Source organism: Mucilaginibacter sp. UYP27 (assembly GCF_040547175.1).
Classification (GTDB): domain Bacteria; phylum Bacteroidota; class Bacteroidia; order Sphingobacteriales; family Sphingobacteriaceae; genus Mucilaginibacter.
The window spans coordinates 1-57,671 of sequence record NZ_JBEPPE010000001.1 but is presented as its reverse complement, the minus strand read 5'-3'; the positions used below and the strand labels follow the sequence as shown (position 1 = coordinate 57,671).

Annotated in this window: 38 protein-coding genes (1 of these 38 running past the window's edge); 22 read left to right on the top strand and 16 right to left on the bottom strand. The window is 43.8% G+C overall.

Annotated features, from left to right (window positions below; translation table 11 throughout):
- The 6 genes from ABIB39_RS00190 to ABIB39_RS00165 form a co-directional block, all read left to right on the top strand.
- Positions 1 to 3,093 carry the 3' portion of a SusC/RagA family TonB-linked outer membrane protein gene (locus tag ABIB39_RS00190; protein WP_354426570.1) on the top strand. Its footprint begins 24 nt before the window's first position, so only the last 3,093 of its 3,117 coding nucleotides appear in the window; its start codon lies off the left edge, out of view; it ends in the stop codon at positions 3,091 to 3,093.
- 107 nt (positions 3,094 to 3,200) lie between these two features.
- A complete protein-coding gene (locus ABIB39_RS00185; RefSeq protein ID WP_354426569.1) occupies positions 3,201 to 4,367 on the top strand; it encodes a prolipoprotein diacylglyceryl transferase in 1,167 nt (388 codons plus the stop codon).
- A 24-nt stretch (positions 4,368 to 4,391) separates the two neighbouring features.
- Positions 4,392 to 5,570, top strand: coding sequence for a DUF5005 domain-containing protein (locus ABIB39_RS00180; protein ID WP_354426568.1), 1,179 nt, complete (start codon positions 4,392 to 4,394; stop codon positions 5,568 to 5,570).
- 270 nt (positions 5,571 to 5,840) lie between these two features.
- A complete protein-coding gene (locus ABIB39_RS00175) occupies positions 5,841 to 8,111 on the top strand; it encodes a GH92 family glycosyl hydrolase (protein ID WP_354426567.1) in 2,271 nt (756 codons plus the stop codon).
- A gap of 71 nt (positions 8,112 to 8,182) precedes the next feature.
- Positions 8,183 to 9,406 (top strand): sugar MFS transporter, encoded by a 1,224-nt coding sequence (locus ABIB39_RS00170; RefSeq protein ID WP_354426566.1) that lies wholly within the window; start codon positions 8,183 to 8,185, stop codon positions 9,404 to 9,406.
- 115 nt (positions 9,407 to 9,521) lie between these two features.
- Positions 9,522 to 10,556: a LacI family DNA-binding transcriptional regulator gene (locus ABIB39_RS00165; protein ID WP_354426565.1), complete on the top strand. Its 1,035-nt coding sequence runs from the start codon at positions 9,522 to 9,524 to the stop codon at positions 10,554 to 10,556.
- 8 nt (positions 10,557 to 10,564) lie between these two features.
- Here the strand turns inward: ABIB39_RS00165 and ABIB39_RS00160 are convergent, their stop codons facing one another.
- The 3 genes from ABIB39_RS00160 to ABIB39_RS00150 form a co-directional block, all read right to left on the bottom strand.
- Positions 10,565 to 13,216, bottom strand: coding sequence for a glycoside hydrolase family 2 protein (locus tag ABIB39_RS00160; protein WP_354426564.1), 2,652 nt, complete (start codon positions 13,214 to 13,216; stop codon positions 10,565 to 10,567).
- Between the two features lie 32 nt (positions 13,217 to 13,248).
- Positions 13,249 to 15,603 (bottom strand): alpha-L-rhamnosidase-related protein, encoded by a 2,355-nt coding sequence (locus tag ABIB39_RS00155; RefSeq protein ID WP_354426563.1) that lies wholly within the window; start codon positions 15,601 to 15,603, stop codon positions 13,249 to 13,251.
- A 200-nt stretch (positions 15,604 to 15,803) separates the two neighbouring features.
- The gene (locus ABIB39_RS00150) at positions 15,804 to 16,994 is read right to left on the bottom strand and encodes an alkaline phosphatase family protein (protein ID WP_354426562.1); all 1,191 of its coding nucleotides are present in this window, start codon (positions 16,992 to 16,994) and stop codon (positions 15,804 to 15,806) included.
- Between the two features lie 313 nt (positions 16,995 to 17,307).
- Between ABIB39_RS00150 and ABIB39_RS00145 the strand changes: the two genes are divergently transcribed.
- Together ABIB39_RS00145 and ABIB39_RS00140 are read left to right on the top strand one after the other, a co-directional pair.
- Entirely contained in the window at positions 17,308 to 18,156 is an 849-nt protein-coding gene (locus ABIB39_RS00145; RefSeq protein ID WP_354426561.1) for a universal stress protein, read from the top strand.
- Between the two features lie 85 nt (positions 18,157 to 18,241).
- Complete coding sequence (locus tag ABIB39_RS00140; protein WP_354426560.1) at positions 18,242 to 18,586, top strand: hypothetical protein; 345 nt, start codon at positions 18,242 to 18,244, stop codon at positions 18,584 to 18,586.
- Positions 18,587 to 18,659: 73 nt separating this feature from the next.
- Here ABIB39_RS00140 and ABIB39_RS00135 read toward each other — a convergent pair whose 3' ends face one another.
- The 3 genes from ABIB39_RS00135 to ABIB39_RS00125 all read right to left on the bottom strand — a co-directional run bounded on the left by ABIB39_RS00135 (position 18,660) and on the right by ABIB39_RS00125 (position 21,989).
- Complete coding sequence (locus ABIB39_RS00135; protein WP_354426559.1) at positions 18,660 to 19,676, bottom strand: 2-hydroxyacid dehydrogenase; 1,017 nt, start codon at positions 19,674 to 19,676, stop codon at positions 18,660 to 18,662.
- Positions 19,677 to 19,755: 79 nt separating this feature from the next.
- On the bottom strand, positions 19,756 to 20,805 hold the full coding sequence (locus tag ABIB39_RS00130; protein WP_354426558.1) for a response regulator: 1,050 nt from the start codon (positions 20,803 to 20,805) through the stop codon (positions 19,756 to 19,758).
- Positions 20,802 to 21,989, bottom strand: a complete 1,188-nt coding sequence (locus ABIB39_RS00125; RefSeq protein WP_354428778.1) for a PAS domain-containing sensor histidine kinase — start codon at positions 21,987 to 21,989, stop codon at positions 20,802 to 20,804. Before ABIB39_RS00125 ends, ABIB39_RS00130 begins: the two co-directional genes overlap by 4 nt.
- Positions 21,990 to 22,176: 187 nt before the next feature.
- Between ABIB39_RS00125 and ABIB39_RS00120 the strand changes: the two genes are divergently transcribed.
- The 8 genes from ABIB39_RS00120 (at position 22,177) to ABIB39_RS00085 (ending at position 30,642) form a co-directional block, all read left to right on the top strand.
- Positions 22,177 to 22,593, top strand: a complete 417-nt coding sequence (locus ABIB39_RS00120; RefSeq protein ID WP_354426557.1) for a response regulator — start codon at positions 22,177 to 22,179, stop codon at positions 22,591 to 22,593.
- A 90-nt stretch (positions 22,594 to 22,683) separates the two neighbouring features.
- Entirely contained in the window at positions 22,684 to 24,108 is a 1,425-nt protein-coding gene (fumC, locus tag ABIB39_RS00115) for a class II fumarate hydratase (protein WP_354426556.1), read from the top strand.
- Positions 24,109 to 24,221: 113 nt separating this feature from the next.
- The gene (locus ABIB39_RS00110; protein WP_354426555.1) at positions 24,222 to 25,367 is read left to right on the top strand and encodes a porin; all 1,146 of its coding nucleotides are present in this window, start codon (positions 24,222 to 24,224) and stop codon (positions 25,365 to 25,367) included.
- A 9-nt stretch (positions 25,368 to 25,376) separates the two neighbouring features.
- A complete protein-coding gene (locus ABIB39_RS00105) occupies positions 25,377 to 26,807 on the top strand; it encodes an anion permease (RefSeq protein WP_354426554.1) in 1,431 nt (476 codons plus the stop codon).
- 46 nt (positions 26,808 to 26,853) lie between these two features.
- A complete protein-coding gene (locus tag ABIB39_RS00100) occupies positions 26,854 to 27,513 on the top strand; it encodes a succinate dehydrogenase cytochrome b subunit (protein WP_354426553.1) in 660 nt (219 codons plus the stop codon).
- A gap of 5 nt (positions 27,514 to 27,518) precedes the next feature.
- Positions 27,519 to 29,429 (top strand): fumarate reductase/succinate dehydrogenase flavoprotein subunit, encoded by a 1,911-nt coding sequence (locus ABIB39_RS00095; RefSeq protein WP_354426552.1) that lies wholly within the window; start codon positions 27,519 to 27,521, stop codon positions 29,427 to 29,429.
- 8 nt (positions 29,430 to 29,437) lie between these two features.
- Positions 29,438 to 30,184: a succinate dehydrogenase/fumarate reductase iron-sulfur subunit gene (locus tag ABIB39_RS00090; RefSeq protein WP_354426551.1), complete on the top strand. Its 747-nt coding sequence runs from the start codon at positions 29,438 to 29,440 to the stop codon at positions 30,182 to 30,184.
- A 2-nt stretch (positions 30,185 to 30,186) separates the two neighbouring features.
- The gene (locus ABIB39_RS00085) at positions 30,187 to 30,642 is read left to right on the top strand and encodes a universal stress protein (RefSeq protein ID WP_354426550.1); all 456 of its coding nucleotides are present in this window, start codon (positions 30,187 to 30,189) and stop codon (positions 30,640 to 30,642) included.
- 430 nt (positions 30,643 to 31,072) lie between these two features.
- On the opposite strand, the gene ABIB39_RS00080 is transcribed toward ABIB39_RS00085, so the two are convergent.
- Together ABIB39_RS00080 and ABIB39_RS00075 are read right to left on the bottom strand one after the other, a co-directional pair.
- The gene (locus tag ABIB39_RS00080; protein WP_354426549.1) at positions 31,073 to 32,188 is read right to left on the bottom strand and encodes an Acg family FMN-binding oxidoreductase; all 1,116 of its coding nucleotides are present in this window, start codon (positions 32,186 to 32,188) and stop codon (positions 31,073 to 31,075) included.
- Positions 32,185 to 34,713: a cation-translocating P-type ATPase gene (locus ABIB39_RS00075; RefSeq protein WP_354426548.1), complete on the bottom strand. Its 2,529-nt coding sequence runs from the start codon at positions 34,711 to 34,713 to the stop codon at positions 32,185 to 32,187. Before ABIB39_RS00075 ends, ABIB39_RS00080 begins: the two co-directional genes overlap by 4 nt.
- Before the next feature lie 1,238 nt (positions 34,714 to 35,951).
- Between ABIB39_RS00075 and ABIB39_RS00070 the strand changes: the two genes are divergently transcribed.
- Both ABIB39_RS00070 and ABIB39_RS00065 read left to right on the top strand, forming a co-directional pair.
- A complete protein-coding gene (locus tag ABIB39_RS00070; protein WP_354426547.1) occupies positions 35,952 to 36,245 on the top strand; it encodes a hypothetical protein in 294 nt (97 codons plus the stop codon).
- A gap of 53 nt (positions 36,246 to 36,298) precedes the next feature.
- On the top strand, positions 36,299 to 36,826 hold the full coding sequence (locus tag ABIB39_RS00065) for a hypothetical protein (RefSeq protein ID WP_354426546.1): 528 nt from the start codon (positions 36,299 to 36,301) through the stop codon (positions 36,824 to 36,826).
- 29 nt (positions 36,827 to 36,855) lie between these two features.
- Here the strand turns inward: ABIB39_RS00065 and ABIB39_RS00060 are convergent, their stop codons facing one another.
- Together ABIB39_RS00060 and ABIB39_RS00055 are read right to left on the bottom strand one after the other, a co-directional pair.
- Positions 36,856 to 41,736 carry an nSTAND3 domain-containing NTPase gene (locus tag ABIB39_RS00060; protein WP_354426545.1) on the bottom strand — a complete coding sequence of 1,627 codons (4,881 nt, stop codon included), beginning with the start codon at positions 41,734 to 41,736 and terminating at the stop codon, positions 36,856 to 36,858.
- On the bottom strand, positions 41,729 to 42,805 hold the full coding sequence (locus ABIB39_RS00055; RefSeq protein ID WP_354426544.1) for a ComEC/Rec2 family competence protein: 1,077 nt from the start codon (positions 42,803 to 42,805) through the stop codon (positions 41,729 to 41,731). Before ABIB39_RS00055 ends, ABIB39_RS00060 begins: the two co-directional genes overlap by 8 nt.
- Positions 42,806 to 42,993: 188 nt before the next feature.
- Between ABIB39_RS00055 and ABIB39_RS00050 the strand changes: the two genes are divergently transcribed.
- Positions 42,994 to 44,070, top strand: a complete 1,077-nt coding sequence (locus ABIB39_RS00050; protein WP_354426543.1) for a hypothetical protein — start codon at positions 42,994 to 42,996, stop codon at positions 44,068 to 44,070.
- An 11-nt stretch (positions 44,071 to 44,081) separates the two neighbouring features.
- Here ABIB39_RS00050 and ABIB39_RS00045 read toward each other — a convergent pair whose 3' ends face one another.
- A complete protein-coding gene (locus ABIB39_RS00045) occupies positions 44,082 to 45,809 on the bottom strand; it encodes a hypothetical protein (protein WP_354426542.1) in 1,728 nt (575 codons plus the stop codon).
- Positions 45,806 to 46,894, bottom strand: a complete 1,089-nt coding sequence (locus ABIB39_RS00040; RefSeq protein ID WP_354426541.1) for a dsDNA nuclease domain-containing protein — start codon at positions 46,892 to 46,894, stop codon at positions 45,806 to 45,808. The genes ABIB39_RS00045 and ABIB39_RS00040 overlap by 4 nt, the downstream gene beginning before the upstream one ends.
- Positions 46,895 to 47,347: 453 nt before the next feature.
- Here ABIB39_RS00040 and ABIB39_RS00035 point away from each other — a divergent pair, with 453 nt between their 5' ends.
- Both ABIB39_RS00035 and ABIB39_RS00030 read left to right on the top strand, forming a co-directional pair.
- Positions 47,348 to 48,508 carry a hypothetical protein gene (locus tag ABIB39_RS00035; protein ID WP_354426540.1) on the top strand — a complete coding sequence of 387 codons (1,161 nt, stop codon included), beginning with the start codon at positions 47,348 to 47,350 and terminating at the stop codon, positions 48,506 to 48,508.
- On the top strand, positions 48,508 to 50,448 hold the full coding sequence (locus tag ABIB39_RS00030; RefSeq protein WP_354426539.1) for a hypothetical protein: 1,941 nt from the start codon (positions 48,508 to 48,510) through the stop codon (positions 50,446 to 50,448). The genes ABIB39_RS00035 and ABIB39_RS00030 overlap by 1 nt, the downstream gene beginning before the upstream one ends.
- Positions 50,449 to 50,830: 382 nt before the next feature.
- Here the strand turns inward: ABIB39_RS00030 and ABIB39_RS00025 are convergent, their stop codons facing one another.
- From ABIB39_RS00025 to ABIB39_RS00010, 4 genes are read right to left on the bottom strand one after another with little or no spacing between them, the layout of a single operon-like run.
- On the bottom strand, positions 50,831 to 51,790 hold the full coding sequence (locus ABIB39_RS00025) for a hypothetical protein (RefSeq protein WP_354426538.1): 960 nt from the start codon (positions 51,788 to 51,790) through the stop codon (positions 50,831 to 50,833).
- A complete protein-coding gene (locus tag ABIB39_RS00020) occupies positions 51,787 to 55,128 on the bottom strand; it encodes a hypothetical protein (RefSeq protein ID WP_354426537.1) in 3,342 nt (1,113 codons plus the stop codon). The genes ABIB39_RS00025 and ABIB39_RS00020 overlap by 4 nt, the downstream gene beginning before the upstream one ends.
- Positions 55,125 to 55,799: a condensin complex protein MksE gene (locus ABIB39_RS00015; RefSeq protein WP_354426536.1), complete on the bottom strand. Its 675-nt coding sequence runs from the start codon at positions 55,797 to 55,799 to the stop codon at positions 55,125 to 55,127. The genes ABIB39_RS00020 and ABIB39_RS00015 overlap by 4 nt, the downstream gene beginning before the upstream one ends.
- The gene (locus tag ABIB39_RS00010; protein WP_354426535.1) at positions 55,769 to 57,097 is read right to left on the bottom strand and encodes a hypothetical protein; all 1,329 of its coding nucleotides are present in this window, start codon (positions 57,095 to 57,097) and stop codon (positions 55,769 to 55,771) included. Before ABIB39_RS00010 ends, ABIB39_RS00015 begins: the two co-directional genes overlap by 31 nt.
- 143 nt (positions 57,098 to 57,240) lie before the next feature.
- On the opposite strand from ABIB39_RS00010, the gene ABIB39_RS00005 reads away from it, so the two are divergent.
- Positions 57,241 to 57,612 carry a recombinase family protein gene (locus ABIB39_RS00005; protein ID WP_354426534.1) on the top strand — a complete coding sequence of 124 codons (372 nt, stop codon included), beginning with the start codon at positions 57,241 to 57,243 and terminating at the stop codon, positions 57,610 to 57,612.
- The last annotated feature ends 59 nt before the right edge of the window (positions 57,613 to 57,671 follow it).

The following is a 57,671-nucleotide window of genomic DNA, read 5'->3' as shown; positions in this document are numbered from 1 at the left end:
CCAATAATATTCATGTTGCTACCGGGGGCTTTGTTTGCACAAAACACAGTAGTAACTGGTAGAGTGCGCGATCTTACCGGGGTTTTGCCGGGGGTATCTGTTGTAGAAAAAGGCATCCCTACCAACGGGGGCATTGCTGATGTTAACGGCAGGTTCTCTATCACGTTAAGGGGGCAGTCAAAAACCATTGTTTTCCGCTTTATAGGTTACGTAACGCAGGAAGTTAAAGTAGGCGATAAAACAACGCTTGATGTTATTATGCAAACCAGCACCAATGGGTTGGATGAGGTATCGGTAATCGCTTATGGTACACGTAAACGTATTACAAGCACAGGTGCCGTAAGTTCAATTTCGGCCAGCGATATCCGTACCGTACCAACAGCAAACGTGCAAAATGCGCTTACGGGTAAATTACCGGGTTTCTTCTCGCAACAGGGATCAGGCCAACCGGGCAGAGATGCGTCAGACTTTTACATTCGTGGTGTAAGTTCATTAAACCCTGCAGGTAACCAGCCGCTTATTATCGTAGATGATATTGAATACAATTACGACCAGTTACAGCAGATAAATGTAAACGAAATTGAAAATATCTCTATCCTGAAGGATGCATCGTCAACAGCCGTATATGGTATTAAAGGCGCCAACGGTGTATTAGTAGTAACTACACGCCGTGGTAAAGGTGGTGCACCAAAGGTAAACGTTAGAGTTGAGGGTGGCATGCAACAGCCAACCAAAACACCAAAATTTTTGGATTCGTACAATTCGGCATTGTTAATAAACGAAGCGCAATTGAATGATGGCATCCCGCAGAGCTTCACCCCGGCAGATCTGGACGCCTTCAAAAATGGTAATGACCCATACGGGCACCCAAATGTAAACTGGTACGAAAAGATCTTTAAAAAACAGAGTTATCAGTCCAATGCTAACCTGGATATATCGGGCGGGTCAGACGCTTTAAAATACTTTATATCGGGCGGTGCCCTAAACCAAGACGGTTTGGTACGCGATTTTGCCGACCCGCAAGCCTTGGTGAACACCAACTATTATTTCCGCAGGTATAACTTCCGTTCCAACCTCGATCTAAAGGTTACCAAAACGCTCGACCTTCGCTTAGATGTAACCACCCGTTTTTCTGACTTAAACCAGCCTTACAATCAAAACGCTGTAGGAGAGGTGTATAACTTTACAAAAGAAACCCCATTTACATCGCCATACTTAAACCCTAACGGTAGCTACAGTTACGCGTATTCGCAATTTAACCCCGATCACCTGCCTACGCTAAATGCAAGGCTTGCCACCGGCGGTTATCAGCATGCCCGCAGAACAGATTTTAACTTTTTGTTTGGCGCTACCCAAAAACTGGATGCCATAACAGATGGCTTATCTGTTACCGGCCGCATAGCTTACTCAAGTATCGAGCAGTACACTAAACAAATATTTAACGAGGGGATCCCATCATACCATTACGACCCGACTACCGATCAGTATTCATTGCGCCCGGGAGGGACCTATGTGTATCAAACGTATGGTTTAACAGGTAATACCGATCAAAATACCAATAACTACAACTTGCAGTTATATTTAAATTACGACCGTACGTTCAGAAATACGCATCACTTTTCGGGCTTGGTTTTATTTAACCAAACCGCAAACACATTGTATGCGGCCAATTTATTGTCGGGAGACTTGGTTGGTGTACCTCAAAAATTCAGGGGCGTATCAGGCAAGTTAGGGTATGATTACAAACAAAAATACCTGGTAGATTTTAACGTTGCCTATAACGGTACCGACCGTTTTGCAGCAAACCACCGCTTTGGTATTTTCCCGGCTGTGAGCGTGGGTTATAACTTAGTGAAAGAGGACTTCTTTAGTAAAGCATTGCCATTCTTTAGCCTGTTTAAATTAAGGGCCAGCTACGGTTTAGTTGGTTCTGATGCGGCGCCGGGTAACCGTTATGTGTACAACCAGGTTTATAACAATGGTGGCGGCTACAATTTTGGCCAGTCGCCACAACCTTATGTTACCATTTATGAAGGTGCACTGGGTAACCCTACAGTTGTTTGGGAACGCGCCCGCAAATTGGATATTGGTTTGGATATGAACTTATTTAACGATAAAATATCTGTTACGTTTGATTACTTCCATGATGTGCGCGACAAACAGCTGATAACCCCTGGCAGTGTGCCTTTGGGGTTAGGTGTAGACCTGCCTGCGGTTAACCTTGGCAAAACCCAAAACCAGGGGTTCGACGGGCAGATAAGCTACCATGGTAACATCGGCAAGTTCCAGTACAATACCGGCCTTGTTTTCTCATACGCCAAAAACAAAATTTTATTTAAAGACGAAGCAGCACCGGCCTATCCCTGGCTTGCACAAACCGGTTACTCTATTGGCCAGCAATATGGTTACCACTTCTTAGGATACTATACGGCGCAGGATATTTCTGCTATCAGTGCATACCAGGCTACTAACGGATCAAACGCGGGCAACAAAATTGCTATACCCGATAATGGTATACAATTGCAACCGGGTGATCTTCGTTACGAAGACCTAAACGGTGATGGTGTGATAAACGTATTTGATAAACGTGCCATAGGTAATCCTAACCTGCCGAATACTATCCTGGGCCTTTCGCTACAGGGTGTATACAAGGGTTTTAGTATAAGTGTATTGCTACAGGGATCATTCAACTACAGCTTTGCGGTATTGGGTACCGGTATAGAGCCGTTCCAGAGCCAGTTTCAGCCAATACATCAAGAAAGATGGACGCCCGCTACAGCCGCAACCGCTAACTTTCCACGGTTAGGCCTTAACCCAACATCGGTAAACAGCCCTACATCATACTTTAGCGATTATTGGTTGGTTAACGCATACTACATCCGTTTAAAAACTATTGATATTGGTTACCAATTACCAACCAAGCTATTGCCTTTCAAAATAAACAATGCAAGGGTCTACATGAGTGCATACAACTTGTTCACATGGGATAATTACAATAAATATCAACAAGATCCGGAGATCTCTACAAACACTGCGGGTGATGCCTACATTAACCAGCGCGTTGTAAACTTAGGTGTTCAACTGGGTTTCTAAGCAGGATATTTAATAAGGCAGGGGTTAGCGCAATTTGCAGTTGGCCCCTGCCTTTTTTATAAAGCCCATTCAAAAAGCATTCGGCAGGTATTTTATACATTAGTACTATGTTTCCAACCATTGGCCACCTGTTTGAATACCTCTTCCACGCCCGTTTTTCGTTCCCTATTCAAACTTTTGGTTTTTTTGTGGCTTTGTCTTTTTTAGGAGCATATATCGTGTTCACATCCGAATTTAAAAGGTACGAAGCTAACGGAAAAATACACGCATTTAAACGTAAAGTAGTTACCGGTCGGCCGGCATCAGTATTAGACCTGGTAGTAAATTTTGTATTGGGATTTCTTTTCGGTTATAAAGTGTTCGGTGCGGTTTATAACTATGCCCTATTCGCTAAAGACCCGGGCGGATACCTGCTGTCGTTAAACGGTAACCTGGCTTCGGGTTTGCTCATAGGTACCGGGTTTGCAATTTGGGTTTACTCGGATAGGAAAAAACATCAATTAGCCAGGCCAACGGTGGTCGAAGAAACCCGCCACCCATACCAGCTAATGGGGCTTATTGTATTCAGCGTAGGTTTTTTTGGCTTCATTGGAGCAAAACTATTTGACATCGCAGATCGTTTTAACCTGTTTTTGCATGACCCTGCGGGGATATTTTTCTCCTCAAACGGCTTTGCTTACTACGGCGGATTGATATTTGGAGCGCTCACTTACTTGTACATCGGCTACCGTTATGGTATGAAACAGGTGCACCTGGCAGATATTGGCTCGCCCGGCATGATGCTCGCCTATGGCATTGGCCGCATTGGTTGCCATCTATCTGGTGATGGCGATTGGGGTATTATAAACCATCAACCCAAACCTAATTGGCTAAACCTGCTGCCAGATTGGATGTGGAGTTTTAATTATCCGCATAACGCTTTAAATGCCGGTATAACAATACCCGGTTGCGATGGCAATTATTGTAACGTGCTGCCAACGGGTGTTTACCCCACATCATTTTACGAATTGGTATTTTGTATAGGCATGTTTGGGCTGATGTGGGCGTTACGCAAAAAAATAAAGATTCCGGGTCTGATGTTTTCCATCTACCTGGTTCTTAATGGTGGCGAGCGGTTTTTGATAGAACACATTCGTGTAAATTTTAATTACAGGTTTTTAGGTATTACATTTACCCAAGCGGAGTTAATTGGGGCACTTATATTGCTTGGCGGTATAACAGGTATAATTATTATTGCCTATAAACGTTTTGGGCCTGCCTATAAACCCGCGTAAACCTATGTTAATAACCAGTTTGTGATGAAAAGACTTGCGCTTGTTTGCATATACCTTTGTACTGCGTTGTCGCAAAGTATTGCGCAAAAAAAGGCTGTAAACCTTACCCATATTAAATTCACGGTATCAGAAGCACCGGAATGGTCAGCCCTGTTAAAGCGCAACACAGGTTGGTTTGGCGGCGACGGTATTTACACCATCCCGATAAGCGGGGTTGAAGGCAAGCAGGCAGGGCCGAACTCCAAAACCCTTTTCATTTTTAGTGATAGCATGATAGGGGAGATTCGCGATAACACCATGTTGCCGGGGTATAAAATGATCCACAATTCGGTAGCGGTGCTTAATGGCAACCAACCTATAGAAAATAATATAAAGTTTTACTGGGATACAGATAAAAAAGGAGAAGCCGAACCATTGTTTATCCCCACAACGCCAAAATCTGACAGTTCTGATTACTACTGGCTGGGTGATGGGTTTGTAAACCAGGCAAATAAAGCTACATACTTATTCGGCTACAGGGTACGTAATGTAAGCTTAGGTGCTTTTGGTTTCAGGGAGATGGGTAATACGCTCATCAAAATTGCTCCCGGTACTAAGCCGCCATATAAAGTGACCAAACAGATGGATACGCCCTTTTATTTAACCGACGGTAAAGATGATATAGGCTCTTACGGTGCCGGTGTTTACGTGAACACTAAAAAGGCAGGTGCTACCAGGCCCGATGGCTATATTTACGTTTACGGTGTGCGGGGGTTGGTGAAAAGTTTATTTGTTGCACGCGTGCTTCCAACCGATTTTGAAAACTTCAAAAGATGGAAATTTTGGGATGGCACAAAATGGGCGGCAGATATAAACAAGGCCGGGGTGCTTACAACGGGCGTGTCAAACGAACTAAGCCTATCGGCACTACCTGATGGGCGGTATGCCCTGGTATTTCAGGAGGGTGGTATGGGTACTAACGTGGGTATGAAGATAGGCGCAAGCCCTGTTGGCCCCTTTGGCCCGGTAATAAGGCTTTGGGATTGCAAGCCTGACCTGGTAGAGAAAACCTTTGTAGTTTACAATGCTAAGGCACACCCAACCCTATCAAAACCAGGTGAGTTGCTGATTAGCTACAATATTAATTCGGTTGAGTTTATAAAGGACCTGCAAAAACATCCAAACCTGTACCGTCCACGTTTTATCCGCGTTAAATTCAATTAATTACCGAAACCAATTTGATAGTATAAAAATATTATTTATTTTAGCTAAATTGATTTAGCGTCTGCTGCCAATTATACTTATAGATTATTATTTTTTCGCTTAACAGATTTAAGGCATTATGAAAAAAACACAGCAGATGTACTTATGGTACTCTTAAAACAGGAGATTGGTTCTGGTTTTATATTTGGTTTATTCAATTAAAAGGAGGTGGAAGCATCTCCTTTTTCAAATAATGCCGTTGCAGCAAATTATTTACCTTCGAGATATATAATGAAAAAGTCCTTAGTTTTTTTCGCGTTACTTATTGCAGGCGCTGCACAAGCCCAGCAAGCCGACCTTGTGCATTATGCCAATACTTTACAAGGCACTAACAGCAAATACGAACTATCATTCGGTAATACTTACCCTGCTACCAGTGTGCCATTTGCCATGAACACCTGGACACCCCAAACAGGTAAAAACGGCGAAGGGTGGAAATATCAATATTTCGAAAAAAAGATCCGGGGGTTTCAGCAATCGCACCAGTGCAGTTCATGGGTTAATGATTACGCCGTGTTTTCGTTAATGCCGGTTACAGGTAAGTTGGTTGTAACGGATGAAGACCGCGCCACAAGCTTTTCGCACAAGAACGAAATAGCCCAGCCAAACTACTATCGCGTAAAGTTGGATAACAATATTGTAACCGAGATGACCACCACTGAGCGTGGCGCGCATTTAAGGTTCACATTCCCGGCATCTGCACCTGCTTATTTGGTATTGGATGGTTACACCAAAATGAGCCGGGTAACCATTAATGTAGAGGAACGTAAAATTACAGGTTGGGTAAACAATTGCCGCTGGGCGCCTCAAAACTTCAAAAATTACTTCGAGATCGTATTTGATAAGCCATTTAAAGCCTACGGCACATGGGAAAATAAAAAAGGCACCATTAACCCAAATAATAAAGCCGATGAGGGAGAGGGTAAGGGCGCTTACATAGAGTTTGCCCTGGGCTCAGTGGTCCAGGCAAAGGTTGCATCGTCATATATCACGCCTGAACAAGCATCGTTAAACCTGGCTACCGAGTTGGGCAAATTCAAAAATTTTGATGATACCAAAGCGGCATCCACCAAAATATGGAACACCTTGTTTAACCGTGTATTGGTAGAGGGCGGTACTGAAGAGCAAAGAGCTACATTTTACTCGTGCCTGTATCGTGCTAACCTGTTCTCGCACCGTTTTTATGAGATCAATAAGGCAGGCAAACCATATTACTTTAGCCCTTACGATGGCAAGATCCACGATGGCTATATGTACACCGATAACGGTTTTTGGGATACATTCCGTGCGCAATTCCCGCTAAACACTATCCTGCACCCGCAAATGGAGGGCCGTTATATGCAGGCGCTGCTTTCCGCGCAAGAGCAATGCGGCTGGTTCCCGGCATGGTCGTTCCCGGCCGAAACGGGTGGCATGTTGGGTAACCATGCTATCTCTTTACTGGCAGATGCATGGATGAAGGGTATCCGTACCTTTGACCCGCAAAAAGCACTTAACGCTTACGCCCACGAGGCAAACAATAAAGGCCCCTGGGGTGGTGCAAACGGCCGCGGTAACGCCAAAGAATACAACGCAAATGGTTATGTACCTTATTCTGAAAAAACACAGGGTGCAACCGCACAATCTTTAGAGTATGCTTATGATGATTTTTGCGGGTACAATCTGGCAAAGGCTGTGGGCAACAAACCATACATGGCGCAGTTTGGCAAGAACATGTACAACTACAAAAGCTTGTATGACCCAGGCACCCGCTTTATGCGCGCTAAGGATGCGAACGGCAAATGGGTAGAGCCTTTTGATCCGCTATCTTGGGGTGGCCCTTACACAGAGGGTAACGCATGGCATTGGCAATGGTCCGTTTTTCATGATGTGCAGGGGTTGATAAAACTAATGGGTGGCAACAGGAATTTCACCGCCAAAATAGATTCGGTGTTTTCACAGCCATCTACCATTGTGCCGGGCGGTTATGGTTCCGTTATCCACGAGATGACGGAAATGGCACTGATAAAAATGGGGCAATACGCGCATGGCAATCAGCCTATACAGCACATGATATACCTTTACGATTATGCCGGCGAACCATGGAAAACCCAATACCATGCCCGCAACATTATGGAGAAGATCTACAACTCTACCCAGAACGGCTACCCCGGCGATGAGGACCAGGGTCAAATGTCATCATGGTATGTGTTAAGCGCTTTGGGGATATACAGCGTAACGCCCGGTGTGCCGCAATATGCTATCGGCAGCCCGGTATTTAAAAAGGTGACTATTACTCTGGAGAACGGAAAAAAATTCATCATCCAGGCAGATAATAACAGCAAGCAGAACGTGTATATCCAGTCGGCAACTTTAAATGGTAAGCCTTATACGCATAATTGGTTAAGCCATTACGCTATTACAAATGGTGGCACATTACACTTTAAAATGGGCAGCAAACCAAATTATAAACGGGGCCTTTCGCAGGCAGATAAGCCATTCTCGGTATCAACAACAAAATAATGAAACAGTAGGGTATTGTTAGCAAGGGCATATTGTGGTATAATTGTGAACCAATTAATTAAACCCTCGTAATGGACATCAAACCCTCATTCACCGAGAAGAGATTTCATGTAGTTATTGCTTTTGTTACCCTGCTTTTTTTAATGTGGGGCATATCCATGACGCTTGGTGATGTGCTAAACCGCCACTTTCAAAACGTTTTGCATGTAAGCAAGGCGCGGTCGGCTTATGTACAGTTTTCAATATTTGGGGCGTATTTTGTAATGGGTATCCCGGCGGGGTTGTTCATGAAAAGGTTTGGATATAAGAATGGTGTGCTATTGGGTTTACTACTATACTCTGCAGGGGCGTTCCTGTTTATCCCGGCTGCTAATGCCGAATCGTTCACGTTTTTCCGGATAGCATTATTTATACTGGCCTGTGGCATGGCTACGTTGGAAGCAGTGGCCCACCCCTTCGTGGCATCGCTTGGTGACCAGCGCACCAGCGACCAGCGCATTAATTTTGCGCAGGCTTTCAATGGTGCTGGGGGAGTTATCGGGCCCATCGTCGGGAGCTATTTTATATTTGGGCGGGAGCAGGACCTCGTCTCGGTAAAGCATCTTTACATTGTAATAGGGGCGGTAATTGCTGTAATTGCATTTGCCTTCTCGTTTGTAAAAGTGCCCCAATTGGTAGATCCTCATAGCACTTCTGCCGATTCATACGCGCCTACCGAAGTGCCCCATGCAGATAAAAAACTGTTTCAGCATAAGCATTTTGTTTTTGCGGTTGTAGCGCAATTATTTAACGTAGCTGCGCAAGGTGGTACGTGGGCTTTCTTTATCAATTACGGGCACGATGTAATGCACTTTACCGATGGCAAGGCAAGCTACTTTTTCTCGTTAAGTATGGTGATGATGATGATAGGCCGCTTTGCCGGCACTCTCCTGATGCGATACATTGCGCCAAGCAAATTGCTGGCCGCTTTTGCATTAGCCAATATTGTAATGTGCCTTATTGTAGCCCAGGGGTATGGTTGGCCATCATTCATCGCGTTGCTGTTCGTCAATTTCTTTTTCAGTATCATGTTCCCAACTATATTTAGCCTTGGCTTAAAAAACATGGGTAAGCAAACGCAACAGGCGTCATCTTTTATTGTGATGGGTGTTGTGGGAGGAGGTTTGTTCCCGTTATTGATGGGCCAGGTAGCTAATCATAATGTTGCGGAGGCGTATTATTTACCAATTATTTGTTACGTGGTAATATTTCTATTCGGATTTACCTACAAACGACTTAATAAAAGCGCCATTTAGGCTATGCCTGACCCGTAAAATACATTTACCCGCAATTTTTGCCACAATATCATTAAATCGATTTAATCGCTATTTATGTTAACTATTTTTATATTTGATTTTACCATAAAATTAAGTGAAGAAACTCTCAATAGTTGACATAGCCAACCACCTTAACGTATCAAAAACTACGATATCGTTTATACTGAATGGCCGCGCCCAGGAAAAAAGAATAGGAAAAGAACTGGTAGAACGTGTACAGAAATTTGTTGCAGAAGTGGGGTACAAGCCAAACTCGCTGGCAAAAAGCCTGCGTACAGGTAAATCAAATATTATTGGGCTGATGGTGGAGGATATATCCAACCCGTTTTTTGCGGCTATCGCGAGGCTTATTGAAGATCGGGCCTATAAAAATGGCTACAAAATTATCTATTGCAGTACCGATAATGACACCAATAAAACCCGCGACTTGATCAGCATGTTCCGGGACAGGCACGTTGACGGCTACATCATCGCCCCGCCCGAAGGTATTGAAGAAGACATCAGTTCGCTGATAAATGAAGGTATGCCGGTGGTGTTGTTTGACAGGCACCTGCCAAAAGTAAGCACCGATTTTGTGGAGATTGATAACCTTTTCAGCACTTATAATGCTACCAGGCATTTGGTGCAGCAAGGGTACAAGAATATCGCTTATATCACTTTTGCATCAAATCAAACCCAAATGCAGGCGCGCTTGCAGGGTTACAAAGACGCGCTTGCAGAAAATGATCTGAAGCCGTATGTGCAGGAAATTGTATTTAGCCAAAACGAAGAGCTTATTATGGCACCTTTGCAAGCCTTCCTTAAAAAACATAAAAACCTCGATGCCGTATTTTTTGGTACAAACCACGTAGGCACCTGCGGTTTAAAAGTGATAAACAGCATGGGCTTAAAAGTGCCGGACGACTTGGCGCTGATCTCTTTTGATGATTACGACGTGTTTAAACTGTTTTCGCCGCCGGTTAGTGCTATAGCCCAACCCATTGAGGCCATTGCCGATAGCGTGATCACCGTGTTGTTAAATAAGCTAAACACCTCGTCGCAACACATCAGCTCCCAATCCATCATCTTGAAAACGGATTTCAATATCAGGGGGTCTTCACAAGCGGTTAAGAAAGCTGTACTGCAGTAATTGCCTGCTTAATTATTGTAAGCCTTTAACTGTAATTTATATCCTTTTGTTAGCAATTTTGGGTCAATTTCTACTTCCAGTATTTTAGTTTCGCCCTGCATTAGCGAGAAATATCCGTCGTTATAGAGCGCCGGTAATAACTGCTTGCCGCTATTATCTACCAGTTGTGCCCTGATGCCAAAAGCAGCTGTGATTTTTGAATTATTTACAATTTTATACGTAAGCAGTTTACTCACCTTATTTTTAGCGACTGCTATTTGAGGCTTGCTTTGCATCAGACTATTACCAACTGCAGGCATTTTATTTAAAGCTGTATAGTCAAGGTACTTGTTGCCCATCCAATAGAAATTTTCGGACATTACCCGCCCGGCCTTATCCGTAAGCTTAAGTTTCAGGAAATGGACATCAGATAATGAAGACTGCTTCTCGTTTCCTTCGAAAGCTACAAATGCTTCTGTAGCGGATGTTGCTTTTACACTTAAGGTTTTTGATTGATGGTATCCCGGTACGGTTTTGCCATCCACATTGTAAACAACTGCTTCGGCTGTAAGTCCGTCAATATCATAGCGTTTATTGTTGATCAGCTTTACAGAATTTGTAGCTGCATTCCATTGGATATGTATTGGTTCGCATGCTGTTTTGGCGCCAAAATAGGCGCCGGTAAGGTCGTAATAGTAATCGTACGTTTGCCAGATCATAGATGGGTATGCCGATTGGCTCATCCAGATGAGCATGCCCGTAGCATCCTTCCACATATGGTCGTTCCATGATTCGTACATCGCTTTCATAGTTTCTACATTTTGCATCTGGGCTTTTTTACAAAAATCTTCTAACGAAGTAGCTTTGCCGTAACTGTTGGTTATACTGTTGATATACTTAACCGGGTCAGAGCCGCCGCCCAGTGCACCATCGGTACTAAAGTAGTGCCTTGCCCACATATTGGTTTTGCTGTTAACCGCATCAGGAGTGGGGGCAACCCAGTAATCTTTAGGCATGAATTTTTTAAAGCTTTCGATATTTACAAATGTGGCCGTACCCAGTTCACTGCGCATCCCGTACGAGTCTTTTGAGAAAAGATAGCCGTTATGAGGGTCGGTAAAGTACGTTTTTGGGTCGGCATTGCTCCACAGCCCACTTCCCGAAAGCACCCTGCTGCCGCCGTGGATAGAGAAGTTAGGGTTGGTTTCACCAGCATTTGAGCGGGCAAGATACACCCTGTCGTCCGCGTCGTTATCTTTAATGGCTTCTTTAATAGTGTTATTTAACAGTCCATTGGGGTTACCGCCCGGCACACCTTCGTTTGCACCACACCAGAACACGATAGATGGGTGATGCCTGAATTTTTTAACCTTTTCAATGGCATTGCTCTTAAAAATGCCCAGGCTATCTATCTGCCCAAAGTTGTTCAGCCAAAAATCATCCCAAACCATTATGCCGTATTTATCGCAATAGTTGTAAAATGCGTCGTCGGTAACCTCACCCGTCCAATTGCGAATGATGTTAAAGTTCATATCCTGGTGGAAGCGGATGCGGGTATCGTAATCTTTGCCGCGTGCTTTCAGCATATAATCGCTCATGCCCCAGTTGCCACCCTTTAAAAGTATCGGTACGTCATTCACGTAAACCCTTAGCGGGCCGTTAACCGACGTGGTATCAGAGGTGATCTTCCTTATGCCGAATGTCTTGATAACTTTATCTGATAAACCGCTACCGGCAACTTCAAAGCTAACTTTACAGGTGTAGATGTTTTGTGTGCCGTCTGCCTTGCCGCCGTACCCGTTTGGCCACCAAAGTTTAGGGTTTTTAATGTGTAATTGCGGAAACAGCGCTTTGCCGTAATTAATCGTTTGTGTGCTGTTGGCTTTTAAGGTTATTTGAGGCCCCTTAACCATGATGTTCCCCGGGCTTATTGTAAACCTGAGGCTGCCTCTTACAGGTTTCGTTGTTGTGTTTTTCAGGTTGGCTTTTAATGAGATATCGGCAGCATCCAAATCTTTCATCTGCGTGCGGATCCAGGGGTCTATTATAGCTACGGGGCCGGTAGTAGTAAGGCTTACGGTATCGGTAAGGCCGCTGTTTAAACCCGGGACTTCGGGCATCCAGTCCCAACTGCCACTACTGATGTAGGTTGGACTTTCCCAGTTGGCAAGCGGGTGGTTATGTTCAGGATCGTTACGTGGGGGTACAACCAAAACTAAAATTACGTTGGCTGTTTTTTTATTCATGTATTGGGTGATATTATAAATACCCCGTTCTACTATCCCTTTGATAGTGCCAATATGCCGGCCGTTTATGTAAACCTCGCCACGTTTGTGGATGCCGTTAAAATTAAGCCATACTGTTTTGCCCGGTTTAAATGCCGACGACGAAAACTCCGATCTGTACCAAAATGGCTTATTGTATTTCTTTTTATCGACCTTGTAAATATTCTCCCCATAATCGGGGTTCTGCTCTTTGCCCGCCTTAACGTAGGAGTAAAATACCGTTTCGGGTACAACCGCGTCTATCCATTTGTCAGTATTAAAACCCGCTACCGAGATCTGTTTTAAGGTGGATGAATTATTATCCTGCGGAAACAGCTTCCATTTTAAATTTACAGATTGTGCCTGTGTTGCAGTTTGCGCAAATAGTAAAAAAGCTGCGCTCAGTAATAATTTCAAGGTAGATCGCATGGGTTATCAAGCAGGTGGTATTAGATTACAAATGAGTTTGCTCCCGGTTTAAGCGGGTAAGTTTTGGCTTTCCAAACAAACATGCCGGGTGTTTTTAATGGCAGGTTGATGTTGATCTTCCATTTGCCGCCCTGTAGTATATACTTAACCGCAACGTTACCAACCGGATGCGGTACTTCCCCGCTTACATTGGTAAGGTTGCCTAAATGTGGCTCAATCTTAATTTTCGTAAAACCGGGTGCGTAACTATCCACACCTAAAACCGTTCTGAAAAATTCAACATTAGGGCTGCTGCCCCATGCGTGACAATCGGAGCGCGAGGTGGCAATGTCAGAGTATTCGGCCCAGGTAGTAAGGCCCATGGCTATATTTTCGCGCCAGATGCCCAGCAGGCTCATGTAATCGTTTCCAATGCCTGCTTTTACCAATGCCTGGTTCAAATAATATTTAAAATAAACCGAGCACTGGGTTAGCTTTTTGTTGTTGGCCAGCCCGTTAGCTACAGCCGGCATATCGGCAGTGCTTACAAGGCCTGTTAGTATCGCTAATGCATTTACGTGCTGCGAATATCCTTTTTTCTCTTTGGTGTCGGCATAAAGTTTGGCCACCGGGTCCCAGTATTTACGGTGGATAGTTGCTTTTAACTGGGCTGCTTTTTGGCTATAAAGTTTTGCAAAATCCTGCATGCCGGTTTTGCCTTCCATTTCTGCAGCCCATTGGTAAGCGTAAAGTAATTGCAAATCGTATATAGCGGCGCTGCCATCAGGGCCTTTAACTTCGCCCCATAAATTGCCGGCCCAGTCTACAAAAGCCCAGTAAGGGGTGTCTTTTAGCGAACCGTCGGCTTGTTGATATTTGCTGAAGAAATCCAAGACGGTTCTTTCCCCAACCAGCTTATCTTTAACAAAAGCCATATCGTTACGGTACATAAAATAATCGTGCAGCATGCCAATGTACCACAACGAGAAGGGCGAAATGATCTGTGTACCTTTTGTAGGATAACAGCTTTTTGTGATGCCTTCTGCCAAACGCGAATGGTCTATCAGGGTTATAGCGTTGCGTTGCAGGCGGTCGTCATTGGTGTTAAAATAGGAAACCATTGCCTGGATACGGGTATCGCCAATGTATTGCAGTTGCTCGTAATAAGGGCAATCGGTATAAGTTTCCCACGCGTTTAATCTGGCGGTGCGCCACCCAATATCCAGGATCTGTTTAATCTCGGTATTATCGGTGTTAAATAAGGCAGTACGTTTAAACGGATAGCCGGTAAATGTGCCGTAAAGATCATTAATAACCAGTGGCTCATCTTTGGTATGTACTATCAGCCTGATGTAGCGGAACGTGCGAAAGTTTAACGTTGTAAAAGACTGGCCTTTGTCCCCGTTTGAAATAAGGCTATCTATCCGCCCAATAAAATCTTTTCCTTCAACATCGTTTCGGTTGCCTTTGCGGCTATCGGTACGGTTTTTTTCGTAAAGCGATTCGGCGTAACCTAAAGAGATGCCGGCATCTTTACCACCGCTAAAGTTTAGGGTGATGTACGCGTTTGTTTCGAAGGTTTGATCCAATAGTAATGTAACAGTAGTATTCGCGGGGATGGTTACCGGTACATTTTTCTCCGGGAACCCTTGCGGAACATCCATACCGGTAGCTTTTCGCAATTTTGAGATGCGCTGATAGGTCATTTCCATTTGCGGAAGTGATGACGGCACTAATGCCCAGTCGATACCCCAAGCCATGCCTTTAAGCTTACCATCCATTATTTTACCCGCCATTAACCATTTACTATCGTCGAAATCTACGGCTCTCCAATCGCCTTTGATAGCTTTATTCATATCTACCATCTCGCCTTTGGTAGCGGCAAAAAAGTACCCCGGGATTGGTTGGTGGGCAACATCCCGCGCGGCTTTCCAGGTGTTATCGGTATTCAATATTTCTTCGGCGGCAGAATTTCCCTGTACAATAAAAGCCGTACGTACAGAAATTTGTGCCTCGGGGCGATAATCGGCCTCATTGAAAACAAGTGCCGATACCACGTTTTTACCTGTAGTGAGGTAAGGTGCCAAATCAACAGTTTCATAATTCCAGAAGTAAGTGTCGCCACGCGCCGGGCCTAATGATACCAGTGCGCCGTTAACGTATAGCTTGTAACGGTTATCTGCCGATACATGGATCAGGAACTTTGATGGTTTAGCAACCAGGTTGATGCTTTTACGGAAATAAAAAACGCCGTAATCTTTACCGCCATCAAATGCAGCGGCTATCCAACTGGAGTTCCAGGGGCGATTTATTGTGCTATTTGGTGTTTGGGCATAATTGTTTTTTGCCGGTAGTACGCAGGCAATGGCTAACAGTATCGCGTAAATGTGTTTCATTAAAAAAGAATAACTGGTTGTGAGCGCAATTTAGTTTTATAAATCGATTTAGCAAAAAAATAGTTTTTTCATTTTAAGCCCGCGCGTGTCAAACAAATTAAATCTGTGGCCTTTTTTAATATAGTTTGGGTAGTATATTATTTCTTAACCGGGGGCGTTATCCACCTGTTTGTTGTATTGTATTTGCCTTCTACAACAACTTAGTAAAAAGCAGACGGCATATCTTTTACCGACACAAGCGCATGCTCTGTATCGGCATTGTACTCGCCCAGTAGCTTATAATCATCCGGTTTACCCTCTCTAAAATTATTGGTCGCCGTTATCCAGATCTTCACCCTTTCGCCTTTTCCTAAAGCTTTCCAGCTTAGATCAATATTGCCTTGTACCAAATTAGCTTTAAGTTCGGCTATTGATACCGGGCCGGTAAGCGATGTGCCATCGAGCTCCTGTTTATATTTTGCGGGGATTGTAATGTTCATGAACCGGGCAATGGTTGGCGTAATATCAACAATGCCAGGGTAGTAATATTTCGCATAGGCGTTTAGGTCTTTCGCATTGGTAACCATCCAGGTGCTGCGTTGCCGGGTTGATTGCCCGCCGTGGTTCTGGCCCGTTTTCTCGTCACGGCCATGGTCGGTTGTGATAAAGATCTGCCAGTCTTCATTAAAATTCTTTTCGCGGTATTGTATAGCCGCCCAAATTTTGCCAACCTGTTTATCCATCATCTCAATAGCCGTGTAATACTGCGGGCTATCTCCATAACGGTGCCCCATATCATCGGTATATTCCAGGTACACCCATGATAGGTCGGGCGCGTTTAACCTGATGCTTGCTGATGCTTCTTCAATTACTTTTTCATCGATGCGGTGCATGTACGCGCTCTCTTTATCGTGCTTAAAATTAATGGTATCTAATTCAAAACCATCGGCATGGTAATCCACATGGATCTTATTGGTTTGGTTTAAACCATCGCCAACCAACTTTGTACGATTATCAAGCCAGCTGGAAAACACGGCTATCTTTTTATTAGGGTATTGGTTTTTAAGTAACCTGAAGATAGTTGGGTAGTTATAGTTAGGGTCTTTAATATCATTGTCGGGCACATTGTGTTTATTAAACCACGTACCGGTAAGCAAACTGTTGTAGCCTACAGCGGATATTGTTGGCGTTTGGTTGTAGGCATCCTTATCGCCACCAACATGCGCACGCATGTATGCGCCCTGTTTAGCGATCGCATTGAGGTTTGGGGTTGATAGTTTTTCAACAACATCCGCAGGGATACCATCGGCAATAATAAACAACGCTTTTTTAACCCTTTGTTGTGCATTGGCTATGGTTGATAAACATAAAATAATTATAGTAAGCTTATAAATTTTTAAGGAACGATTCATGTTAGTTTTTATGGCGAAACTAATCTACATATATTTTGAACAGGTTAAGTACACGTTATATTAATGGGGCGGCGCGTTGTATTACTCTCTGTGTACAGGGGGGCCATACCGGACAATTCTCGAACCTTTTCTTGACTGATTTGCTTAATTGCGGTTTGAACAAATAGCCTTTTCTTAAATTTAGCGATTGACCGGAAAGCGTAAGTTATCGAGATTTTGTAATTGTTATTTAACCACAATCACAAATTATCCTGACCATGATCATTTTTCACCATCAAAGCTTTCACCAGCTTTGCTGTATAAAAAGATAATCATGCAAACCATACTCATCTCAACCGACTTTTCAGCAAACGCTGCACATGCCGCGGCATGGGGATATAATTTGGCCAAACAAGCAAACGCCAATATATTACTGGTAAATGCCATCACTATTCCTGCCGAACTTCCGCAGCCGGGAATGATCTTTTGGCAGTCGGATGACGGCGATCAGGCTATCAATAACTGTACAGATGACCTGCAAAAGTTAAAAGCACACCTGGAGCAAAACGATTATTCAGAAACGTTTAGGCCGGCTGTAAATTATATCGCTGAGTGGGGAAAGGTTACAGATGTGATTAGTAATGTTGCTGATAGGGAAATCGGTTTGATTGTTATCGGTAAACATGGTAGCGATGGACTTAGCACCTTTTTTATGGGCAATCATTGCAGCAACCTGATCGATACAGCTACTAAGCCACTCCTGATGATTCCTCCTGGAAGCCCCATTAAACAAATAAAAAAGATCGCCTTTGCATTTGATTTCTATCACATAGGAAAAGAAACTAAATCAATTTACGAAGTAATTGTATTTGCGAAAGCGCTTGGTGCCGATGTTTTATTGACCCACATTTTTGATGTGCCGCAGTCGTCCTCTATAAAGCTGATGATCGATCAGCTATTAACCGAATTATCTAATAAGGCCGATTATCCACATATTTATTACCGTGCAATTACTGACAGCAATACCGAGAAGGGTTTAGACTGGCTTTGCGAACACGGACAGATAGATATATTAGCCATGAACCATGGCCCCTACAGCTTTATAGACGACGTTTTAAATTTAAGCCATACCCAAAAAATGGCTGCCCATATTGCGATACCGCTATTGGTTTTTCAGGCATAATTAGTGTCTATAATCATTTAAGCCGGGGTAAATGGTCATTTTCTTAGCGCCTAATTATCGGGATATTTGAATAAACGTAATCATCATGCAAAACATAATCGCAGCACAATCAATTTGGGATAACGATCAGGTAACAGCACCTAAAGAAAGCCTTTGGAGTAAGTGGAATTCATTTGCAGACACGCAAACCGAAAGTAAAACGCTTTGGTTCATTGTGTCACTAATAGCGCAAGGCGTTTTGTTTTTGCCGGTACCTGCCGCGCTTATCTATTATTTCAACGCGCCACTCGCCGTACTGGCGGTAACGCTTGGTTTATACTTTGCAAATATAATTTCAGGCATGGGCGGGGCAGGCATCAGGGTAACACTATTGTTTTTCCTAGCCAGCGTGATCATTCATTTGCTAATGATCTCAATTTTTATATTTTAATAAGCAGTTTGTGCAAATGCAAAAAGCTGTTGGTAAATTATACTAACAGCTTTTTTGGTATAAACTTTTCGCCTTATACTTTTGGAATAATATCCCGGCACCCTTTTTTGCAAACGCAGGCGGCACCCAGGCACTGCTTCATCTCCAAATTATCCAGGTTCTTTATTGTTTGATCAGCAATTTCTTGCAAGGCTTCTTTAGTTAAATATGCCTGGTGGGGCGTTATCAATACATTGTCGTAAGCCATCAGCATTTGCAATAAAGTATCCTTAAACTGGTCGTTAGTGTGATCTTCAAAAAACAAGCCCTTTTCGTGCTCATAAACATCCAAACCGAGGTAGCCTATCTTCCCTGTTTTAAGTGCGGTTAATACATCAAGCGTATTGATGAGCCCGCCTCTCGAAGTATTAATGAGCATCACCCCGTCTTTCATCCGGTTAAGGGTTTCTTCACAAATAAAATGTTTGTTAGCTGCTGTTAGTGGTAAATGAAGAGATATGATATCGGACACAGACAGTAAAGATTCTAAAGATACAGTTTGCACATCGTAGGCTTCTGCTTGAAAATAAGGGTCGTAGCCAACAATTTTACAACCCAAGCCATTGTAGATTTTGGCAGCGGCAAGCCCTGTGTTCCCCAAACCGATGATCCCTACTGTTTTCCCTGCGAAATTAAACCCGATAAGTTCTTCGTTCCTGAAATCAAAATGGTGACTGTTTTTATCTGCTTTTATCAATCTTCGATTAAGGGCAAAGGCCAAAGCTACTGAGTGTTCGGCAATGGCCTGTGGTGAATAAGATGGCACATTTGATACCTTAATATTATACTTATCTGCAGCCTCTTTATCAATGTGATCGGTGCCGGTAGATCTTGTTATGATATATTTTATACCCAGCCCGGCCAGTTTTTCAATTACCGCTGTGTTTACCTCATCGTTTGTAAAAACAATAATGGCGTCCTTGCCCTCGGCATAATTGGTTGTGTCCGAATTTAATGGGTTTGATATAAGTGTTATATCATGTTTTTTTTGATTGGCTATTGCCAGATATTCTTTTTCAAAAGGCCTTATGCTGTATGCTACCGCTTTCATAATTTATAATATTTCAGCAAAATTACTCTAAGGGCACGAGGCGTGCCATGAGGCTGGTCAGCGGTAAAAGTGATGCTGGTCAGTTTTTCATTTTGGCGAGGCGGGCTTCGTCCAGTATGGTTATCAGGCTGGCGGTTTTTTCAATCAGGCGCTCATCTTTAAAATCAGACAGGGTACGGCTGACGGTTTCGGTTGCCATGCCTGCCATAGCCGCAAGATCCTCTCGGGATATTTTAAAACCGCTGGTTTCTTTTGACCGGGTACGGTGTAAACGCAATAAAACATCAGCAAGTTTTTTACGAACAGAATTGTAGGCCAATCGCAAAAGCTGGTCTTCTTTTTCCCTGATATCTTTTGCGAGTATTTTAATGAATTTTCGGCCTACTTCCGGGTGCTTGCTTAATAATTGTTCCAACATGTCCTTGGGTATCAAACACAGGGTGCTATCTTCTGTAGCAGTAGCTGTATCGGTGTAAGGTTCGTTAGCCAGTAAAGCGTTTATACCAAGATAGTCTTCAGCGCTATACATCCCTGTAATTAGTTCCCGGCCATCCTCTGCCAGTTTAATAGTTTTGATACGCCCGCTTATGATCAGATGTATGCCGGTGCCTTTGTCTCCATCGTAATAAATAACCTGGTTTTTTTTGAATGCCCGGCTTTTACGTTCTTGTATGATGTTTTTTAACTCAGCCAGCCCATCTACGTTATTTACCAAAGAACCAAGTTGATCTAAGGACGCACTATAAAATTTTTGTTGAAGTTCCTTTTTTTTCAGTCGGCTTTCAATAGCTTGCAAAAGTTCCATATCATCAAAAGGCTTAGTAAGGTAATCATCTGCACCCAGTTCCATGCCCTTACGCAGGTCAAGATGTTCTGCCTTGGCTGTCAGGAATATAAAGGGGATAGTGCTGGTCTCTAAACGTTTGTTAAGGATGTATAATACTCCATAGCCATCCATCTCGGGCATCATAATATCGCACAAAATGATATCAGGCTGATGTTTGAGGGCGATTTCAACACCCGTTTTCCCGTTATTGGCATTATATACAGTATAACCTGCCAGTTCTAATATTTCCAGTATATTTTCGCGGATGTCGTCATTGTCTTCAATTACTAAAACTTTTTTCATGATGTTGCAAATGTTAGGATGAAAATAGTGCCTTGGTTAACGTTGCTTTCGAAGGTTACGCTGCCGCTCATCAGGTCGATATAGCGGGCAACGATATTCAACCCTAACCCGGTACCCGGTATGGTGCCGGTATTATGAGCCCTAAAGAAGGCTTCAAAAAGGTGTTTTTGGTCTTTTTCGGGAATACCAATGCCATTATCTTTAATAGTAATAATGCATTGGTTCTTATTTATCTCTGTTGTAAAGGCAATAAAAGTATTTTCGCCAGAGTATTTAATAGCGTTGCTCACCAGGTTTACTATACAACTTTTAAGCAGGTTTTGATCTAACTTTACCATACTGCTTGTGCCGGTATGCTGGTAAATGATATTTTGGTGTTGCTTGGCTATGGCCTGCATTTCTTCGGTGATATCTTCGGCTAATTTAACCAGGTCGAAGGATGCAATGTTGGGTTGTTCTTTTCCTGCTTCCAGTTTTTCCAGAGAAAGAAAATCGTTTAGTATAGCTGTAAGGTTGCTAACCCCTTGCTTAATTTTTCCCACGTGTTTGCCAATATTCGGTGTATTCAGGGTTTCGGCGTATCGCTCGATCAAGCCGGCAGATAATTGTATAGATGTTAGCGGTGTGCGAAATTCATGAGAGGCGATAGATACAAAGCGGCTTTTTAAAAGATTAAGTTCTTTTTCCTTGTCGAGTGATTGGCTTACCTCTTCTTTGGCAAGCTTTAATGCGGCTACCGTTTCGTTTAATGACCGTGTGCGTTCCTCTACTTGTTCTTCAAGGTGTGCGGCATAATCCTTTAGTTGCGCTTCGGCCTGTTTTTCGCGCGTCAAGTCATGTATAAAACCGGTATAGATTTTCCTGCCGGAATATTGGACTTCGCTTAAAGCCAATCTAAACGGGAAAACGGTACCGTTTTTTTTAAGGCCTTTTACTTCGCGGCCAACACCAATAATATGTGCTTTGCCTGTGCGCTGGTAGCGGTCCAGATATTCGTCGTGCTGCGCCTTATCCGGCGGGGGCATCAGCATAGAGACATTCTTCCCAATAACTTCTGCCGGCGCGTAATCAAAGAGTTTACAGGCCGAGGGGTTAATGGTCTCTATTTTGCCCCGGTCGTCAATGGTAATGATGCCATCAATGGCATTGTCTATAATGGCAATTAAAAGAGCGGCTTTTTCCATATTAACGATCAGGTATAACCTAACCGTTATATCTCGTTTGCGAAGGTCGGTTATAGTTAACACAATACCGCGAATTACCTGCCCCAAAAAAGTGATTGTGATCACTTTTTGACCTCTCCAAGACGGTGTTTTTTTTAATCAATAATTAAATAAAGAAAACAATTAAGCCATGGGGTGTTATAGATACATGGAATACGATATGCCTGTAAATGTGCTGATTATAGATGACGATCCTATTAGCAACTTTATTTTAGAAAAACTTATCAGAAAAGTAATAGGTTATGTTGACATAACTGTATGCCTTAATGGCGAACTTGCTATTTCGCATTTACTTGACCTTGTAAAGCAGGATGTTAAGTATCCTGATTTTATTTTCGTTGATGTATCCATGCCTGTTATGAACGGCTGGGCTTTTTTAGAGGAGTACGCACATTACGATCTCGATAAAATTCTAAAGTCAAAGATCTTTGTTGCAACCTCTTCGATTTTTAAACGCGATTACGACCAGGCATTTAGTTATCCTATTGTAGAAGACTTAATTATTAAACCATTTAGTATTGAAAACCTCCGCGGGATCTTAAACGGAAGCCCAAAGTTAATTTGATGATCACAGTCATTTATTAGCCTGTTCGCTATCATCAATAAAGCGCCTATCCGCACCGACTTTTACGGCATACATTAAATAGTATGTCTTATGTCAACTTTAACGCTAAATAATTCCGAAACAGGTTTCCGTACCGAACATGATTCGATGGGAGATGTTCAGGTACCTTCCGAAAAATACTGGGGCGCACAAACCGAACGCTCCCGCAATAATTTCAAGATAGGCCCCAAGGCATCTATGCCTGCCGAAATTATCGATGCTTTTGCCTACCTGAAAAAAGCAGCGGCTTATGCCAATGCAGAACTGGGCGTATTATCTGAGGAAAAGCGCGATCTGATAGCCATGGTTTGCGACGAGATCCTGAAGGGCGAAATGGCAGACGAATTTCCGCTGGTAATATGGCAAACAGGGTCTGGTACGCAGTCTAACATGAATTTGAATGAGGTAATAGCTAACCGAGCGCACGTGATCCATGGCGGCGCACTTGGCGACAGGCAGACAATCATCCACCCGAATGATGACGTAAACAAATCGCAATCATCTAATGATACTTTCCCAACCGCTATGCATATCGCGGCTTACAAGATGCTGATCGATATAACCATCCCGGGTATCGAAAAATTGCGCGATACATTAAATGCAAAATCTGAAGCTTTTAAAGGCGTAGTAAAAATTGGCCGCACTCATTTAATGGATGCCGTACCGCTTACACTCGGTCAGGAAATATCTGGATATGTATCTCAACTGAACCATGGGTTAAAAGCCTTACGTAATACACTTGACCACTTATCTGAACTCGCCCTTGGCGGCTCGGCAGTTGGCACGGGGATGAATACGCCTAAAGACTACGATGTAACAGTAGCCGGTTATATTGCCCAATTTACTGATCTGCCGTTCCGTACGGCTGATAATAAATTTGAAGCACTATCTGCCCACGATGCTATTGTAGAAAGCCATGGTGCGCTAAAACAGATTGCAGTATCGTTGATGATGATCGCCAATAACATACGGATGCTGGCATCGGGCCCGCGCTGCAGCATAGGCGAATTACACTTGCCGGAGAACGAGCCGGGGTCATCCATTATGCCTGGCAAAATAAACCCAACGCAAAATGAGGCGGTTACTATGGTGGCCGCCCAGGTAATGGGTAATGATGTTGCCATAACCATCGCCGGCTCAAACGGGCAGTTTCAGTTAAACGTGTTTAAGCCGGTAATGGCTGCTAATTTTTTGCAGTCGGCCCGTTTGATCGGTGAAGCTTGTGAATCCTTCAATGAGCATTGCGCCATGGGAATAGAACCCAACTATGAAGGGATTAAAAAGCATTTGGAAGAATCGCTGATGCTGGTAACTGCTTTAAACCCACACGTCGGTTACGAAAATTCTGCCAAGATCGCCCAAAAAGCAATGCGCGAGAACCTATCGCTTCGCGAATCGGCCATTGAGTTGAAACTGCTCACCAGCGAACAATTCGACCAATGGGTAAACCCAGTGGATATGGTGGGTACACTCTAATATTCTCTATTAGTGACCCGGATCATTTTTACGAATGTTCCGGGTCATGATTTAATGCACCTTAGGTCAGCACCTTTACACCAATCAATAACACGCCCTTTTATCTCCCCTATGTGAAAAATTTTACCCTTCCCTTCCTGATGCTCCTTGCCTGTTTGCAGGCTTCAGCGCAGCAATCCGCAGTAATGCCGCAGGTTAATACCGATACCATTAAAAACTTCTCAACTTACAAACGCTCCATCACTTTTGCCGGGCTTTTACAAACCAGGTTTCTTGGCTCACTTACCAAAAACGTAGATATAAACGGGAAAAACTTCGATCCCGCAGCCACTACTGGTAAAATCACCAATACTTTTATGCTAAAGCGCGTTCGCTTTGTGGTAAAGGGTACCGTTAATGACCATTTCTCCGCTAACCTGCTGGTGAACTTTGCGGAGTTTAATAGCGACCCGGCCAACAAAGTATTAGAGAATGCTTATGTGAAATACACGCTTAGCAAGTACCTAAATGTGCAGGCAGGGCAATTTAGACCTTTCTTTGGCATTGAAGACGTAGTGCCGAACGATATCATTCGCACGCTGGATTATTCTAACCAATACTACGCTTTCGGAGCAAGTGGCTGGCAAAGTTTCCAGACTGGTGTAGCCATATTCGGTAACATTAATAAAGGCGGCCAACTGCGTTATTATGCAGGCGCTTATAATGGTAACAACCGCAACCAGGCAAACGATAACGATAATACCAAGAACATTTACGGCCGTTTAGAAGCCGATGTTTTTAAAGGTTTAACACTTGGCGTAAATGTGGCACAAGGAAGCCTTGGTGCCGGTACGGGTAATGCCCTGGGTATTGATGTAAAAGGCGGCCTGGCACTAAACGAACGGTGGGAGTTTTCCCTGGGCGGCGAATACAAAACCGGTACAAACTTCGCTTTATACAATACTCTTACTGTAAAGCCGATCTTGAAAGAGGTGCGCATGCAGGGTTTTTATATCTTCCCCATTGTGCGTTACAATACCAATATGCGAAGGGTTAGGGGTATCGAGTTCTCGTCGCGTTACGAATACTTCAACGAAAATTATAGGCTCAATCACAATTCCAGGCAAACGGTCATCCCAAATGTGTCCTTAATTTTTGCAGATGATTTTTATGCCGCGCTCCAGGCAGGTGTATCTATAGATCTGTACCAAAAAAACATACCCCTTACTACTGCTTATAACCATAACCTGGCTTATCTCCAACTACAGGTACGCTTTTAATTTATCATCATGAAAGAGATCAATCTTAAATCATTTGCGATCACCCTAGTGGTCGGCCTGGTTATCTGGTTTATTCCGGCGCCCGAGGGCGTTAAGTCTAACGCCTGGCATTTGCTTGCTATTTTTGTGGCAACCATTGTAGGTATTATTTTGAAGGCCGCACCTATGGGCACTATGGCCATGTTAGGCATCACGCTGTGCGCGGCAACCCAGGTATTAGCGCCGGGCAAACCAATAGATGCGATCAAAAACGCGCTGAGCGGATTTGGTAACTCCACTATCTGGCTTATCGGGCTGGCGTTTTTTATAGCGCGCGGCTTTATCAAAACCGGGCTGGGCAACCGGCTTGCCTATAATTTTATTAAGCTATTCGGTAAAAGTACATTGGGTTTAGCTTACGGCTTAAACACTGCCGACCTGATATTGGCACCTGCTATTCCAAGCAACACGGCAAGGGCGGGCGGGGTAATCTTCCCTATCATGCAATCTATCGCGGTAAATATGGGCAGCGAACCCAATAAGCCCGAAACGCACCGTAAGATAGGCGCGTTCCTAACGCTAAGCAGCTACAACGCCAATATGATTACTTCGGTGATGTTTTTGACAGCCACAGCAAGTAACCCTATGGCCCAAAAATTTGCCCGCGACTTGGGTGTAAACATTACTTGGGGAGGCTGGGCAATGGCAGCGGCTATACCCGGGTTAGTTTGTTTCCTGTTAGTGCCCCTGTTTCTTTATAAATTCTATCCGCCCGAATTGAAGCAAACTAAGGAGGCGCCAGCGATAGCTGCAGCTAAGTTGAAGGAAATGGGTAAGATCACCGTGCAGGAATGGCTAATGGTAGCCACCTTCATTATCCTGTTGGTTCTATGGATCTTTGGTAACCTGATGGCTATAGATGCCACTACGGGCGCGCTTATCGGCCTTTGTATCCTGCTGCTTTGCGGCGTGCTTACGTGGGAAGATGTAAAATCTGAAAAAGGCGCATGGGATACTATCGTTTGGTTTTCGGCATTGGTAATGATGGGCTCTTACCTGAATTCTTTAGGATTGATTGGTTGGTTTGGCCATTTGGTTGGTGGCAGCATGAAACAATTTAGCTGGCAGCTGGCATTCCCGCTTATCATATTGGTTTACTCTTATTGCCATTATATGTTTGCCAGTGCAACCGCTCAGGTGGCCGCCATGTACTCCGTGTTTTTAGCGGTAGGTATAGCAGTTGGTGTACCCGGCCCTATGCTGGCTATCTTTTTAGGTGCCTGCCCTACACTTATGGGTTCATTAACCCATTATGGTCACGGGCCTGCGCCGATCTTCTTCGGCAGTACCTACGTGGACATGAAGGACTGGTGGAAACAAGGCTTTTTTATGAGCGTGCTGTTTCTGCTGGTTTGGTTCCTTGTAGGCGGGTTATGGTGGAAGGCTATCGGCTTATGGTAACCGTTTCCAAATTCTTTATAAACATCTATTGCCGATACAAAGAAGTATGAAACAATCAACAATTCAATACAAACTCGTGATGGCCGGCACGGGGCTCTTCCTTTGCTTTTTCCTGGTGATCCATTTGCTGGGGAATCTGCAATTGCTATTACCCGCAGCCGAGGCTAAAGAACAATTTAACTGGTACTCGCATTTGCTGGCAGGTAATATGGGTATCAAGGTAATTTCTTGGGTACTGCTGATATCTATTATTGCCCATGCGGTTTATGCACTTATACTGGCCGGTAAAACAAAAAAGGCCAACGGCACCAAATATGTTTATGACAAGCGGGCCAATGTTAGCCCCTGGAACAGCCGGAATATGGGTTTGCTGGGCACGGTTATCCTTGTGTTTTTGGTTATTCACCTAAAAGATTTTTGGTACGTTTCCGACTTTACCACCATGGGCTTAGATAAGCAGGGGTATAAGGATATGTATTCGGTTGTTGTACTAACCTTTCATCAATGGTGGTATGTGCTTATCTATGAGGTCTCGTTTATTGCTGTAGGCTTTCACCTGTTGCATGGCTTTTTCAGCGCGGCCCGTACGTTGGGATTATACCACCCCAAATATGTAAAGATAGTGCGATATACTGGATGGGCATACACAGCTTTTATAACCGGTGGATTTATGCTGATACCCATTGTTGTTTATTTAAATAATTGATCATCATGTTAGAATCAAAAATACCCGGGGGCGCGCTCGCCGATAAATGGGACAATTATAAAGAGCACGTAAAGCTGGTAAACCCTGCTAACCGGAAAAAGCTGGATGTTATAGTAGTGGGCACCGGCTTGGCAGGCGCATCTTGCGCGGCATCCCTCGGCGAACTGGGTTACAATGTAAAATCATTCTGTTTTCAGGACTCGCCGCGCAGGGCACATAGCGTTGCAGCACAGGGCGGGGTAAATGCAGCCAAAAATTATAAAAATGATGGCGACAGTGTCTTTCGCATGTTTTCGGATACGATCAAAGGCGGCGATTTCCGTTCCCGTGAAGCGAATGTTTACAGGCTGGCCGAGTGCTCGGCCAACCTTATAGACCAGGCAGTAGCACAGGGCGTACCATTTGCAAGGGAATATGGAGGTTATCTAAACAACCGCTCATTTGGTGGGGTGCAGGTTTCCCGTACCTTTTACGCCCGCGGGCAAACCGGTCAACAACTTTTGTTAGGGGCTTACCAGGCCCTGATGCGCCAGGTTGGGGCAAATAAAGTGAAAACCTACACCCGCCACGAAATGCTGGATTTGGTTGTGATTGACGGTAAAGCCAAAGGCATCATTACCCGCGACCTGGTAACAGGTGAGATAGAACGCCACGCCGCTAATGCAGTAGTGCTGGCAAGCGGTGGCTATGGTAAGGTCTATTACCTATCTACGTTGGCCATGGGCTGCAATACATCTGCCATTTGGCGGGCACACAAAAAAGGGGCTTATATGTCTGGTGTTAGTTGGATCCAGTTTCACCCTACTTGCTTGCCGCAATCGGGAGAGCATCAGTCCAAATTAACATTGATGTCCGAATCGCTGCGCAACGACGGGCGCATCTGGGTACCGAAGAAAGCACATGACGAACGTAAACCAAACGACATCCCCGAAGAAGAAAGGGATTATTATTTGGAGCGCCGGTACCCAACTTTCGGCAACCTGGCACCAAGGGATATTTCATCACGTGCTGCCAAAGAGCGAATTGATGCAGGTTGCGGCGTTGGCGTTATGAAAAACGCGGTATTTCTTGATTTTTCAAAAGCCATCAAAGAACAGGGCAAGGAAAAGATAAAAGAGAAATATAGCAACCTGTTTAAGATGTATGATAAGATCAATGCGGTAAATGCTTACGAGGAGCCAATGCTGATCTCGCCCGCAGCCCATTTTACCATGGGCGGGCTATGGGTCGACTATGAACTGATGACCACTATCCCCGGTCTTTTTGCTCTTGGGGAAGCCAACTTTGCCGACCATGGCGCTAACAGGCTTGGTGCAAACTCTTTGCTACAAGCTTCGGTTGATGGTTACTTCATTGCGCCTTACAGTATCCCCAATTATTTGGCCGGAGAGTTAAAGGCCGAAAAGATCACTACAGATCACCCTGCATTTGCTGAGGCAGAGCAAGCAGTGAAAGAACAATTACAGCAGTTTTTAAATATCAACGGGCATCTGTCTGCCGACCATTTCCACAAAACATTAGGCAAGCTGTTATATGATGGTTGTGGCTTATCCCGAACAAGAGATAGCTTAGAAAAGGCAATAATAGCTATCAAAGCATTAAGAGATCAATTTTATAAAGAGCTTAAAATAACAGGTGATCATACCGTTAACAGTGAACTGGAAAAAGCAGGCCGCGTGGCCGATTATCTTGATCTGGGCATATTGATGTGCGAAGATGCTTTAAGCCGCGAAGAATCATGCGGCGCGCATTTTAGAGAAGAGTATCAAACGCCGGATGGTGAAGCATTACGTAACGACCAAGACTATTGCTATGTATCTGCATGGGAGTGGAAAGGCGCAGATGCTGCACACGAATTACACAAAGAACCGTTGGTATTTGAAAATGTATCATTAACCGTTAGGAGCTATAAATAAAGCCAATCATGAAAATATACTTGAAGATCTGGCGACAGGATAATCCTGCATCACCCGGCCAAATGAAAGATTACGAATTGGATGACGTGTCGACGGATATGTCGTTCCTGGAGATGATGGATTTGCTCAATGAATCGCTGATTCAAAAAAGCGAACGCGTAGTAGAGTTTGACCACGATTGCCGCGAAGGTATTTGCGGGCAATGCGGGATGATGATTAACGGAAGAGCCCATGGCCCGCTTACCCATACAACTACTTGTCAGCTGCATATGCGGAGTTTTAAAGATGGCGATACGATATATATCGAACCGTTCCGTGCGGCTGCATTCCCGATAGTTCGCGACTTGAAAGTTGACCGCAAAGCATTTGATAAGATCATCCAGGCAGGCGGGTTTATTTCTGCCTCGACAGGAGAAACGCCCGAAGCTAACGGTGTATTGATTTCGCACGCTGTTGCAGAAGCTGCGTTTGATGCTGCGGCCTGTATCGGTTGTGGGGCTTGTGTAGCTACCTGTAAAAATTCAAGTGCCGATCTGTTCACATCTGCGAAAATTACGCAATTGGCTTTACTGCCTCAGGGGCAAGTAGAACGCACTGAGCGGGTAATTGCTATGGTGGATCAAATGGATGCCGAGGGGTTTGGCCACTGCACCAACACGGAGGCCTGCGAGGTAGAATGCCCACAAGAGATATCGGTATTGCACATTGCAAGAATGAATTATGAGTATAACAAGGCACAGATTATATCAGATTAATTATGGAAACCAGGAAAATAATATTGCTGCTTACAGATTTTACAAAACGAGCAGAAAGGGCGGCAGATATGGCGCTGGAACTTGCTCTAAGTAATAATGCTGATATCTTGATATACAATTCAATAGTTTCTATCGAGGCTTCGGTAATTACCGGCGAAAGAAGGTCACCGGATAAGGAGATTGCAGCAATGGACCATACAAGTGGGGAAAGATTAGACCACTTGTCCCAATATTTAAAATCAAAATTAACCGCCGGGCAGCAGGCGGCTCTTACTATTAGTTGCAAAAGAGGAACAGGGCCGGTTATGGAAACCATTTCAGAATTGGTTTCTGAAAATTTGATCTGGTTGGTGGTGATGGGGAACCACGTTGATAAAACTATTGCAACTTTGTATTTTGACAGTAATATCCCTTCTGTTATGAATTACTGTGGTTGCCCGCTGTTATTGGTGCCTTGATAAGGTGCTTTAAAACATTATTTAAAATGATTCCGTTGTGATTTAACGTTTTTACATCCTCAGCGGTATTGTATTAAAACGTGCTTGTTTTTCGTCTTCCTTTAATGGCCTCGTAAATCGTTAGCTTGATAAAGGCCATCCCATAAAAATCAGCAGTATTTAAAAAACTTATACCAGAATCAATCGCATGCTTTTAATGTTTCAATTGTTTGTTTTTTTGCTTTTTTCTCGCTCATCGGGAGCCGGAGTATCCATTCATGTGCCAATGGCAATAGAAGATATTTCTGGCCCATTTTTCCCAAGTTTTCTTGCTTTCATACAGGTAGTTATTTATTAAAGGTATAAAAAGTTGTTCGGATAAATTATCAGGCAATTTTGTCCTTTTGTCGTTTTCATTTTTTTTGACAGCTCATAAACGGTAAAATAATAATCAGGAATGTATCAGCCATTCTACCGGCCGCCTTAATGAAACCGGGGCGGGATAATCCTTTACATAGCCTGTCCTTAATATGAACTGCACCGGATCAGTAATGCTTATAGAAACGTTAAGGCCTTGATGAATGGATGGCTCTTCCAATATTTGGGTCATCGGGTGTATGGCGATATTTTGACTTCTGACTTTCAAGAAAAGCCGCTGCATCCGCATCCCGGTTTCGATCAGGGAAATCACAGATTGGTCTTTGCTTGTGATCAAAAACCAGCCTGCTGAGGATGCTACCTGTTGCTCTGCCTGCTTAATATTCTGATCTCTGAAGCTACTACCCATCACATTGGATTTCCCATAAAAGTTGCGGACTACCCAACCGGAAATGCCTGCTATTTCCATACTCCCCGGGGTGAGGCCGTCCCTGTATTTCTCTGCATCTTTGTTGGAAAACCTGATCCAGTCGGCCAGTTCTTTTTGGGCGGCATTCCGGTAGGATTGGACTTTATTGGCTTCGATGGTTTGTTCATTAAGATATTGATATACTTTAGTTGTACGTGGTATGAAATGAACCAGATCCGGTTCATTGCTTATCAGCAGCCTGATATCTTCATTTTTCAATGCTCCAGGAAGTATGTTTGATCTTACAGTTCGCCGTTCTACAATACTTTTTGTATCGTACTTGGATTGGTTTCCCGGCTTTGTCAGTTTTACTTCCATTACTTGTTCATCCTGGTTAGTATTGGCCATTAAACTGAATTGGCATTTATAGCCCAGGCTATCTGAGGCATATGCTAAATTTTGAATAAATGCACCAATAGATAGCATCGTTTCCCGTTGCGTTGGGTCAACAGCCGGTAACCACTTACTTTTATCGTTGCAAATGACCCAAAGCAAAGGTTCTATATGTTTAATAAACCAGGGTTGTGTGTTATGTCCGCTCGGCGCCAGGGAAGCGAGGTATAGTATTTGCCGTTCATCCTTAGTTAACAGCGTTTTGGTTTGGTTATCCGGCTTCAGATCGGCCCTTACAAAATTGCTTTTATCGCTGAAGCTATAATACGTAGCACCGGCAATAACTACCGCCCCCCCTGCTGCGCCTAAAAATTCTCTTCTCTTCATGATGAAGCATAATTAGCAGCAATTTTCCCGTTTGTTAGTCTTTTTCGCCATTTGAAAAGTTCAAACCATATCACTGAAGCACAGCCAATACTTGCGGATACCGCAAATTCTAAGAGGCTTAATGGCTCGAAACCAAAGAAACCAGCCAGTGGCCCAATGTATATCAGCGATGCTGATATAAGCACGGTGATCCCGATGATCAGCAAAACCAGGTTGTTTTTATAGCGGATAGTCGTCAGCAGCGAATAATAGAAGGAACGATTCGCCAGCGTAAGTAATATATTGGCGGCGATAAGGCTGGTAAATACCATCGTACGGGTCAGATGTTCATCTGCTCCTTTACTTACCGCGTACTGGTATGTTGCCAGCGTTCCCGCAGTTATCACCAGCCCCTGTATGATACTGGTGGTTAATTCTTTCCAGTTAAAGAAAGTGGTGCTGAACGGACGGGGTTTTTGCAGCATCGTATTTTGTTCAATCGGCTCGTTTTCATAAATTATGGAACAGGTTGGGCCCATAATAAGTTCTAAGAAAATGATATGCACAGGCGAAAATATATTGGGGTAGATCCATCCTAATGCCAACGGAATAAATACCGTTAATATAATAGGGATATGGATGGAGATAATGTATTGGATCGCCTTTTTCAGGTTGATATAGATCCGCCTGCCCATTGCTATGGCATCCACCATTTTGGAAAGATCATCTTCTAACAGGATCAGCGATGCTGCCTGTTTGGCAATTTCGGTGCCTTTTTTGCCCATCGCGATGCCAATGTTCGCTGCTTTCAACGCCGGCCCGTCGTTCACGCCATCACCGGTCATGGCTACGATCTCGTTTTTAGCTTTTAAGGCATTGATGATCCTCAGTTTGGCATCCGGGAACATGCGCGTAAAAACGTTCAATGTTTCCACCTTCCCGCCAAGTTCTTTGTCAGATAATTGCATAAGTGCATCACCGCTGATACCCTTGTCAAAACCTTTAAAGTCAATCTGACGGGCTATAGCACCCGTGGTTTCCGCATTATCGCCCGTAATGATTTTCACATCGATGCCCGCCTTGTAAAAATCCTGCAATACGGCACTGATATTTTTCTTGGGCGGATCATAAAACGCAACCAGGCCTTTAAAGTTAAATTTGAATTCCTGCTGCGTAGCCGGGAAGTCATTACCTGCAAAATCGGCTTCGCCAACAGCCAATATGCGGTAACCATCGGCAGCGAGATCTTTAATTGCTGCGTTAATGCGGTCTTTCTCTATATCGTACACTTCACTGACCTTAATCAAAGCTTCCGATGCCCCTTTTGCTGCGATAATTCGTTGTCCTTTTGCATTTTCAAAAAGGTGTGTCATCATCGGCGGTTTGCCGCCTAAAGGATATTCATGGATTATGTGGTAATCCTGTCTTTCATCAACAAAGGCTATTTTAGTATAAGCTTCGTGCAGGGCAATCTCCATCGGGTCAAAAGGTATCGGTTCACTTGCCCACATCGCCAGCCTTATCAATTCCTTTTCAGCTTCGCCGGTTATGTCATCAGCATTTGAAATATAATCCGTTTGCAGGAGATATAATTTAGCCAGGCTCATTTTATTCTCAGTTAGGGTGCCGGTTTTGTCGGTGCATATGACAGACGCGCTGCCTAAAGTTTCAACGGTTTTCATCTGCTTAACCACGATGCCCATTTTCATCAGCCGCCAGGCACCCAATGCCATAAAGGTCGTAAAGGCGACCGGGATCTCTTCCGGCAGGATACTCATGGCCAATGTGAGTGCTTTGATAAGGCTATCCAGTATATTATAAGAATGAAAGTAATTGATACCCCAAACGATCAGAAACACGATCACCCCGGCGATCACCATCTTTTTTACAAAGTTGTTGATCTGTAGTTCGAGGGGTGTTTTCTCTTCCACAATATCTTCCAGGCTTTTCCCGATCTTTCCTAAACGTGTTTGGTTGCCAATAGCCCTAACAGTAACTATAGCTAACCCGCTTGCTACTGTGGTACCATGAAAAATTAAATGATCGGTAGCATCTTTATCTTTGTAAACCGCTAATGATTCGCCCGTTAGGATACTTTCATTCACCGAAAAATCATTCGATTGGACGATAGTGCCATCCGCAGGAATTGAAGTCCCTTCCTCAACCATAAGAATGTCGCCAAGTACGATCTCTTTACTCTTAATCTCTTTGACCATGCCGTTCCTTATGACTTTACAGGAAGGCTGGCTAAAATCTTTTAATTTTTCAAGCGCGTTGCGGCTGCGCGAGTCCTGAAATAATGAAATACCTGCAACTAAAACAACTGCCGACGCCAAAAAAACGCCATCGCCGCTTTTTCCGCTGATAAAATAAATGCAGGATGTCACTAAAAGTAAAAGCACCATCGGCTCTTTTGCCAAACCCTGTACGGCATCAACAAACCCATTTTCGCTTTTAAACGACAAGGTATTTGACCCGTATTTTAATCTGGACGCTGTCACCTTAGCGCAGTTGAGTCCGATTATATCAATCTTTTCTGTTAACATTTAGCTAATTAATTAAAGGTTTTGTTTTCCGAGTTAACCACGATATCAAGATAAAGATCAGTTTTTGTACCCGCAGCTTTAACGCTCGGCAAGGTGTTTATCGTTTCCGGTGTAACGCTGTCATTTTTGGTAAAAGTTCCATCAGAATCGGTTGCAATTCTTTAACCTCATCAGACTGTTATTTACTGTTGACCTGCTTAAAATGAAACCTGCTTTTTTGAAAATCAAGCGGCTTTTTTTTGTCAAAATAAGACCGGCCCAGGTAGTTGACTATTAGACCAGCACCGAGGATAAGGGTGTCGCTCTTACATAATAAAGCGATAGGGTTAGTGTATATGGTTTTGTTGTGTGTGCAACTTGTAAAGGTGTAGTTGGCAAATAAAGTATCCCCTTTATATTCACCATCGATCTTGCCAATATTCAGTTCACTTTCGAATTACATTGGTTCAATTTCATAATATTTGATGTATAGTTGTCCTGTAACCTTACCATTTGGTGAATGGTTAAGGATCAAGCTTGCGCTGTCTTTTCCGAAAAGTGCGACAAAACATTGTTGATCAGGCCTCAAATTTCCCGGTAGCCTTGTCAGGCTATCCATGTAGTTCGCAGCGGTTTTCTTACCATTGTTGCAGCCAAAAAGGACCGCCAAAGCGAATATTAAGAGTATATAGATAGATTTTCTCACGTCATAAAGTTCGTCTATAGCCTGTTTAACAACAGTGACCCGTGTCACAATCAAGGTTGATACCAATCACTTAAAACCTGCATCGCTGCCGTATTAAAGCGGTGAGGTTTAATGCCAAAATAGTGAATGACGCATTTGAAAAAAATCTTGAAAATATGCGCTAAGCTCGACTGTGATAGTCCTGTATAAAAAAATCATCACCGATACTTACGAGGATGCCCTGAGGGCTGTTTTTGAGTCAAAAAATAAGGGCAAGTCTGCTAAAAAAGCTGACTTGCCCGTTAAGTGTAGAAGGAAGCGGCAAAAGTTCTAACTTTCATCGTGATATAGAGGCAATTGTAGCTGCGAAGAAAATTATTGAAAACACCAACGATTTTAAGATAAAAGCTTGATTTTCTCAAATAGTGAAATATCAATATTTTGATAAGCTTTCCAATTGATTATGATAATGTTCAGTTATACTTTAATAATAAAACAATCAGGAAAAATAATTCGCACTTAGAAAACACTCATTTTACCAGGCTAAATAACTATTACATATCTTACTCCAATTATGGAATCATGTATTTTATGCGAACAAATCGCACAGTTAAAACATAGTCATATCATTCCTAAGTTTGTATTCAAGTGGCTTAAGGAAACAGGTTCAGGGTATCTAAGAGGCGGCGACAATTTTAATATCCGAGTTCAGGATGGCCCTGCTTACGAAATGCTTTGTGCCAAATGTGAGCAATCATTTGGCAATGAAGAAACTTACTTCGCTTCAAGAATTTTCTACCCGATTATCAATGAGGAAGCTCGTGGTTTGCGTATGATGAGCGATTTTTCAGGTTCGTCGTATCGGTGATTTGGAGGTTATTAAAGCAGGACTTTGTTCGATCAGAAAATGACCAGTCATATTTGAAATTATTGGTTGAATTGGAAACGGATTATCGGAACTATTTACTTGGAAAGAAAGCTGTTCCGGATTTCAACAGGGTGCACTTATTGTGCGGAGTAGATGTCAGGGCGCCGAAAGAATCTGAACAAATTGAACTTCCGCTACGTTTTATCCATTACTTTGCCAGGCAGGTAAATGCTGGCGTTACGGGCAATGATGAACATAAGTTCGTGTATTTTAAATTGCCAAGGATGCTCTTTATTGTCCCAATCCATGGTTTGAATGAAGAATCTTTCGTGAATACTAAAATCAGTTTTACTGGCGGCAGCTACCAGTTAGATGAAGCCGGTATGCTTGAGCCGCTAATAGGCAATTACTTCTATCAACGTGTCATCTTCTTAGACCAGGAATTGTCCAACCTTTCATCAAAACAAAAGGACAACCTTGCGAAAGTAACGAATGAAAAATGGGATGAGGTGCAACAAAAAGACTTAGGTAAAATATTGAACTACCAACAAGTTATATTTAATGAGCAACGAAAAATATGAATCTGTCATTGAAGATGAATTTATCTATTTTACTTGTAATAAATAAGTTCTTCACGTAGCATATAGGCTTTAGCAGAGCCGAGCTCGATGAGTTTTTCCAGAATATAGACAAAATAAACGAGGATCTGGTGATCACCCTTGATCGTCTGACCGTAATTAAAAAAGGCTTTTTGAACGAACTTTTCCGCGATCTTCAGGTCAAGGCGGGAACCATTTTCACTTTGCAGCATTTGCGTGATCCATTTTATGGAATCCGGCATGAACTTACGGAAACCTATGCCGCTCAAAAATTTCACGGTCACATTGATGCGGTTGAAGCCGAAGTTGGGAATAAACTCGCTGTACAGGGCTTTCTTACCTTCCAGCACCCACCAGTCTTCAAAGCGCTCGTTCCAGTCAAGGTCGAGGAATAAAAGGTCAAAAAACAAGGGGCTCTTGGTGGTCAATGTCCACTCGCGCAGCTGATCCCAGAGCAGCCAAAACTGTTTCACGTTCGAACCGTCGATCCCGCGGATCATTTGTTTTAAGATATCGATTAGGTAATCATTGACAGTGTCCCGCTCGAGCCTTTGCGCTTTGGTGTCCGCCAGGTCCAATAGCTCGGTAAAGAGCGCCGAAGCCCGCTCCGGGGTTTGCATAAGCAAATATTGCGCGTAAACATTTCGCAGGGTGGCGCGATTCCGGTAAAAATCATCCTTACGCTTAAAGGATGACAGGCGTAGAAAAGCCAAATGCTGCCCGAACAATTGTTGTATAAAATCGTGCTGGGCCGGCAGACCGGTATTTGGGGGAATGGTATTCAATGCATCGTCCAATAACCAGCTTGTGCCATGGGTAAGCGTGGCATCGACCTTTTTAGGTAGCTGGATCGCACCATTGACCACTTGTTCCAATATTGCAGCCCGCCAGGTCTCGTCTTCGGAATCGACCGGCTCTGGTTCAATGATGCCAAATTCAGCTTCTTCTCGCCGCTGGCGATATTCCTCGTCAGCCAGCCTTTTTCTTTCCAGGTGATGAAGCATTCCGTACCAGCAGAGCAGCGCGAGGTCCGGCCGTATCTCGTGAAGATGATAAGCGACTCCCGCCTGGAGGTGATTGGTGGGTCGTTCATCGATATGTGCGGTCAATAAACGGAACAATAAGGACTTCGCCCTAGTCTCTATCTCCGGGGGCATTTTGGTCTTGAAGAGGAAGGACATACCCATCATCGGGGCATTCTGATCGAAAGAGCTGAAGCTCATATCAAAGATATCCCGCTTTTGCAATTGTAATTCGGCACGTTTAAGCAGTTCCTGTTGGCACCAGGCGATCTCTTCATCATTAAGTTCTTCAGCAAAATATTGCAGGCCGACAGTAGCCAGCGTCCCCGGTGAGGTCATGAACCAGTTGCCCCGGCCGGTAGCCTGGTAGCCGGCCCGAACAGCACGCCACATGGTAACCGACTTTTCAGCATCCTCCTTGCCCTCAAATAAATGATTCGGCCACAGCGCGTTTGTCGGTGGCGAATCTTCTGAACGGATGCGGCGCATTTCTTGCACTTGCTCCTCGTAACCGGGCACGAGCTGACGGTAGTTCTCATAACCGGGCACTTCCACAGGCTCAAAACGGTACTTGCGGGCGTCCATATCAAAGAGGAACTTTCGCCAAAGGAGGTCGTCGGGTGGTGCCGTTTCCCATAAAGCGTCGATGATCCCGAATAAGGTTTCATTAAGCTTCCCATAATAGAACATATAATGAGCGACGAAGCCGGTCAATCCCTGGCCGTGCCGGCGGCGGTGCGCTAAATGATGTGACTGCGTCCGTTCTTCCTTTTCCTCAGGATCACTATGATACAGATTCGGCGGCATAAAGTCAGTCGAAAAACGGCTTTGGTCCCAGGCAAAGAACTGCGGCACGCTGAGCAGCCGGACCGTAGTTTCGTCCAGCAGGTCGGGAAAGGCCTGATGGATACTGGTCACGACCGCCAGGACACTCACATTATTGGTCTCCAACACCAATTTTCCGAGCATAGCGCGGACTTCATTCTCACCATTTTGTCTGGATCTCGCCTTTTCGAGCAAGGCTTTTTCAAGCCCCATCAACATGGAGCTCACCAACCGATTGCGCGCGTTATTCCCCCGGAACATTACCCAATAAGTGTGTGTGCCATAATAGGTTTTGGTCGTACCATCGTCAAACTTGACCACAAGGTCTAAGAGCTCTTCGCTTTCCAGCTTTCTTAACATTTGCTGGTTCCGTTCAATGGCCTTATTGTTGAACTGGATGAAAAATTCCAGCGCCTTTGCCGGGTGATAGCGCATCATCCAGTACATGAAGCTTTGATAAGCACTGGCGAAATCCAGTTCATCATCCAGCCGTTCTTCTATACCAAAGTCCTTGCTGTCGGGCTGGGGAACGATCATTGACATCAGGCTGCCGGGCCGGTTGGTCTTGAGTTTAACCGGCCAATCCTCAGCGGCGATCTGGATGACCAAGTCCGGAAAGTATTTGCAAAACTGGTCCGCTGTTATCCCCGAGGTAGCATAGTCCCGGATACAGTCCAGGACATCCGTATTTTTCCAGCGTGGATGTTCAGAAAGCGGTTCGCTTGCCGCTTCGATCATGGCCCTAACAAGTTCTTGAGCAGCGCCGGTCAGTTTGAACAATATTTTGGCATATTGTTTTAGGCTTGAGATATCCTGACGTCCCCGGCGGTAATTACAGATCTGGTCTTGGTGCCTGTGCAGAAAGTCTTCCAAGAGCCAGGCCGCGTCTGCGGCCGCAGCAGGTAAACGCTGAGGATCGAAGAGCGGCAATTGCCTAGCCCAATCCTCGATCACCGAAAGATACGCGAACTCGAAAGTTTCCATGGCCAGGATCTGCGCATGGTGCTGCCGTACGAAATGGATCAATCCATCCCAGCCAGAGCCTGTGGGGATGAAGGCATCAAGGTCCCTTTGTTGCGGGTCAATGGCCTTACAACTGGTTTGCAGCAAATGAATGACCCGCCGCAGCATCGCACCACTATTTTCCATCAAGCGCGTGCCCAGCGCATCGAACAGGGATCTGGCATGGGCTGAACGCAAATTAGCCACCATGACCTCATCCTTCCAACTGGCTTCGATGCCTTCGTCCAGGAGCACCTCCTGGATAAAGCTAGCATAATTTTGGGGCTCCTGGCGTGCATATTCTTCCAGCCATAAACGGAATGCCCTGCGAATGGCCGGACTCCGTTCAAGTTCAGCCAAAAACTCGCCGGGTAAAGCCGCTGCCTGGCGTTTCAGTTTGATATAGCGGATGAGAGCCCAATCTTCCAGGATATCATGTGCCGGGCTATAGCGGTTGGCCAGTTCACCGGGTTCCACCTGAAGGATATGGTCAGCGACGAGTTGCTGGATCTTTGGGATGGGTGCTGCCGAGAGCATGTATAAGGCCAATTGTTGCGCGCGGTTCAAGGTCAGCTCGTAAAAGATCTGTCCTCGTTCGGCATCCCCGGCCTCGACGACCTGTTCCCACATGATACGCTTGAACCCGGCTTCATCGAGTTGGTCTTCTTTCAGCAGGTGCGGCAGGATACGCAGCGCCTTATCCAAATAGTAAGGCGTTCTCAGGAACTCATGGATGCGTGGATTATCAAAAAGGGCCGTTAACCCTGGCTCCTTATCCCGGATGATCGCCAATTCCGCGTCAGAAAAAGTTTCCAAACCATAAAAGATATCCCCCTGCGGCAGCTCGAAATGGAAATTGATCTTGAACTTTTGTAACAGGTAATCGCGAGTCGTTACCACAACGCAAAGCCTTGGATGTTTTTTCAGCAACTGGAGCAGGTCCGTAAAAGCACCCTGCTGCCCAGATTCCAGTAATTTTTCAAAGCTTTCGATCCAAATCACCAAGCGCCCGCCTGCCAGCGGACTACTCAATAATTGTTCGAGCGTAGCTGTATAGCCGGCCTGCACAAGTGCCGCTTTAAATGTCTCAGCATAGAAATTTTCCGGCGCCAGGGTCAATACAGATGCTTGTCCATTGTCTTTCAAATGAGCAACCAGGGCTTTTGCCAGGGCTGATTTACCGACACCAGGCTTGCCATGGATCGCCACGATACGATGATCGTCCAAAACCTTAAGCACAGCCGCCTTATCACGCGGAATGTGGATGTCGCCAACCGTCTCCCGTGTTCTGCTATCTACTTCAGCACGCTTTTCGGTCATTTTTTCAAAGGTATTTAGCACATCGTTGTCGAGTTCCGGCCGCACCGGAACGATCAGCGGGTATCTGCCGGCCGGGATCAGGTAATTATAGGCGAGCACTTTGGTAGCGGTAAATACGTTACCTTCTTCATAATTGTGAACAATGCCGGTCAGGTAGGTGGATCCTTTCGCTGTCGCCCAAGCACCACAACCGGACAATCCTTCCAGATTATCCAGGGCCGCCTGGCGGAAGGTGTCCAGCTGCTGATCTGTGCGTAATAAAAATAGGCTTTGATCGTCTTTTTGATCTTCCACATATTGTAGTGCAAACGGGCGGTCCGCGGTTTGGTCGTTAAAATCGGCGAATCCACGAATGGTATAATTGCTCAGCACCGCGGAAGTATCAGCAACGAGGCATTGATATTCGGAGCCGACCAGATCCAGGATGCGTTGTTTCGGCAGGATGAGCAATGCTAGGTCACGGGCATTATCAGAGGTCATTACGATATCTGTCGGGCTAAGCCGGTATCCATAGAAACTATTTTCAGCAGGGTTGAAAAGCAGGCTCAATAAGATGTCCTCATTTTTATAGGTCTGATCGAATTCCTTACCAGCTAGGCAATGTTTCGCGGTAAAGACGTAGGCTTCCTCAGCTTCCGGCGCCGGGAAAAAAAGTACACCAGTGCCTGTGGCGCCGTTGCATTCGATCTTTAATGTAGCTAATTGAGATATGTTCTTAGTCATGTGCAGGTAATTCAATAGGTAAATAAGAAAGGCTGAGCGAATGCTCGTCCTCCTGGGGATATTCGCAGGTGAAATTGTAAGCAGCTGCTGCGTCGCCGTCCGCGGCAAAAAGGGTTACTACCTCGGAAGTACCATAAGGAAAGGCAAAACTCAGTGTATCGGCGCGGTCCGGATGCGTTAATACACGCACCAGTGTTTCCTTGTCCGGATGAGCATTGGCCTGGCCATTGCCAGTCACCACAAACCGTTCGCAGCGTAACAGACCGAGCAGTTCCGGGCTGGTGTTTGCCTTACTGCCATGGTGGGCAAGCTGCACGAGCTCGGCTTGTAAAGGCTTCTTTTCGTTGTAGCCCAGATCACGCAGCGCCGTGACCACATCCTCCGGGTGACTGTCGGCCAGCAACAGGAAACGCAACCCTTTGTATTCCAGCAGACAACTGATCGAACTGCCGTTCACTGGATCAGTATCAGGGGAAAAACGCTTGCCCTTTAAAGCATCTATGGTTTCGCGATGATCAGATCGTTCGGCCGTCCGGCCCAATTTGCCGCCCTTTTCTTCGGTTTGCCATAATGCGTCAGCAGTTGCCAGCTTTGCTGCGGTCGGCGTCAGGGCAGTAATTTTCAGGCCGTGGAGGTCTATTCTGCTTTCACTACCTAGGATAGGCGACTCCGCCAGCAGACCAAGTGGTTTTAAGAAATCTCGTAAGGCCACTCCTTCCTTGACCGCTAATTTGCCATTACAGCTTTTGATCAGCATGGGTGAATGGTTGAACCAGAATTCACGAACGATCGCAGCCTTGTCTTTGAGCTTCTTGTCCCCAAAAAGGCCCAATACCGCGCCAATATGGTCCATATCGATGTGACTGATCAGCCAAAAGTCGATCACTTCTTGATGACCAAGGATCTGGCGGATCAACGGCCCGAACGCCATCTTGTAGGCGTAACCATAGCCGCCGTCGACCAGCAGATGGTGCCATCGCTGGTCGTTCCCTAAAAAACGTATCCATATCGCATCGCCGGTACCGACATCGAAATAAGTGAATGTTATCGCATGGTCTCCAATTTCCATAGGCTCAATGATTTACTAACCATACCATCAATTGTGCCTTCTCAGTTTTTTTGACATATTGTCACTTATCTTGCCTTATATTCATACCTTATTAAACTTCATTAGGAGTTGAATGTGCTTCTTTAACTCCGGTTTTGGAATTCCTATTATGGAATGATAATTTACGTGAATAGATAAATATGATTTAGATGACCCTTATTTCTTTTACTGCCAATTATGGTCGACCTATTCTCATAGGGGATTTGTTAACCACTTCAGATGCCCCGAGGCCAGCTGCCCAAATCCCTGCATTTCTATCTAATATTGATGACAGCCTTCCTGATAACGCCAGTTATCCTTTTGAGTTAAAACAAAAGATCTACGTTATAAAAGACACGATCGCATTAGGTCTAGCCGGCAACGTTTATCAAATGACTGACTTTTTAAAGGATATCAAAGGCTTTTTCAATTACCATGAATCAACCGAAGCTAATTTAAAAAAATTCATGGCTGACTATGATAAAAACGCTATTGATGATTGTTGTATCCTGGTTTTCATTGTAGAATATTTGGGTGAAGAATTCCATCCAAGCGTCCATACTCACGGAAATTGGGAACAATATGAAGATTCTTTAGTTCAGCTGGGACTAATTACTGGAAGTGGCAAGAATGCTTTTTTTGAAAAACTGGCACTGGTAAATGCCGGTGATCGCGACGAAGACAAAGCGCGCACGATCAACCTTAGTCTTTTATCAATGTTTATTGCAGAGGAAAGATATACCATGGATTCCATCGTTGAGGCATGGGGAGCCGGATTTGAAGTCATCGAATATTCTGGTGGCAAATTTAAAAAGATGGACGACCACACTTTTGTTATCTGTCATAGCAAACTGAATGAAACTGGTACTGCAATTATTAATGAGCCTTTTTTAATCATGCATTATACTTATCATGGGGAAGTGTTAACGATTAATACCTATTTGGCTAGCGAGTTTAGAAGGTATGGTGTATTGCCCTTGGATATCAAAAGAGAAAATATAGATCAATTTGATATTCCTGAGTATAAAGGATTTCGTTCATCAAATGTGCTTTGCACTTTTGTTATAGAGAAGGAAGATGGTGGTTTTTTCTTTACCACCGTTCTGACAAATGGAGATAATGAAGAAAATTCAATTTTAGTTAAATTTGAGCCTCCTGCACCTGCATATTTAGAAGTTCATATTGATGAATCAATCACTGAGATGATTTATAAAGGGTATAGAGAAAGTTATCCGATACAAGATTGACATTCTGCGCGCTAGTTTACATTATTGATTATATTAAGGGATTGCTCTAATAATAAAGGCTGTTCGTTGTTGTAAGGCCGTAGTAACGCCCGCTTATCTTTTCCATTGCCAATTAAAATCAATTTTGCATTGCCCTTGAAATATTCACTAGCGTAGCGGGCTACCTGACTTGGTTTATCAGTCTTTTCCGAAATGGATAAAAATAGTTGGGTTTTTTTCGGTCTGTTTTTCGCTATGAAATTTACAATAACGTCTTTGTTTTCCTCGTCAATATCTTCTTTAAAAACAGCATCTAGGACAAAAGGAAGCCTGTGGATATTAGGAGACTCTGAGATTAATTTATTTAAAACAAAATGATAAGCCATCACTGTTTTATGTAACTCAACACCTTGAAAAGGAAAGGCAGCAATTTTATAAAGAGAAGTGAAGCGCTCATCTGTAAGGGCTTTGACATCCATTTCTACTAAGCTTTTTTCAAACATATCTTTGAATGCGTAGCTTTTACGGTTTCTTTCTTCTAAAACTTGCTTTTCTGTTTTGTAACCACTCATTTCATCATTTTTAGCTTTAAGGTCAATCGCAATTTTGCCGATTTTATTGACAATATTTTCATCAAGCTTAATATTTGCCTTTGTGCTCATCCAGCTATCCATAGAAATGTTTTGTTCTGAATAACTCTTAAATATTTGATAATTAAGATTGATCTTTTCTTTTAGCTTCTCTATGCTGCCCCTTAAAGAATTAACCGTTGACTGTACATCTATAATCTTTTCCTTTACCAGCTTTAATTGTTCGATGCTATCGTTGTTTTCCTGGAGGTATATATACACGCGTTCAAAACTATTTGGTAAGCTTTGTTCGCACATGGGGCAATTGTCATCTTCGGGTTGCTGTTTAATCTGATTGTTTTTTATCCTGGTTATGACCGATTTTCTTTCATTTAAAAAGCTCAATTCATTGCATCTAACTAAATACTCCTTTTCCGCCTGGGCAACTTCGTCTTGAAGCTTTTTGTATTCCTCTAAATATGCCAGCGATCTTGCAGTAAAATCCTCATCCGAAATTTTCATTACTTGTAAAGACAGGTCATTTTGCTCCATTTCAGTTAGAAAATTTTGTTCTTTTTGCAGTTTGAGAATTTCAGCTTCCAACAGCTTTTTTTTCTCTCTATCCAATGCCGTTTCTATGCCTAAATAGTAGTCCAAAAAATCGTCTTTGAAGTTCCTATAATAGTCCAAACTACTGAATGATTTCCTTAAATAAACCCAACCAACAGATTGTGAGATGTAATAGGGTAAAAATATAGCTTCTATGGGTGCCGGTTTAAATTCCTCCTTTGATTCTAAAAAAAGTGTAAAACCGAATAGCTCATGAAAGTATTTCTTTAATTTGACGTGTTCGAAAGAGCTATTGCCGTTTACGCCGTTAAATACTAATGTCGGTCGGCCATCTCTTTTAATATATAATATCCCACTATCCCTGATTAGTATTAAATCTTCCGTTATGCCATCTGTGGTGATACTGAAATCCAAGCGAAAAAATACATCCAATGCTAATATTTCTTCAAGGTGCTCTTTAACATCATTGATGCCAAAAACATACACCAAAGACTGCATTAATGTGCTTTTTCCAGATGTATTTGGCCCATGTATTAGGTTCACGTGGTCACAAAATTCTGTGAAAAAAAATAAAGAGTTCTTTTCAGAAAAAATAAATAGGCTATTGTATTTAAAAATCATAACGTACCTCTCGTTTCAATGTATGCAGCTACCAATGCAGATTTTAGTAATTTATCCGACAACGGCGTATTATGCCCTGTTAAAAATTTGTTATAAAGTTCATTTATACATTCGACTTCATCTACAGTTGTATGTAATAATGCAATATTTGATTTAACGAAATTCAAAATTTTTCGATGTTCTGCTTGTTTAAGATCCTTAAAAAAGTCGAAGCTATCTTCAATTAATTTCTCAAAGCCCATTTGATCAGCGATGGTGATATTTAGTTTTTTAGCTAAGTCTTTACCTTCGTCCCTCCAAAAATTATAGGCTTTCTGCCTGGTGTTTATGATATTAATGACCTTAGTGATTTGTTCACTTGTAACGCGCTTTGAAGTATCCATTAGTTTAGAGATATTCCCATTATTCAATGTGTTTTCTACCTCTCTAAAAAGTTTAATAAGGGTATGGACAGCAGCAGAAGCATCGATTATGTCCGGATTTACAGCTCTTTTAAAAAGACCGACAAGCTGGTCTATAGTTGGCTGAGATTTTTTTGGTAAATCAATATATGCAAGAGAAATGTTTTTTATTTGAGCTAACGGTGCTTTATCCGGCTTCCAATATTCCTCTATCTCGGCAGCGATCTTATCATTTAACTTTTGATGAAGCCCTGTAATGAACATTAATGAGTTTGACTCATTAATCAATTCAGATATATTTGGTAATGGTTTTTTCTGCTTAATTAGCAGATTGATAGCGTGGTTTGTTGTAAATTGTAAATTATGTTTGTAAGTGGAAGATTTTGGCATCAAATCATTTTCTAACTCGATTCCAGTGCCAGCTATTTTGGATATGATATCAATAAAATCCTTGGTTAATCCCCATTTTTCGGAGGTCTTTTTTACCTGATAACTATCAATAGACGTTAATTCATCTAAAACTCCCTGGTGGCAAAATAACACATCATCATGATGTTCAATGCAGATAAAATATTTTCCCCCCTTTAAAGTACTGTAATTATTAAATAAAAGGAATAGTGCACAGTGTTTTTGAAACTCGATTCCAATCGCGTTGTGAACTCCGGCGTTGACACTTTTACTCATAGGCCATTGTGATGGTGATATTTAAGGTGGTATGAAAGTACAATTTTAAATGGCACTTTCATTAATAATGAAAATTAAAGGCAATTATATTGATAATCTCAAATATACGCTTGATGCCCGAAGGATCCCTCATACGTCATTGGCTTGACAAGATTACAAATCATTTCTTCTATGTGTTATAAATCTTGCGCCTTAGCCGAACAGATTGAAAAATACTTTATCGAAAAGCAGAGTCTTCAAAAGCACTAGCTTGAATATGAACTAAGGCAGCGCCTCTTCAGTCATTAAAGTATCTTTGAACAGCAACTGTTTCCTATCCGGCCGCCAGGTCAGATTTTTGGATTTGCTAAATTGTACAGATAGCTTTATCTTACCGCTGATAAACCTGAATCATCCGCATAGTATTTTTAAGAGGGGCAGTTGTCAGATTATCCATTATTTAATCGCTGGCTTGTGGAAAATACGCTCAAAAAATATCTTTTCATTGTCTTAAACAGAACCGCCGCCAATGACACACTCGTTGGCAAAACCTGGAATATTATAAAAGAAGATCAGCTTTTCCTTTACGAATTAAGAAAGGAGCAGCTCAGGTACAATCTTTCCTTAAAAACCAATAACCTGACATTTGCATTTATTGTGACAGCTATAACGGCTATTGTCGGTCTTTTAGTTTGTTCAGCTTCCATCGATTTTGTTCAAAGCAAAATGCATTTTCTAATGCTTGTTAACATACCGGAAGATAAAGGCGGCAATATGATCAGTGAGAACATGGGCGCGTCAGCCACCATCATCGGGTTGAGCTTCGTAGTTATTGGCTTTTTATTTGAGAGCGTGCGGAATAAAACCCAGCAAACCTTCGAGGATATTTTCAGGGTAACCAAACTATATTATGTATTTGCCATATCTATCACGGGCATGTTTTTCATTGTTGGGATGAACTTCTATAAGTACACTTTTTTGCCGTATACCACCGGAAACTTCGCCATTTACAGTAGCATAATCTTAATGGCAATCATCTTGTCAATAGCTTATCTGTTCAGCAATATTCTGAAGTTTCTGAGCGACGAGCGCATTGCACAGTACGCTACAAACAATCTGGTAAAGACCGCTAAATTCCAGTATCTCAATGAGCGCTTTATGGTGTACAGTCGTAACGTACTGTCAGATACTTTCCATTCTTTCACACTCGAACCTCACCCAACTCATCTTACATCAGACGGCTATTCGCCGTTAGCGATCAAAAACAAACCCACGGCACTGCTGATGGATATATATTTTCCTATCATTAGACTGTTAAAGAAGAAGATAGGTAAGCGATTGCAAACTGAAGAGGCCACGGAATTTTCCGCATTTCATTACTCTCAGCCATTGCCGGAAAACGCAAACGTGCTATATTTTGAAGATGGCGTTACGATAAGTGGTTGGGAAAAAAAGCTATTTAATTGGGGATTCTTAATCCAAAATCCCTTAAATTCAGAAACCGCATATTCCAAAGAAAAAGGTAAGCTTGAAAAACGGTTAATCGCATCCGCAGAAACCGGAAATATGGAAGCTTTGGAACAGGCACTTTCAGACATGAATGAATTATACGCCATCTATCTAAAAGGGGAATAATGATACGAAGCATTAGAAACGCCAACGGGCCACTGAAATCAACTATTATAGCGGATTTTCATCTCACACTTTATCAGGCATTTGTAAGGGCACATGACCGCCGAAATATTCCTGCAGCAGAGAAAATTCTGCAATTCACTTTTACAAAAGTTATTGAAGGGCTGGGCAAGAAATCATACTCGGTGGTTAACCAACTAATCTTCCTTCCAACCTCTTTTTTAGTGGCTGTATTCAGCGACAAGGATACCAGTAATAAAGTGGTAACCCAAACCAGCTTGAATTTCAAGGCGCTTTCTTATTTTTTCAGGTCGGGTATCCGGGATCGTGAGATAGAAGCGGATGTTCCATTACTATTACTTTATTACGAAGGTGTCCTGACATTTTATCATTACTTGATCAGCCTACCCGAACCAAAGCAGATCTTGTATGCTTTAAATGAATACAACTCATTTAACGAACAGACCGAAGATCTGGATATCCGCTTTGATATTCAGGAATTGGTGAGAAATGGCGGTTCAGCTGAAGAAGTCCGTAATTTAAGAAAGATAACGACCGATAAACAGATTGTATTTGTTACTCACCGGCGTGCAACGCTATCGTTGGTAAGCTGGGTTATTTTTCTATACTCGCTTGACGACATAACGGAAGAGCGGTTTCTATTACTTTTTAACAATATCGAGTTACATTATCAGTTCTTTGAGGACCTTCTTGACGATGTCATTTATATTAGATCTAAGGAATCGACCTATTATTTAGGCTTATCGGGCTGGGATTACCAGGAGCGTGAAAATAATAAGATTTTTTCCCCGCCAACCCCTTACGATTGGATACTTTATGGCCTTTGTTATTTCATGCTCAAGGGCGAGTCGCCTCATGTCATGATTGCAGTTATACAGGATGACCGTGATTTTTCCTTTTTGCCGGAAGCGGTGACCAAAATGCTCGCATACTTCAGAGAGCATCTGAATAAGTGGCAAATAGCATTGGGAATTGCAGTTGATACACAACTAACAAAGGATGAAGCAAGTGCAGCAGTGAAAGAAATTTTTGATGAACGTTCACGCAAAATTACCGCTGTTTTTGAACAATTAAGACTTAATCACCAGGCGCAGGCCAATGAAAATATCGTCCAGGAAGCAATCAGCCAAGAACTTGTAGATAAGTTTAAAAGCAGCTTGGCAGAAGCATGGAAAAGACAATGTTTAAGCTATTCCATCTTTGACCATTTTGGTAATAAGGCGATAAAAGATACCACTGAAGGGCTGTTCAAATACGGGTCAAATCTGTTACTGCCGAGGTTTAGAACCATGTTTGTAGAAAATAACTTCCAGCAGATCTATGGAAGCTCTGATTTGGGATCTATCGCTGGCAGGCGAACTGATGGTGGTTTTTTAACCAAGGTTATTCAATCCGTACAGGAGCCGGCAAACCATCAGGATTTATTAACAGGTATAGACGAACAACTGGCCCAACTGACCGCGGCGGGATTTAAGCCCAACCTGATCATTATACCGCCAGAGTTCAGCTACAAAAGCAACCTGTTCGAGTCCCCTGATTTCAAACATCGGACCGGCCAGGATGACTTTAGCGATTTCGGACATTACAAAGAAATGCCGGTAATTACTTTTTACAGTAATACCATTCGCAACGAGGTTATAGTAACACAATTTGAAAATGCCTTTGAACTGGAAATATTTCAAAATAACCAATTATATTATGACAGATTGCACATTGCTCTGAAAGAGTTAACTAACGAGGAAATAGATGCGGAATTTGTGAAAGATCCAGACGCCTGGAAGAAGAACGAGCATGGATTAGTCTTCAACGATCAGCAGGCAAAGCAGCGTATAGCGACATCTTTCTACCTGGAAATATGGTCAAATGCTAAATTTAACATTGCAGATCCCGCTGCATTCAGATTATTTACAGTTAACCTTTAACGGGACATTTTCAGATCGCCGATTATTACGCTATTTTTATCCTTTATAGATGCTTAATTTAAAGCCTACACCCAACAATCAAAATAAATTAAACTATTCAAGCATTCATTTTTGTGAGAATAATTTGCAAGAACACTTTAAACTGAACACAATACCACATAAGTTAAGCCGCACTGGCAAGAGGCCAATGGAGAATTCAACTATTTGGAGTCGCTTGTCACAAACCAAGCTTATTTGGATCAGGCCAACTATTGTTCGAAAGAATAAGACAGCTGGAGGCAGGGCATATTATGAAAGTTGATTGTTAAATATCAAATCTCTCCTTTTTGTATTTACGGGTAAAGAGTTCTTCGTCTAAAGTGAATCTCCGCAATTAACTGCTTTAACTGCCAGAATTCAATTCCAAAGTATAACGGTACATTTCGCCCAGTTGACTGGATTCTTCCTCTATCCATTGATTGGCTGATATCAGTTCCTGTATCAATTCTCTTTCATGGTTTTTGAACTCACCAACTGACAAACCCGAAAAAGGCTTATCAGCCGACCAGCGGCTATAATGCTCAAAGGAATCTACTGGTAAACGCATATGTGGAGGCGGTGGAAAAAGCAGAAGGATATTCACCCCACGCAACGACAGTTTAGCTTTGATTCTGCAAAAAATAGATAAACCATCAAAATCCCAATCACAAGAATAGTAAATAGGGCGTTTCAAATCCATGTGGTCAATATCGTCAACCATCTTAATATTATTACCGCCCACCTGCCACAATTTGACTGTGAGCTCCGAGGCAAGCCAAGTCTGTTTGAGAAAAGAGCGGTTCTCACAAAGGATGACTGCCTCCGGATGGGTATGGTCAACCACCAGTCGCCATTGTAGTTCCCTGCTACTTTGCGAGAAGTCCGCCACCCCCAGGATCTTCAATACCGCATTACGCACACTAGCCTTTTTCTTCAGGTACTTGGAGCCCTGTTGTTCAAAGATCTTCGCTGAAAAATCCTCTACATTGACCAGTTTCGCCGCCAGCTCTGCCCGGTTTTCATAGATCATCATCAGCGTCTGGATATCGTCTTCCGTAAATGTCTTCCGCGCATCCGTATCAATCCCGGCCTTTTCCAGAAAATCCATATAGTATTGGAATTTCGCCAAATAATACTGCCGGTAATAACCATCAAAGCCATCATCGCGTACCAAAGTTTTCAGTTTACCGTGTTTATGACTGATCTGCCCATGATCCAGTAAATACTTGATAAAATCATCGCCCTGCACCTGCGCCGAAGTGCTGCCCTTAGTATAAATAGCGTGCAGGGCCTTTAATACCGGCCAGTTCAGTTTTCGCGTCATATGTCCTTATTTAATACCGCATTCAGATCATCCCACAGCTGACCGTCGCTGAAGATAGCCAGTGGCGGTACATAGCTTTGTTCATCGGCTGCACGGTTATCGTGCATAATATAAATATATTGTTCGCCCGGTCGGATTTCGCCCGCAGTTTCAATGGACATTGTCACTAGTTGAAAGTTTTCCTTTTGCGCCAGGTCATGCAGCATTTCATAATTGCCGCCTAAACCCTCGGCCTCATCAATCGGCATAAATTTCAGCCCGCCCCGGTCTTTATCCTCGATCAACGACAACCTGGCTAGGCAAAGCAAAGCGTTAGCCGTGTAAGTCTGCCCATTACTACCCGCATTATTCTGACCGCTGTCCAGCTTGATCTCAAACTTCAAATCAAAATAAGATTTTGGGTTGAGCAATTCTTCGTAAGTAACCTTAGAAGTCCCGCCACATTCCCGGAATACATCGATCATCAGCTGGTTAATGTCCATTTCCTGGTACAACTTCTCAAACAAGCCCTGATTATTCAGCTGTTCGCTTAGGCGCTTACGGAACGTGATCATCCAGGCGTCCGGATAATCCACCGATTTGCCGGCCAGCAGCGAGGCATGGTTGCCGCCAGTAATCGTATGATCTTTGTTCCGCAAGTAATTATGAATCAGGTGTACCTTGTCAAGATACCCGTTATAAACCTTGTGCACGTCAGAAAAGATGCGGTTGAGGATCTCCAGCTTACGGGAACCGATCTTTTTCATATCATTGGTCAGTTCCTGTAGGCGCTGTGCGATCTGCTGCCCGATCAGCAATTCATCCACTTCGCTGGTCGGAAAGACCGTCGGCAAGAGCTTATGCGCCAATACCCCCACTGAATAATCCGCTAAGACCGTTTGGTCGTCCAAACCTTCGCCCGCCGTATCATATAGCGTCGTGAATTTGGTGTGTGCCTGCTCACAGCGTTCTTTCAGGCTGTTGCTGCCTTCTTCCGGGTTGCCCAAACTCAGGGTAACCAGTTCAGCCGCTTCATAAAGCTGGCCAAACAAGCGGATATATTCCGTTTGTGCTTCCTCCAGTTTCAGGGTACATTGTTCCAGTTGACGCGTATTCGCGGCCCGCGCATTTTCTGCTTGGATATAAGTGGCTTCTGTTTCTGATTTCAAAGTGATCAGCCGCGTCAGGTTCGGCGCGACGCCAAATAAGCCATTTTCCAGCTTTCCCGGATAGGTGGCAGCTTTTTCATAAAGGCCGAGAAAAGCCCCCAGTTCTTCCTCCAAACGGGTCAAGTTCGCTTCGCGTTCCGCAATACCTGCTTCCGGATCAATCGCGCCATAGCGGTTTTTCAGCTCATCGCCGATCCGGGCGATAGTCCCTTCATATTGGACACAGTCCGTATCGGCAGCCACCGAAAACCGGTAAACCGTATCCATCGCCCGCTGCCTTTCTTCATATTCCTCCAGAATGGCAGCTTTCTGGCTATAAATTTCCAGGCGCCTGATAAACTCCGTTTCCGTAATCTCCGAAACAGGGTCAAGCGACTCACTGGTCAAGGCCGTATTTTGATAAAGGGCAATTGCTCCGGCCAGGCCGGAGAAAGCGTTTAGGCGTTCGCCTAGCAATGTTATCTTAGTTAATTGTGCCCGTAATGTTTCCAGTTCGGCCAAAGCATTTTGCTGATTTCCGCGTAATTGCTGGGCCAGATCCGATGGGGAAGGCGTGTTCAGGTACCGTTGCGGCACATGGTCAACGAATTCATAAACGCCCGTTAAAGCCACCCAAAAGCCATGTGCATAACTTTTGGCAATCACAGGTGTTTTTAATAATTGCTCGGGAAAAGGCAGGTAGCGCACACCGGCAGTAGTTTCCGGTTCCAGCCTGGGCAGGTCCTGGAAATGCACTAGCAGGCTCTCTTGTTCCAGCGAGAGCGGAAATACCAGCTCCCGGACTGCCCAGGCCGCCAATGAAGCAGGATTATCTAGGTCAGCAAATACCGAAAAGATTTCCTTTTGACGGATCGCCCGGTTGAGTTCCGCTAAGGCCGCTGCCTGCTTTTGCGCCGCTACCGTTGTATCCATATACCAGGGAGAAGCCTCAAAATCTGCCCGCAGCCCCTGTTCCTCCAAGTAGGTTATAAACCGGTTGCGCGTTTCCCGGTCAAGGGACTTTTGACGCTCGCTTTTGTACCAGGTCCGTACCTGCTCCAGTTCGTTACCCTGCCCCGCCAGCCAGCGGTCCGTTTCATCGATTAGTGCTTTTTGTTGCGCCGGCAGCCTCAATGCCTGACGCTCCGCTGTCAGGTTCGCATCCGTATTCCGCTTCGCACTTTGGGCCTGCCGCAACAGCCGCTGGCTGTTTTCCAGCTCCTGGCACTGCCGGTAAAGATCGTCCCGCTCGGTTTTCAATAACCTGCTGCAAACCAGATTCCTGGAAACACCGTTTTTGATAAAATCTTCTAGCAGGATAGCCCCCGAAGCCACTAGCCGTCGGTGTTCCCCGTGCCAGAACAGGGTTTTATTGGTGACCAGTTCTTTGCGGAGTTCCTGGTAAACATGAAACTGTCCGGCCACCTCTTCGATGGATCTTTGTTTACGGTGGATCAGGTTGATTTCTTCCTGGTAGCGCTGGTGTTGCTGGAAGTCCGCGCTGATCCCCCGCACCTCTTCCTTGTATTTATCCATCAGCGCAATCCGGTCCTCATCTCCAAAAAGGAAGGTTTTCAACGATTCCGAATCGGTATGAAAACCACGGCCGCGCGAAAAGGCCTGGAGAATGGTCGCAAAACTTTTCAGATTTTGTTTATTGGCACTCAGGTCTATAGACAGTAGTTCCGCTTTAAACAGCAACCGGTGATATTTATTTAAGGATAAGACCTTCAGGTAACCTTTCGTGTATTTCTTTTGCAATTCGTCTACCGTTTCCATTTCCTCGTTGCACAACAAGTCCCGGTAAGACACGGGGTTATCCATCGGCTTCAGCATATCTTCCCAGTCATAGCCCTCCTGGATGATAAAAGATTGCAGCTGATTACCCGAGGTTTCGAGATAACCGCCAAGCGTGATAAATTTTCGCGGGGAGACCTCGATATTTAGCAGGATATAACCACGTCCGTATCGCCCGGCCTTGCTTTCCAGCACCATGCCCTTCGTGTCCCGTATCTGGTTGCCATGCGTCCCGGACCGGAATTCCGCATTGCCCACCAGTAATAACTGGATCATGTCCGTTACCATGCTTTTGCCGCTGCCGCTCTCGCCGGTGAAATCTGTCCGTAAGGGATGAAAGCGGTAGTCGCAATTAAAATGTTGCTTGATGCCCAGCGTCGACAAGCCGTATATCCGAGGAAATTGTGCTTTCATTTGGCTGATTTTTTTAACAATTCATCAATGCCTTCGATCTGGGGATAATACATTTGCCGCAAACGCTCAAAGGAAGGCTGGTAAACAAAAAAGTCTTTATCATCCTCCTCTCGGGAGACCCAGCCCAACAGTTCAAACTCCGCAAAAGCTTTGAAAATAATATCTTTGAGCTTGTCATCACTAAAATCTGAGCCCGTATCACTGGAAACCCTGGCCAGCAGTAATTGCAATTTTCCCATGATCTCCTCGTATTCTTGGTAAAGTAAACTTATAAAATCTGATACCTTGTTCAGTTCGATATTCGCATCCAGCTTATATACTTTGAACAGCAGTAAGCCGACCAGAATAAATTCCGGTTTCAGATATTGGCGGAATTGCGGGTTGTTCGGAATATTCCCCCTGGAACCTTCCTCAAAGTCGATATAATAATAGCAGTTCCAGTCATCTCCGCCCTTCGTCAGCAGCATCTCAAAGAAGTCGGCATAGTACAATTTTAAGCTGTCAAAATTCGTTTCCAGGAAGCGGTAAAGCGCCCCCGGCTTAGGGTGTTCCCGCTGGATATGCATCCCGCTTTTCAGCGCATAGTCCAGCCGGGCAAAGACCTCCCGCGCCTGCCTGTCCTTTAAAAAGTTACAGGCGTTCAGTTGATCCGCCGAATATTCATTTTCCATAGAGAAAGGTGTTTAAATTGAGCATTAACATCAGGTTCCGGTCGGACGCTGATGTGAAATAAAGACCGGTCCCGGCATAGTTTGACCACCCGCTGTGCTGTCCGGACGGGAATCAGCAGATTACCCTGTTCCTCCGCCAGTATCCGGAAAAATAAGGGGGAGAAATCCAGTGTGCCCTCGTCTCGTATCAAAGCCATAGCCAATTCTGACCAAAAACTGATCCTTTTCTTGACATATAGCAATTGCTCATTATGCGTGATCATTTCCGCCTTCCGGACTTGGTCAATTTCGCGCACCGGTGGCTTGACCGGCGGCTTAGGCAGCAGGTCCCGCGAGGAAACAATATAGAACCGTGCCGCCGTGTCGCTGCGCCTGACCAAAAAAGGCGGTACCGCTTCCGGCAGCTCCAGTTTCTTTTGCCCGCCGGATCGTTGGTAGGAGGAATGGTTCAGCAGGTAATGGATAAACCGGTCCGTCTTTCGGTCTAGTTCCCGCTGGTTAAACTCAAAAATAAACTCCCGTATCTGGGGCTTGATCTTATCGATACGCATACTGATCTGCTCCAAGTGCGCCCGTACATGGTCATTGTAGTGCTGTACTTTGCGGATATTATCCAAGTAAGGAAAAGCATCAGCGCTTTCCAGTATACTCTGGATATGCTCATCGATATCGTAGGTCGTCTGAAAAGCATTGGTCAGTTCCGCTGCATGCGCTTTAATGATTTCCAGGCCCTTCATGACCGTATCGATTAACCGGACGATATTGACATGCTGCGCCTTAAACTTCACCTTGAATTCCTTCACCGATTCACCCACCTGCTGATCGAGGATCTCGATCTGTTCGGCCAACTCATTGCTACGTGCGTTGAAATGATCGTCCACCCAGGTATTGAAATTTTGCCCTTCCGCTGTTTTACTTTTTTGCAGCGAATCCAGCAAGTAATTAAAGATGCGTTTGATCTTTGCCGGACTATAACTTTCCGCTAGACGCTTGTTAATCCGTTTACAGAACTCTTCCCCATATTTTTTGAACCGGTAGATCTTCCGGTTCCGGTCTCGCCATAAAAAGAATTCCTGCAGCCGGATGATGATCTGGTTATTCCGCTCATAAGCCATTCGTTTATTTTCCCGTCCAAGGTCCACAAACACCTGTGTAATGATATCGATGATTTGTTCCTCCGTGAATTCCCTGTCCTCGTATTGTTGATAAAGCGCAAGTAGGATGAGCCCGTCTTCCCGATCCGGCACCAACTGGTGATAATGCTGTTTCGCTTCTTTATACAGATCTGATGCTTGCATGAATAGAAAAGGTATCGGGTTTCGATAAATGTAATATTATTATTTCTAAAATAATCATACAAGAAAGCATCGCCCATAAGTTCCTGTTTTTGTTTCTTTTTAAAAAAATGCTGAACTTATAATAAGACTTATACACTATTAATATGAAAACAGCTTACCTATATGTCCGCGTTAGTACAGACGAACAAAAAAGAAAGGGGTATTCCCTACCAGAGCAAGAGGACCGATTATTAAAATATTGTGGCCATAACGATATAGAAGTTAAAGGCATCTTCCGGGAGGATTTTTCGGCAAAAAATTTCAACCGTCCAGAATGGAAGAAATTATTAGCCACGATCAGAAAAAAATCATCTCAAGAGGGAAATAATATTTTATTTATCAAATGGGACCGGTTTAGTCGCAACATTCAGTACGCCTATGAAATGATAGGGATATTACGAAAACATAATGCTGCAGTTATGGCTATCGATCAGCCCATCTGTAACCCTCCCTTAGTTCGGACTGGTATTTTATAGACTTATTTAATTCAAAAATATAATTATTGTTGTTGTAACTGTGGGGATGTTGGAAACTC

Excerpts from the sequence above, each read along its gene's own strand:
- ABIB39_RS00120 (WP_354426557.1), top strand. The coding sequence starts at position 22,177 with ATGGAATACGATATGCCTGTAAATGTGCTGATTATAGATGACGATCCT.
- ABIB39_RS00030 (WP_354426539.1), top strand. The coding sequence starts at position 48,508 with ATGATACGAAGCATTAGAAACGCCAACGGGCCACTGAAATCAACTATT.
- ABIB39_RS00050 (WP_354426543.1), top strand. The coding sequence starts at position 42,994 with ATGACCCTTATTTCTTTTACTGCCAATTATGGTCGACCTATTCTCATA.
- ABIB39_RS00090 (WP_354426551.1), top strand. The coding sequence starts at position 29,438 with ATGAAAATATACTTGAAGATCTGGCGACAGGATAATCCTGCATCACCC.
- ABIB39_RS00075 (WP_354426548.1), bottom strand. The coding sequence starts at position 34,713 with ATGTTAACAGAAAAGATTGATATAATCGGACTCAACTGCGCTAAGGTG.
- ABIB39_RS00045 (WP_354426542.1), bottom strand. The coding sequence starts at position 45,809 with ATGATTTTTAAATACAATAGCCTATTTATTTTTTCTGAAAAGAACTCT.
- ABIB39_RS00130 (WP_354426558.1), bottom strand. The coding sequence starts at position 20,805 with ATGAAAAAAGTTTTAGTAATTGAAGACAATGACGACATCCGCGAAAAT.
- ABIB39_RS00175 (WP_354426567.1), top strand. The coding sequence starts at position 5,841 with ATGAAAAAGTCCTTAGTTTTTTTCGCGTTACTTATTGCAGGCGCTGCA.
- ABIB39_RS00070 (WP_354426547.1), top strand. The coding sequence starts at position 35,952 with ATGGAATCATGTATTTTATGCGAACAAATCGCACAGTTAAAACATAGT.
- ABIB39_RS00040 (WP_354426541.1), bottom strand. The coding sequence starts at position 46,894 with ATGAGTAAAAGTGTCAACGCCGGAGTTCACAACGCGATTGGAATCGAG.
- ABIB39_RS00095 (WP_354426552.1), top strand. The coding sequence starts at position 27,519 with ATGTTAGAATCAAAAATACCCGGGGGCGCGCTCGCCGATAAATGGGAC.
- ABIB39_RS00105 (WP_354426554.1), top strand. The coding sequence starts at position 25,377 with ATGAAAGAGATCAATCTTAAATCATTTGCGATCACCCTAGTGGTCGGC.
- ABIB39_RS00145 (WP_354426561.1), top strand. The coding sequence starts at position 17,308 with ATGCAAACCATACTCATCTCAACCGACTTTTCAGCAAACGCTGCACAT.
- ABIB39_RS00140 (WP_354426560.1), top strand. The coding sequence starts at position 18,242 with ATGCAAAACATAATCGCAGCACAATCAATTTGGGATAACGATCAGGTA.
- ABIB39_RS00170 (WP_354426566.1), top strand. The coding sequence starts at position 8,183 with ATGGACATCAAACCCTCATTCACCGAGAAGAGATTTCATGTAGTTATT.
- ABIB39_RS00005 (WP_354426534.1), top strand. The coding sequence starts at position 57,241 with ATGAAAACAGCTTACCTATATGTCCGCGTTAGTACAGACGAACAAAAA.
- ABIB39_RS00010 (WP_354426535.1), bottom strand. The coding sequence starts at position 57,097 with ATGCAAGCATCAGATCTGTATAAAGAAGCGAAACAGCATTATCACCAG.
- ABIB39_RS00060 (WP_354426545.1), bottom strand. The coding sequence starts at position 41,736 with ATGACTAAGAACATATCTCAATTAGCTACATTAAAGATCGAATGCAAC.
- ABIB39_RS00180 (WP_354426568.1), top strand. The coding sequence starts at position 4,392 with ATGAAAAGACTTGCGCTTGTTTGCATATACCTTTGTACTGCGTTGTCG.
- ABIB39_RS00025 (WP_354426538.1), bottom strand. The coding sequence starts at position 51,790 with ATGACGCGAAAACTGAACTGGCCGGTATTAAAGGCCCTGCACGCTATT.
- ABIB39_RS00100 (WP_354426553.1), top strand. The coding sequence starts at position 26,854 with ATGAAACAATCAACAATTCAATACAAACTCGTGATGGCCGGCACGGGG.
- ABIB39_RS00020 (WP_354426537.1), bottom strand. The coding sequence starts at position 55,128 with ATGAAAGCACAATTTCCTCGGATATACGGCTTGTCGACGCTGGGCATC.
- ABIB39_RS00085 (WP_354426550.1), top strand. The coding sequence starts at position 30,187 with ATGGAAACCAGGAAAATAATATTGCTGCTTACAGATTTTACAAAACGA.
- ABIB39_RS00135 (WP_354426559.1), bottom strand. The coding sequence starts at position 19,676 with ATGAAAGCGGTAGCATACAGCATAAGGCCTTTTGAAAAAGAATATCTG.
- ABIB39_RS00185 (WP_354426569.1), top strand. The coding sequence starts at position 3,201 with ATGTTTCCAACCATTGGCCACCTGTTTGAATACCTCTTCCACGCCCGT.
- ABIB39_RS00080 (WP_354426549.1), bottom strand. The coding sequence starts at position 32,188 with ATGAAGAGAAGAGAATTTTTAGGCGCAGCAGGGGGGGCGGTAGTTATT.
- ABIB39_RS00015 (WP_354426536.1), bottom strand. The coding sequence starts at position 55,799 with ATGGAAAATGAATATTCGGCGGATCAACTGAACGCCTGTAACTTTTTA.
- ABIB39_RS00155 (WP_354426563.1), bottom strand. The coding sequence starts at position 15,603 with ATGAAACACATTTACGCGATACTGTTAGCCATTGCCTGCGTACTACCG.
- ABIB39_RS00125 (WP_354428778.1), bottom strand. The coding sequence starts at position 21,989 with ATGGAAAAAGCCGCTCTTTTAATTGCCATTATAGACAATGCCATTGAT.
- ABIB39_RS00055 (WP_354426544.1), bottom strand. The coding sequence starts at position 42,805 with ATGGAAATTGGAGACCATGCGATAACATTCACTTATTTCGATGTCGGT.
- ABIB39_RS00150 (WP_354426562.1), bottom strand. The coding sequence starts at position 16,994 with ATGAATCGTTCCTTAAAAATTTATAAGCTTACTATAATTATTTTATGT.
- fumC (WP_354426556.1), top strand. The coding sequence starts at position 22,684 with ATGTCAACTTTAACGCTAAATAATTCCGAAACAGGTTTCCGTACCGAA.